Source organism: Pseudomonas sp. HMSC076A11 (assembly GCF_001810205.1).
Classification (GTDB): domain Bacteria; phylum Pseudomonadota; class Gammaproteobacteria; order Pseudomonadales; family Pseudomonadaceae; genus Pseudomonas; species Pseudomonas aeruginosa.
On the sequence record NZ_KV800282.1, the window covers coordinates 47,386 to 103,760 of the forward strand.

General features: G+C 65.4%; 53 protein-coding genes, 2 tRNA genes and 1 pseudogene (1 of these 56 running past the window's edge). 19 read left to right on the plus strand and 37 right to left on the minus strand.

The annotated features are described in order from the left end of the window. From HMPREF2716_RS06490 to HMPREF2716_RS06510, 5 genes and pseudogenes are all read left to right on the plus strand, one after another. A pseudogene (locus HMPREF2716_RS06490) lies at positions 1-440 on the plus strand (acetyl-coenzyme A synthetase); the annotation flags it as partial. Positions 441-537: 97 nt separating this feature from the next. After that, a complete protein-coding gene (locus HMPREF2716_RS06495) occupies positions 538-1,419 on the plus strand; it encodes an oxygenase MpaB family protein (protein WP_003109315.1) in 882 nt (293 codons plus the stop codon). A 124-nt stretch (positions 1,420-1,543) separates the two neighbouring features. Further along, a complete protein-coding gene (locus HMPREF2716_RS06500) occupies positions 1,544-4,810 on the plus strand; it encodes a DUF748 domain-containing protein (RefSeq protein ID WP_023105605.1) in 3,267 nt (1,088 codons plus the stop codon). 4 nt (positions 4,811-4,814) lie between these two features. Then, on the plus strand, positions 4,815-5,108 hold the full coding sequence (locus tag HMPREF2716_RS06505) for a DUF2845 domain-containing protein (protein WP_016562379.1): 294 nt from the start codon (positions 4,815-4,817) through the stop codon (positions 5,106-5,108). Further along, positions 5,105-5,419, plus strand: a complete 315-nt coding sequence (locus HMPREF2716_RS06510; protein WP_003100526.1) for a DUF2845 domain-containing protein — start codon at positions 5,105-5,107, stop codon at positions 5,417-5,419. The genes HMPREF2716_RS06505 and HMPREF2716_RS06510 overlap by 4 nt, the downstream gene beginning before the upstream one ends. A gap of 59 nt (positions 5,420-5,478) precedes the next feature. Here HMPREF2716_RS06510 and HMPREF2716_RS06515 read toward each other — a convergent pair whose 3' ends face one another. The 17 genes from HMPREF2716_RS06515 to rlmE all read right to left on the minus strand — a co-directional run bounded on the left by HMPREF2716_RS06515 (position 5,479) and on the right by rlmE (position 21,492). Then, on the minus strand, positions 5,479-5,676 hold the full coding sequence (locus tag HMPREF2716_RS06515; protein ID WP_003095174.1) for a CsbD family protein: 198 nt from the start codon (positions 5,674-5,676) through the stop codon (positions 5,479-5,481). 49 nt (positions 5,677-5,725) lie between these two features. Continuing rightward, complete coding sequence (locus HMPREF2716_RS06520) at positions 5,726-6,070, minus strand: BON domain-containing protein (RefSeq protein ID WP_003095177.1); 345 nt, start codon at positions 6,068-6,070, stop codon at positions 5,726-5,728. A gap of 272 nt (positions 6,071-6,342) precedes the next feature. Further along, positions 6,343-8,448, minus strand: a complete 2,106-nt coding sequence (gene pnp, locus HMPREF2716_RS06525) for a polyribonucleotide nucleotidyltransferase (RefSeq protein ID WP_003095181.1) — start codon at positions 8,446-8,448, stop codon at positions 6,343-6,345. Between the two features lie 173 nt (positions 8,449-8,621). Then, positions 8,622-8,891, minus strand: coding sequence for a 30S ribosomal protein S15 (gene rpsO, locus HMPREF2716_RS06530; RefSeq protein WP_003095184.1), 270 nt, complete (start codon positions 8,889-8,891; stop codon positions 8,622-8,624). 95 nt (positions 8,892-8,986) lie between these two features. After that, positions 8,987-9,901, minus strand: a complete 915-nt coding sequence (truB, locus tag HMPREF2716_RS06535; RefSeq protein ID WP_003100522.1) for a tRNA pseudouridine(55) synthase TruB — start codon at positions 9,899-9,901, stop codon at positions 8,987-8,989. Positions 9,902-9,903: 2 nt separating this feature from the next. Further along, positions 9,904-10,293 (minus strand): 30S ribosome-binding factor RbfA, encoded by a 390-nt coding sequence (rbfA, locus tag HMPREF2716_RS06540; RefSeq protein ID WP_003095188.1) that lies wholly within the window; start codon positions 10,291-10,293, stop codon positions 9,904-9,906. A 102-nt stretch (positions 10,294-10,395) separates the two neighbouring features. After that, positions 10,396-12,918 (minus strand): translation initiation factor IF-2, encoded by a 2,523-nt coding sequence (gene infB / locus HMPREF2716_RS06545; protein WP_003113908.1) that lies wholly within the window; start codon positions 12,916-12,918, stop codon positions 10,396-10,398. 27 nt (positions 12,919-12,945) lie between these two features. Continuing rightward, on the minus strand, positions 12,946-14,427 hold the full coding sequence (gene nusA, locus HMPREF2716_RS06550) for a transcription termination factor NusA (protein ID WP_003095192.1): 1,482 nt from the start codon (positions 14,425-14,427) through the stop codon (positions 12,946-12,948). A gap of 44 nt (positions 14,428-14,471) precedes the next feature. Beyond that, complete coding sequence (rimP, locus tag HMPREF2716_RS06555) at positions 14,472-14,930, minus strand: ribosome maturation factor RimP (RefSeq protein WP_070621838.1); 459 nt, start codon at positions 14,928-14,930, stop codon at positions 14,472-14,474. Positions 14,931-15,056: 126 nt separating this feature from the next. Then, positions 15,057-15,133 (minus strand) — tRNA-Met (locus HMPREF2716_RS06560). Between the two features lie 90 nt (positions 15,134-15,223). Continuing rightward, positions 15,224-15,309, minus strand: a tRNA-Leu gene (locus tag HMPREF2716_RS06565). 13 nt (positions 15,310-15,322) lie between these two features. Further along, the gene (secG, locus tag HMPREF2716_RS06570) at positions 15,323-15,712 is read right to left on the minus strand and encodes a preprotein translocase subunit SecG (protein ID WP_003095194.1); all 390 of its coding nucleotides are present in this window, start codon (positions 15,710-15,712) and stop codon (positions 15,323-15,325) included. 2 nt (positions 15,713-15,714) lie between these two features. Continuing rightward, on the minus strand, positions 15,715-16,470 hold the full coding sequence (tpiA, locus tag HMPREF2716_RS06575; protein ID WP_003100513.1) for a triose-phosphate isomerase: 756 nt from the start codon (positions 16,468-16,470) through the stop codon (positions 15,715-15,717). Between the two features lie 65 nt (positions 16,471-16,535). Continuing rightward, positions 16,536-17,873 (minus strand): phosphoglucosamine mutase, encoded by a 1,338-nt coding sequence (gene glmM / locus HMPREF2716_RS06580; RefSeq protein ID WP_003095196.1) that lies wholly within the window; start codon positions 17,871-17,873, stop codon positions 16,536-16,538. A gap of 16 nt (positions 17,874-17,889) precedes the next feature. Continuing rightward, positions 17,890-18,741 carry a dihydropteroate synthase gene (gene folP, locus HMPREF2716_RS06585; protein WP_003095197.1) on the minus strand — a complete coding sequence of 284 codons (852 nt, stop codon included), beginning with the start codon at positions 18,739-18,741 and terminating at the stop codon, positions 17,890-17,892. A 9-nt stretch (positions 18,742-18,750) separates the two neighbouring features. After that, the gene (gene ftsH / locus HMPREF2716_RS06590) at positions 18,751-20,670 is read right to left on the minus strand and encodes an ATP-dependent zinc metalloprotease FtsH (RefSeq protein ID WP_003095200.1); all 1,920 of its coding nucleotides are present in this window, start codon (positions 20,668-20,670) and stop codon (positions 18,751-18,753) included. Between the two features lie 198 nt (positions 20,671-20,868). After that, complete coding sequence (gene rlmE, locus HMPREF2716_RS06595; RefSeq protein ID WP_003095202.1) at positions 20,869-21,492, minus strand: 23S rRNA (uridine(2552)-2'-O)-methyltransferase RlmE; 624 nt, start codon at positions 21,490-21,492, stop codon at positions 20,869-20,871. A gap of 94 nt (positions 21,493-21,586) precedes the next feature. On the opposite strand from rlmE, the gene yhbY reads away from it, so the two are divergent. Then, entirely contained in the window at positions 21,587-21,901 is a 315-nt protein-coding gene (gene yhbY / locus HMPREF2716_RS06600; protein WP_003095204.1) for a ribosome assembly RNA-binding protein YhbY, read from the plus strand. 40 nt (positions 21,902-21,941) lie between these two features. Here the strand turns inward: yhbY and HMPREF2716_RS06605 are convergent, their stop codons facing one another. From HMPREF2716_RS06605 to grpE, 9 genes are all read right to left on the minus strand, one after another. Beyond that, positions 21,942-22,349 (minus strand): DUF4149 domain-containing protein, encoded by a 408-nt coding sequence (locus HMPREF2716_RS06605; protein WP_003109321.1) that lies wholly within the window; start codon positions 22,347-22,349, stop codon positions 21,942-21,944. Positions 22,350-22,359: 10 nt separating this feature from the next. After that, entirely contained in the window at positions 22,360-22,836 is a 477-nt protein-coding gene (greA, locus tag HMPREF2716_RS06610; protein WP_003095206.1) for a transcription elongation factor GreA, read from the minus strand. After that, the gene (gene carB, locus HMPREF2716_RS06615) at positions 22,833-26,054 is read right to left on the minus strand and encodes a carbamoyl-phosphate synthase large subunit (RefSeq protein ID WP_003095207.1); all 3,222 of its coding nucleotides are present in this window, start codon (positions 26,052-26,054) and stop codon (positions 22,833-22,835) included. Before carB ends, greA begins: the two co-directional genes overlap by 4 nt. 19 nt (positions 26,055-26,073) lie before the next feature. Next, positions 26,074-26,724, minus strand: coding sequence for a leucine efflux protein LeuE (leuE, locus tag HMPREF2716_RS06620; RefSeq protein ID WP_003095208.1), 651 nt, complete (start codon positions 26,722-26,724; stop codon positions 26,074-26,076). A gap of 11 nt (positions 26,725-26,735) precedes the next feature. Next, complete coding sequence (gene carA / locus HMPREF2716_RS06625; RefSeq protein WP_070621839.1) at positions 26,736-27,872, minus strand: glutamine-hydrolyzing carbamoyl-phosphate synthase small subunit; 1,137 nt, start codon at positions 27,870-27,872, stop codon at positions 26,736-26,738. 182 nt (positions 27,873-28,054) lie between these two features. After that, entirely contained in the window at positions 28,055-28,861 is an 807-nt protein-coding gene (gene dapB, locus HMPREF2716_RS06630; protein WP_003095210.1) for a 4-hydroxy-tetrahydrodipicolinate reductase, read from the minus strand. A 60-nt stretch (positions 28,862-28,921) separates the two neighbouring features. Beyond that, entirely contained in the window at positions 28,922-30,055 is a 1,134-nt protein-coding gene (gene dnaJ / locus HMPREF2716_RS06635) for a molecular chaperone DnaJ (RefSeq protein ID WP_003095211.1), read from the minus strand. Between the two features lie 115 nt (positions 30,056-30,170). Continuing rightward, positions 30,171-32,084: a molecular chaperone DnaK gene (dnaK, locus tag HMPREF2716_RS06640; RefSeq protein WP_070621840.1), complete on the minus strand. Its 1,914-nt coding sequence runs from the start codon at positions 32,082-32,084 to the stop codon at positions 30,171-30,173. Between the two features lie 89 nt (positions 32,085-32,173). Beyond that, entirely contained in the window at positions 32,174-32,734 is a 561-nt protein-coding gene (gene grpE / locus HMPREF2716_RS06645) for a nucleotide exchange factor GrpE (RefSeq protein WP_003095213.1), read from the minus strand. 167 nt (positions 32,735-32,901) lie between these two features. On the opposite strand from grpE, the gene recN reads away from it, so the two are divergent. Further along, the gene (gene recN, locus HMPREF2716_RS06650; protein WP_023518121.1) at positions 32,902-34,578 is read left to right on the plus strand and encodes a DNA repair protein RecN; all 1,677 of its coding nucleotides are present in this window, start codon (positions 32,902-32,904) and stop codon (positions 34,576-34,578) included. A gap of 69 nt (positions 34,579-34,647) precedes the next feature. On the opposite strand, the gene fur is transcribed toward recN, so the two are convergent. After that, positions 34,648-35,052, minus strand: coding sequence for a ferric iron uptake transcriptional regulator (gene fur, locus HMPREF2716_RS06655; RefSeq protein WP_003095216.1), 405 nt, complete (start codon positions 35,050-35,052; stop codon positions 34,648-34,650). A gap of 97 nt (positions 35,053-35,149) precedes the next feature. Here fur and HMPREF2716_RS06660 point away from each other — a divergent pair, with 97 nt between their 5' ends. After that, positions 35,150-35,680, plus strand: coding sequence for an outer membrane protein assembly factor BamE (locus HMPREF2716_RS06660; protein ID WP_003113904.1), 531 nt, complete (start codon positions 35,150-35,152; stop codon positions 35,678-35,680). A 67-nt stretch (positions 35,681-35,747) separates the two neighbouring features. Here HMPREF2716_RS06660 and HMPREF2716_RS06665 read toward each other — a convergent pair whose 3' ends face one another. Both HMPREF2716_RS06665 and HMPREF2716_RS06670 read right to left on the minus strand, forming a co-directional pair. Continuing rightward, positions 35,748-36,053, minus strand: a complete 306-nt coding sequence (locus HMPREF2716_RS06665; protein WP_003100502.1) for an RnfH family protein — start codon at positions 36,051-36,053, stop codon at positions 35,748-35,750. Next, a complete protein-coding gene (locus HMPREF2716_RS06670) occupies positions 36,046-36,480 on the minus strand; it encodes a type II toxin-antitoxin system RatA family toxin (protein WP_003100497.1) in 435 nt (144 codons plus the stop codon). The genes HMPREF2716_RS06665 and HMPREF2716_RS06670 overlap by 8 nt, the downstream gene beginning before the upstream one ends. 274 nt (positions 36,481-36,754) lie before the next feature. On the opposite strand from HMPREF2716_RS06670, the gene smpB reads away from it, so the two are divergent. Beyond that, on the plus strand, positions 36,755-37,234 hold the full coding sequence (gene smpB / locus HMPREF2716_RS06675) for an SsrA-binding protein SmpB (protein WP_070621841.1): 480 nt from the start codon (positions 36,755-36,757) through the stop codon (positions 37,232-37,234). A 22-nt stretch (positions 37,235-37,256) separates the two neighbouring features. Here the strand turns inward: smpB and HMPREF2716_RS06680 are convergent, their stop codons facing one another. Next, the gene (locus HMPREF2716_RS06680; protein ID WP_003095221.1) at positions 37,257-38,030 is read right to left on the minus strand and encodes an FCD domain-containing protein; all 774 of its coding nucleotides are present in this window, start codon (positions 38,028-38,030) and stop codon (positions 37,257-37,259) included. Between the two features lie 328 nt (positions 38,031-38,358). Here HMPREF2716_RS06680 and HMPREF2716_RS06685 point away from each other — a divergent pair, with 328 nt between their 5' ends. The 9 genes from HMPREF2716_RS06685 to cueR all read left to right on the plus strand — a co-directional run bounded on the left by HMPREF2716_RS06685 (position 38,359) and on the right by cueR (position 49,519). Next, on the plus strand, positions 38,359-40,041 hold the full coding sequence (locus HMPREF2716_RS06685; protein ID WP_033863019.1) for a lactate permease LctP family transporter: 1,683 nt from the start codon (positions 38,359-38,361) through the stop codon (positions 40,039-40,041). Between the two features lie 154 nt (positions 40,042-40,195). Next, positions 40,196-41,341 (plus strand): FMN-dependent L-lactate dehydrogenase LldD, encoded by a 1,146-nt coding sequence (gene lldD, locus HMPREF2716_RS06690; protein WP_003100494.1) that lies wholly within the window; start codon positions 40,196-40,198, stop codon positions 41,339-41,341. Positions 41,342-41,407: 66 nt separating this feature from the next. Next, positions 41,408-44,224, plus strand: coding sequence for an FAD-binding and (Fe-S)-binding domain-containing protein (locus tag HMPREF2716_RS06695; RefSeq protein WP_017001631.1), 2,817 nt, complete (start codon positions 41,408-41,410; stop codon positions 44,222-44,224). Between the two features lie 225 nt (positions 44,225-44,449). Beyond that, positions 44,450-44,932 (plus strand): adenosylmethionine decarboxylase, encoded by a 483-nt coding sequence (speD, locus tag HMPREF2716_RS06700; protein ID WP_003095236.1) that lies wholly within the window; start codon positions 44,450-44,452, stop codon positions 44,930-44,932. Then, positions 44,932-46,059: a fused MFS/spermidine synthase gene (locus HMPREF2716_RS06705; RefSeq protein ID WP_003102234.1), complete on the plus strand. Its 1,128-nt coding sequence runs from the start codon at positions 44,932-44,934 to the stop codon at positions 46,057-46,059. Before speD ends, HMPREF2716_RS06705 begins: the two co-directional genes overlap by 1 nt. Before the next feature lie 2 nt (positions 46,060-46,061). Next, complete coding sequence (locus HMPREF2716_RS06710) at positions 46,062-46,922, plus strand: RMD1 family protein (RefSeq protein WP_003102235.1); 861 nt, start codon at positions 46,062-46,064, stop codon at positions 46,920-46,922. Positions 46,923-46,934: 12 nt separating this feature from the next. Then, positions 46,935-47,600, plus strand: a complete 666-nt coding sequence (gene pmrA, locus HMPREF2716_RS06715) for a two-component system response regulator PrmA (protein WP_003095244.1) — start codon at positions 46,935-46,937, stop codon at positions 47,598-47,600. 23 nt (positions 47,601-47,623) lie between these two features. Continuing rightward, a complete protein-coding gene (gene pmrB / locus HMPREF2716_RS06720; protein WP_003102237.1) occupies positions 47,624-49,057 on the plus strand; it encodes a two-component system sensor histidine kinase PmrB in 1,434 nt (477 codons plus the stop codon). 63 nt (positions 49,058-49,120) lie between these two features. After that, positions 49,121-49,519: a Cu(I)-responsive transcriptional regulator gene (gene cueR / locus HMPREF2716_RS06725; protein ID WP_003095248.1), complete on the plus strand. Its 399-nt coding sequence runs from the start codon at positions 49,121-49,123 to the stop codon at positions 49,517-49,519. Here the strand turns inward: cueR and HMPREF2716_RS06730 are convergent. From HMPREF2716_RS06730 to yedA, 6 genes are all read right to left on the minus strand, one after another. Beyond that, on the minus strand, positions 49,488-50,054 hold the full coding sequence (locus HMPREF2716_RS06730; protein WP_070621842.1) for a nucleotidyltransferase family protein: 567 nt from the start codon (positions 50,052-50,054) through the stop codon (positions 49,488-49,490). The genes cueR and HMPREF2716_RS06730 overlap by 32 nt on opposite strands. Next, complete coding sequence (locus HMPREF2716_RS06735; protein WP_003135252.1) at positions 50,051-50,944, minus strand: EamA family transporter; 894 nt, start codon at positions 50,942-50,944, stop codon at positions 50,051-50,053. The genes HMPREF2716_RS06730 and HMPREF2716_RS06735 overlap by 4 nt, the downstream gene beginning before the upstream one ends. Positions 50,945-51,033: 89 nt before the next feature. Continuing rightward, positions 51,034-51,927, minus strand: a complete 894-nt coding sequence (locus HMPREF2716_RS06740; protein WP_003095255.1) for a PA4780 family RIO1-like protein kinase — start codon at positions 51,925-51,927, stop codon at positions 51,034-51,036. Positions 51,928-52,050: 123 nt separating this feature from the next. Next, positions 52,051-53,232, minus strand: a complete 1,182-nt coding sequence (locus HMPREF2716_RS06745; RefSeq protein ID WP_009314272.1) for a cyclic di-GMP phosphodiesterase — start codon at positions 53,230-53,232, stop codon at positions 52,051-52,053. Between the two features lie 107 nt (positions 53,233-53,339). After that, positions 53,340-53,585, minus strand: a complete 246-nt coding sequence (locus HMPREF2716_RS06750) for a hypothetical protein (RefSeq protein WP_003102243.1) — start codon at positions 53,583-53,585, stop codon at positions 53,340-53,342. Between the two features lie 33 nt (positions 53,586-53,618). Beyond that, positions 53,619-54,509: a drug/metabolite exporter YedA gene (yedA, locus tag HMPREF2716_RS06755; protein ID WP_003112921.1), complete on the minus strand. Its 891-nt coding sequence runs from the start codon at positions 54,507-54,509 to the stop codon at positions 53,619-53,621. 154 nt (positions 54,510-54,663) lie between these two features. Here yedA and HMPREF2716_RS06760 point away from each other — a divergent pair, with 154 nt between their 5' ends. Further along, on the plus strand, positions 54,664-55,131 hold the full coding sequence (locus tag HMPREF2716_RS06760; protein ID WP_003095262.1) for an Lrp/AsnC family transcriptional regulator: 468 nt from the start codon (positions 54,664-54,666) through the stop codon (positions 55,129-55,131). A gap of 323 nt (positions 55,132-55,454) precedes the next feature. On the opposite strand, the gene HMPREF2716_RS06765 is transcribed toward HMPREF2716_RS06760, so the two are convergent. Beyond that, a protein-coding gene (locus HMPREF2716_RS06765; protein ID WP_003102247.1) for an acetyl-CoA C-acetyltransferase crosses the window boundary here: on the minus strand, positions 55,455-56,375 show its 3' portion. Its footprint extends 357 nt past the window's final position; the window shows 921 of its 1,278 coding nt (coding positions 358-1,278); the start codon falls outside the window, past its right edge; the stop codon is at positions 55,455-55,457.

Genomic DNA, 56,375 nt, shown 5'->3' on the forward strand with positions numbered 1-56,375 from the left:
GCCGCGACGAGGACGGCTACTACTGGATCACCGGCCGGGTCGACGACGTGATCAATGTCTCCGGACACCGGATCGGCACCGCCGAGGTCGAGAGCGCGCTGGTCCTGCACGATGCGGTGGCCGAGGCGGCAGTGGTCGGCTGCCCGCATGACGTGAAGGGCCAGGCCATCTACGCGTTCGTCACCCTGATGGCCGGCAGTCAGCCCAGCGAGGCGCTACAACAGGAATTGCTGGCCCTGGTCGGCAAGGAGATCGGCAGCTTCGCCAAGCCGGATCACCTGCAATGGGCGCCCAGCCTGCCGAAGACCCGCTCCGGCAAGATCATGCGGCGTATCCTGCGCAAGATCGCCTGCAACGAGCTGGACAGTCTCGGCGATACCTCGACCCTGGCCGATCCGGGAGTGGTGCAGGGGTTGATCGACAATCGCCTCAACCGCTGACCCGCGCAACCGTCCCGCCGCCCTGCGGCGCGGGACGGTTCCAGTCGCTCCGGCGCCTGGGTTAAGCTCGTGCCTGCCCCGTCGTAGCGAGCCCCCCATGGAAAGCGTCCGTCGCCATATCGAAAGCCAGGTGCTGAGCCTTACCGGGCTCGCCGTCGGCGGTGTCGACTTCGAATCGCCGAAAGGCGATCCGGGCCTGTTCGGCCCCGACGCCGCCTGCTGGAAGGTCCACGGCGACTTCAGCAGCATGATGATCGGCGGCATCGGCGCGCTGCTCCTGCAGATGCTCCATCCGCTGGCCCTGGCGGGGGTGTGGGACCACTCCAATTTCCGCGACGACCTGCTCGGGCGCCTGCGTCGTACCGGTCAGTTCATCTCGGCCACCACCTACGGCCCGCTGGCCGATGCCGAGCGACTGATCGAGCGGGTCCGGCGCATCCACGAAAGCGTCATCGGCCAGTTGCCCGACGGCACGCCCTATTCCGCCAGCGACCCGGATCTGCTGACCTGGGTGCATGTCGCCGAGGTCAGCAGCTTTCTCAAGTCCTACCTGCGCTATCTCAATCCCGACCTGCCGGGCAGCGAGCAGGACCGTTACTACTCGGAAATCGCCCTGGTCGCCGAACGCCTCGGCGCCCGCGCGGTACCGCGCGACCGCGAGCAGATCGCCGCCTACCTGGAGGCGATGCGTCCGCGGCTGCGTTGCGACGAACGCACCCGTGAAGTGGTGCGGATTCTCTTCAACGCGCCGGCGCCCAGCACCCTGGCCAGGCCGTTCGGCGCGCTGATGCTGCGCGCAGGCGCCGAGCTGTTGCCGGAATGGGCCGGATCGATGCTCGACCTCCCGTTCAGTCCGCTGCAACGCCGCCTGATCCGCGGCAGCGTCAGGCGCAGCGTACCCTTGCTGCGCTGGGCGGTGCGCAACGCTTCGATGCATCGAGCCTGCCGGCGCATGGGGCTGCCGCCGGTGAGTCACTGAACTTTCGTGCCGTGACAGCAAGAATACCCGTCCAAAGGCTCTGAAACGGCGCGAATCACGGTCGGAACCTTGAGGCCGTGCCATACTCCAACGCACCGCTTAGAACGGAAAACGAAAGAGAGCCATGCCCAAAGGACTGAAACGCGCTGTCAGCGCCCTGCTGATCACCTTCCTCGTCTATTGCCTGCTGGGCTTCCTGCTCATACCCGGCATCGGGCTGCGCGTCGCCAACCAGCAACTGGCGCAATACGCCACCGTCCCCGCACGTCTCGAACGTATCGAATTCAACCCCTTCAGCCTGGAATTGACCCTCTGGGGTCTGCGCCTGGGCGACGAGAAGAACCCCCAGCTGGCCTTCCGCCGGCTGTACGCCAACCTGCAGCTGGACAGCCTGTGGAAACGCCAGCTGCACCTGGCCGACGTCGAGCTGGAAGGTCCGCATACCGAACTGCTGTTCGACGAGAAGGGCCAGCTCAACCTGGCCAGCCTGTTCAGGATCCCGCCGAGCGAATCGCCCGAGCCTGAACAGCCGAGCGACCCGTTCCCGCTGCGCATCGACCGCATCCAACTGGCCGAGGGCAGCCTGCACTTCCAGGACCTGCGACCGAGCGAGCCGGTGGACTTCAGCTTCGATCCGCTGGGCTTCGAGCTGCACAACCTCAGCACCCTGCCCGACGACGGCGCGAAGATGACCCTGGTCGCCACCGGCCCGAACGGCGGCCGCCTCGACTGGGAAGGCGACCTGACCCTGGTGCCGATCACGTCCAGGGGCCACCTGAGCGTCAAGGATATCCAGCTCAAGGCCTGGTGGCCCTATGTCCGCGACAATGCCCCGCTGGTGCTGGAGAACGGCGTGGTCAGCCTCTCCAGCGACTATCGCCTGGACCTGTCCAAGGACACCCAACTGCTGCTCGACAAGGCCGCGCTGAAACTCGCCGACTTCAGCATCAATTCGCCCCAGGGCAAGCCGCTGGCCAAGCTCGCCAGCCTCGACGTGGCCGCTACCACCCTGGACCTGGCCAAGCAGGAAGTGGTGCTCGGCGAAGTCCGCAGCCAGGGCCTGGAGGCCTGGGCCGCGCGCGAGAAGGACGGCCAGCTCGACTGGCAGAAACTGTTCGCCGACTTCACGCCGCCGCCACGCAAGGCGCCTGCACCCAAGCCGGCGGAAAACACCGATCCCGCCGCTGCCCCGACCGACGCGGCGAAGACCACCAGCGAACCGGCAACCGACGGTGCCGCCAAGGCAGCCGCGATAGCCTCGGGCGAAGCGAGCAAGGACAGGCCGGCGGAGAAGGACGCCAGCGTCGCCGAGACGGAAAGGGCAACGGACGACAAAGAGTCCGCCAAGGCCGCGGAAGGCGCTGCCGACAAGGTAGCCAAGCAAGAGACGAGCAAGGCTCCGAAGACCGGCAAGGCAACCGGGCAGGAAACGGCCAAGACTGCGGAGATCGACAAGGCGGCCAGCGACTCTCCGCAACAGCTCGCCGGCACTGCAAAGACGCCTCCGCCGGAAAGTACGAAAGCCGCCGCGGAGACGCCTGCCAAGCCCTGGCACATCGTCCTGCGCGACGCCCAGTTGCGCGGCTACAAGGCGCACCTGGTGGATCGCCAGCCGGCCACCGAGGTCCCGCTGGAAGTCGGCCCGCTGGACCTCGACCTGCAGAACGTCGACAGCCTCGGCAAGACCCCCTTCGACCTCAAGCTCAAGACCAGCCTCGGCAACCGCGGCCAGGTCCAGGCCAGCGGCCAGGTGGTGCTCGACCCGGTCAGCGCCAGGCTCAAGGTCAGTACCCGCGACATCGACCTGCGCGTGGCCCAGGCCTACATCTCGCCGTTCATCCGCCTGGAACTGCGCAGCGGCTTCCTTGGCAGCGAGCTGGCGGTCGACCTGAAGAGCGTCGAGCCGCTGGCTTTCAGCGTCGACGGCAGCGCCGAAGTCAGCCAGTTGCATACCCTGGATACCATCAAGGACCGCGACTTCGTCAAATGGACCAAACTGACCCTCAACGGCCTCGCCTACCGGCACGAGGACAGCCTGTCGATCCAGAGCGTGTCCTTCGAGGAGCCCTACGCCCGCTTCATCATCAACGAAGATCGCAGCACCAACGTCAGCGAGCTGATCATCCCGCAACCGGCTAGTTCGTCCGGCAAGACCGCCGCCGAAAGCAAGAACGCGCCGGCGAGCAAGCCGCTGGGCATCCATATCGGCGGCGTACGGATCAACAACGGCTCGGCGAACTTCGCCGACCTGACCCTGATGCCGCCGTTCGGTACCGCCATCCAGCAGCTCAGCGGCGAAGTCGGCACCCTCGACACGCGCAACTCGCAGCCGGCCAAGGTGGACATCAAGGGCAAGGTCGACAAGTACGCACCGGTGACCATCGCCGGCGAACTGGACCCATTCGACCCGCTGAAGAAGCTCGACATCACCACCAGCTTCAAGCGCGTCGAGCTGACCACCCTGACGCCCTATTCCGGCAAGTTCGCCGGCTACCGCATCCGTAAGGGGCGACTCAACCTGGACCTGCACTACCAGATCGAACGCAGCCAACTGAAGGCGGAAAACAAGGTCCTGCTGGAAGGCCTGCAACTCGGCGAGAAGGTCGACAGCCCGGATGCTGTGGACCTGCCGGTGAAGCTGGCGGTAGCCCTGCTCAAGGACACCAAGGGCAACATCGATATCCAGTTGCCGGTGGCCGGTGATCTGAACAACCCGGAGTTCAGCGTCATGCCGATCGTCTGGCAGACCCTGCGCAACCTGGTCCTGCGCGCCGTGCAGGCGCCGTTCAAGTTCATCGCCGGCCTCGCCGCCGGCGGTAACGAGGATCTCGGCACGGTACCCTTCGCCGCGGGCAGCGACGAGCTGACGCCAGAAGCCCAGGCCAACCTCGACAAGCTCGCCGATGCGCTCAAGGAGCGGCCGGCGCTGCGCCTGGAAGTGGAAGGCGTGGCCTCCGCCGCGGCTGACGGTCCCTCGATCGGCGCCAAGCGTCTCGAACTGGAATACCAGAACACCTACTACCGCATGCTCCAGCGTCGCGGCGACAAGGTACCGAGCGACGCCAAGCAGCTCGAGGTGCCGGAGAACATGCAGGCACCGCTGCTCGAAGGCATCTACCGGACCCGCCTGAAGCAGCAGCCACCGGCCGAGTGGAAGGAACTGGACAGCGACGAACGCACCGCGAAGATGCGCGAAGCGGTGATCGCTTCCTGGGCCAAGAGCCAGGTGCTGCTGCGCCAGATTGGCCAGGCCCGGGCCACCCGGATCAAGGATTACCTGGTGGAGAAAGGCCAGTTGCCGGACGATCGCATCTACTTGATCGACGTCAGTTTCGCCGAAGGCGAAGACAAGGGTAATGTCGACACCCAACTGCACCTGGATAGCGAGTGATACCGTGCACAAGCGATTCGCCGCCCTCGCGGCCCCCCTGCTCTACCTTGCCTGCGCGAGCGCACAGGCCGACACCATGCGTTGCGGCAGTGCGCTGGTCAGCGTCGGCGACCGGGCCTTCGAAGTACAGCAAAAGTGCGGCGCTCCGGATCACCGCGACGACGTCGGCTATACCCTGGGCAGCTACGATCGGCGGGAATTCAAGGTCGAGGAGTGGGTGTACGGCCCGCGCAACGGCGTGACCTACATCCTGACCTTCGAAGCCAACAAGCTGAAACGCATCGAGTTCAAGCGTTGAATCGCTCGCTTCCGCGCACCGGGCTGGTGGCGTTGCTGTCCCTGCTGCCGTTGGCACATGCTCAGGCCGATTCGCTGCGTTGCGGCAGCCGCCTGGTGAGTACCGGCGACAGCAGCGCCGACGTCCTTGCGCGCTGCGGCGAGCCACGCAGCCGCGACAGCCTGGGTTATCGCGAGGTCGTCGGGGAATGGGGCAAGCGCTACGAGGTCGAGGTCCAGGAATGGGTCTATGGCCCATGGAACGGCATGCTGTATTTCGTCCGTTTCGAGGGCAACCGCCTCAGCGCCATCCAGAGCCGGCGCGGCGACTGAATCCAGCGCCCATGAAAAAGCCCCGCCGGGCAATCCCGGCGGGGCTTCTTTCTACCTGTTCACAGGCGGTCGCTGAAGTCGCGAACTTCCTGTTCAGCCCTTTCCTTGGACCAGCCATAGCGTTCCTGCAGCTTGCCGACCAGGTATTCGGCATGTCCGTCGGCAGCCTGGAGATCGTCGTCGGTCAGATCGCCCCAACGCTCCTTGATCTTGCCGGTGAGTTGCTTCCACTTACCTTTGATCACATCGGAATTCATCGGTCTTCCTCCTGGTGACGAGGGAAAAGGGATCGTTCGGCCCGGGCGCTTACTCGACCGATTTCAGGCCATCGGCGGAAACGGCTTTCACGCCCTTGATGCCCTTGGCGGTCTCGATCGCCAGGTCACGCTCGGCATCGCTCTTCACGTTGCCGGAAAGGGAAACCACACCTTTGTTGGTCTCGACCTTGATATCGACGCCACTGACATTCTTGTTGGCGATCAGGCTGGATTTCACCTTGCTGGTGATCCAGGTATCGGAAACCGCTTCTTCGGTTTTCTGCATAGTGTCGTTGGCCGCCAGGCTGATGGGCTGGGCAGCGAACGCATTGGCCATCGAGAAGCTCAGAGCAGTGGCAGTAGCAGCGGCAATAGCGAGTTTGCTGAATTTCATTGCGGTTTCTCCTATGGATTTCGAAAAACTGCAGCCATTCCTGGCGTCAGTTGCATAGTAGATATCGCAAGCGCTGTGCCAGTTTTCCTCTAAAATAAAATCATTTAAAAACAATAAGTTAAAAAACAGACTGGAAGCGAGACGGTTGCAGAATGCCGAATTGGGGATGACAGGGCTTGCAAAATGCAAGGATACGCCCCCTTCGCCGAGAAGCGTGTCGCGGAAACGAAAACAGGGCCCGAGGGCCCTGTTTTCATCGATCACGACTCGACTTACACGCCGGAAGCTTCGGCGGCAGCCACGTCCTTGATCGACAGCTTGATGCGGCCACGGTTGTCCACGTCGAGCACCAGGACCTTCACTTCCTGGCCTTCCTGCAGCACGTCGGTGACCTTGTCGATGCGCTTGTCGCTGATCTGCGAGATATGCACCAGGCCGTCCTTGCCCGGCAGGATGTTGACGAAGGCACCGAAGTCGACGATGCGCTCCACCTTGCCGACGTAGATCTTGCCGATCTCGGCTTCCGCGGTGATCGCCAGGACGCGCAGCTTGGCGGCCTCGGCGGCTTCCTTGGTTTCGCCGTAGATCTTCACGCTGCCATCGTCCTCGATGTCGATCGAGGCCTTGGTCTCTTCGCAGATACCACGGATGGTCGCGCCGCCCTTGCCGATGACGTCGCGGATCTTGTCCGAGTCGATCTTCATCTGCAGCATGGTCGGGGCGTTCTCGGACAGCTCGGCGCGAGGCTTGGCGATGACCTGGTTCATCTGGCCGAGGATGTTCAGGCGAGCTTCCAGGGCCTGGCCCAGGGCGATCTCCATGATCTCTTCGGTGATACCGTTGATCTTGATGTCCATCTGCAGGGCGGTGACGCCCTTGTCGGTACCGGCAACCTTGAAGTCCATGTCGCCCAGGTGGTCTTCGTCACCGAGGATGTCGGTCAGGACGGCGAACTTCTCGCCTTCCTTGACCAGGCCCATGGCGATACCGGCGACCGGCGCCTTGACCGGCACACCGGCATCCATCAGCGCCAGGGAGGCGCCGCACACGGAGGCCATCGAGCTGGAACCGTTGGACTCGGTGATCTCGGAAACCACGCGAATGGTGTAGGGGAACTCGTCCTGGGTCGGCAGCATGGCGGCGACGCCACGACGGGCCAGACGGCCATGGCCGATTTCACGACGACCCGGGCTGCCCATGCGGCCGCACTCGCCTACCGAGAACGGCGGGAAGTTGTAGTGCAGCATGAAGGCGTCCTTGCGCTCGCCTTCCAGGGTATCCAGCAGCTGGGCATCACGCGCGGTGCCGAGGGTCGCGACGACCAGGGCCTGGGTTTCGCCACGGGTGAACAGCGCGGAACCGTGGGTCTTGCCGAGCACGCCGACTTCGATGCGCAGCGGACGCACGGTACGGGTGTCACGACCGTCGATACGCGGCTTGCCGTTGACGATGTTCTCGCGAACGGTGCGGTATTCCAGCAGGCCGAATACGTCCTTGACCTCGGAAGCCGGGAACTTGCCCTCTTCCTCGCCGGCGAACAGGGCCACGGCCTGGTCGCGCAGCTCGCCCAGACGGTTGTAGCGGTCCTGCTTGATGGTGATGGTATAAGCCTGGGAGATCGCTTCGCCCAGCTCTGCCTTGATGGCGTTGACCAGCACGGTGTTTTCCGCCGGGGCTTTCCAGTCCCAGGCCGGCTTGCCAGCTTCGGCGGCCAGCTCCTTGACGGCACGGATCACCGCCTGGAACTCGTCGTGGGCGAACAGCACGGCACCGAGCATCTGGTCTTCGGTCAGTTCGTCGGCCTCGGACTCCACCATCAGCACGGCGTCTTCGGTACCGGCCACGACCATGTCGAGGCTGGAACTCTGCAGTTGCTCGTAGGTGGGGTTGAGGATGTAGCCGATTTCCGGGTGGAAACCAACGCGGGCGGCGCCGATCGGGCCGGCGAACGGAATGCCGGAGATCGCCAGGGCGGCGGAGGTGCCGATCATCGCGGCGATGTCCGGATCGGACTTCTTGTTGGTGGAAACGACGGTGCAGACGACCTGCACTTCATTCATGAAACCTTCGGGGAACAGCGGACGGATCGGACGGTCGATCAGGCGCGAGGTCAGGGTTTCCTTCTCGGAAGGACGTCCTTCACGCTTGAAGAAACCACCGGGGATACGGCCTGCGGCGTAGGTCTTTTCCTGGTAGTGCACGGACAGCGGGAAGAAGTCGCGGCCTTCGGCCGGCGACTTGGCGCCGACCACGGTGACCAGCACGCTGACGTCGTCCATGGTGACCAGTACGGCGCCGGTGGCCTGGCGAGCGATACGGCCGGTCTCGAGAGTGACGGTCGACTGACCGAACTGGAATTGCTTGGTTACCGGGTTCACGGTGTCTTTACCTTCTATGTTGCCTTGGGGGAAATCGGTGGAATGCCGGGAGTCGGACCCGAATCGATTCCTAGAAAGCGCGAAGCTGGAAGCCCGACGCCGATACCCGCCTCGTGTGCGGGTATCGACGCCAGACTTCCAGCTCCTTGCTTCAAGCTGCCGACCGGCGTCGCTTAGCGACGCAGACCCAGACGGCCGATCAGGGCAGTGTAGCGAGACACGTCTTTGCCCTTCAGGTAGTCCAGCAGCTTACGGCGCTGGTTAACCATACGGATCAGACCACGGCGGGAATGGTGATCCTTGCCGTTGGCCTTGAAGTGATCCTGCAGCTTGTTGATGTTGGCGGACAGCAGGGCTACCTGCACTTCCGGGGAACCGGTGTCGCCTTCAGCTTGCTTGTATTCGTTAACGATCTGCGCTTTTTCTTCAACGCTCAGTGCCATGATGGGCTTCCTCTGAGTGAACAGGCCGGGAATCGCTTCCCGTGTTTTAAAAGGAGGAATGACCGTGCCTGCTGACAGCCACCCTCGTATCGGTCTTATGACCGAATCAGTCGACGCGGGGCGATACGCCCGTCGTCGGTCACTTCACCGATACCGATGAAACGACCTGTGTGATCCTGCACCCGCAGCCAGCCGAACTTCGGCGCTTCCGGGGCCCGCACCGGCTGCCCGTGCAGCCAGTAGTACGCACTGTGCTCGGACAACTGCAACACCGGCCAATGCAACAGGCCGCTGTCTTCCGGCATCAGGAATTGGTCCAGCGCTTCCGGACCACCTTCGGCATGCACGCGTTCGAGCGTCTCGAGGGTGATCGCCTGGGCCAGGGCGAACGGCCCGGCCTGGGTCCGCCGCAGTGCCGCGACGTGCGCGCCGCAGCCCAGGACCTGGCCGAGATCTTCCACCAGCGTACGCACGTAGGTGCCTTTGCTGCAGGAAACGGCCAGGGTCGCACAGGGCGGCTCGAAGGAGAGCAAATCCAGGCGCGTAATAGTAACAGAACGCGCCTCGCGCTCCACTACCTCTCCTGCACGGGCGAGCTTGTACAGCGGCTGTCCGTCTTTCTTCAGCGCCGAGTACATCGGCGGCACCTGCTCTATGTCGCCACGGAAGCGCGGCAGGGCCTGTTCGAGATCGTCCCGACCGACGGTCACGTCCCGCTCGGCGAGCAGTTCGCCCTCGGCGTCGCCGGTGGTGGTGGTGATGCCCATGCGCATCACCGTCTCGTAACCCTTGTCGGCATCGAGAAGATACTGGGAGAACTTGGTCGCCTCGCCGAAGCACAGCGGCAGCACCCCGGTGGCCAGCGGGTCGAGGCTGCCGGTGTGGCCGGCCTTCTCGGCATTGAGCAGCCAGCGGACTTTCTGCAGTGCCTGGTTGGAACTCATGCCGCGCGGCTTGTCGAGCACCAGGATGCCGCTGATGGAGCGGCGGATACGCTTCACCTGGGCCACGCTCAGTCCTCGGTCTCGTCGCCGTGGCGGCGGCCGTCTTCGGCCACCGCACGCTCGATCAGCGCCGACAGCTCGGCGCCGCGGCGGATGCTTTCGTCGTAGTGGAAATGCAGTTGCGGCACGCTGCGCAGCTTCATCGACTTGCCCAGCAGCATGCGCAGGTAGCCGGCGGCGTCGTTGAGGATTTCCATGTTCAGGGCGATCTTGCCGGCATCGTCCTGGCCCATGACGGTGATGAACACCTTGGCGTGCGCCACGTCGCGGCTGACCTCGACACCGGTGATGGTGACCAGGCCCAGGCGCGGGTCCTTGATCTCGCGCTGGATCAGTTGAGCCAGTTCGCGTTGCATCTGATCGCCGATACGCTGGGTACGGCTGTAGTCTTTTGCCATTTTTCAACCTGCCTCCAGCGACACCCGGTCACTGGAAAAAAAAGCGACAAACGCCCGGGACAGCTGGAAGCCGGCCCGGGCGCTGTGGTTACGCACTCGCCATCAAAGGCTGCGTGCGACTTCGACCTTCTCGAACACTTCGATCTTGTCGCCGACCTTGACGTCGTTGTAGCTCTTCACGCCGATGCCGCACTCCATGCCGGCACGCACTTCGGCGACGTCGTCCTTGAAGCGACGGAGAGACTCCAGCTCGCCTTCGAAGATGACCACGTCGTCGCGCAGCACGCGGATCGGACGGTTGCGGTGCACCATGCCCTCGGTGACCATGCAGCCGGCGATCGCGCCGAACTTCGGCGAGCGGAACACGTCGCGCACCTCGGCGATGCCCAGGATGTTCTCCCGCAGATCGCTGCCGAGCATGCCGGTCAGGGCCTTCTTGACGTCCTCGATGATGTCGTAGATCACGTTGTAGTAACGCATATCCAGACCTTCGGCTTCGACGATCTTGCGCGCGCCGGCGTCGGCGCGCACGTTGAAGCCGAACAGCACCGCGTTGGAAGCCAGCGCCAGGTTGGCGTCGGACTCGGTGATGCCACCGACGCCGCCACCGACCACGCGGACCTGCACTTCGTCGTTGCCCAGGCCGCTGAGCGAGCCTTGCAGAGCCTCGAGCGAACCGCGCACATCGGCCTTGAGGACGATGTTCAGGGTCTTCTTCTCTTCCTGGCCCATGTTCTCGAAGATGTTTTCCAGCTTGCCGGCATGGGCACGCGCCAGTTTCACCTCACGGAACTTGCCTTGACGGAACAGGGCGACTTCGCGGGCCTTCTTCTCGTCGGCGACCACGGTCATCTCGTCACCGGCATCCGGCGTACCGTCCAGGCCGAGGATCTCGACCGGGATCGACGGGCCGGCTTCCTTGATCGGCTTGCCGTTCTCGTCGAGCATGGCGCGGACACGACCGTAGTTGATGCCGACCAGCACCATGTCGCCCTGGCGCAGGGTACCGTCCTGGACCAGCACGGTGGCCACCGGGCCGCGTCCCTTGTCCAGGCGCGACTCGACCACCACGCCACGGCCCGGGGCCGACGGAGTGGCTTTCAGTTCGAGCACTTCTGCCTGCAGCAGGACCGCTTCGAGCAGTTCATCGACGCCAGTACCGAGCTTCGCCGAAACCGGGACGAAGGGAGCGTCGCCGCCCCACTCTTCCGGGATCACGTCGAGAGCGGCCAGGCCGTTCTTGATGTTGTCCGGGTTGGCCTCGGGCTTGTCGATCTTGTTCACCGCGACCACGATCGGCACGCCCGCCGCTTTCGCGTGCTGCACGGCTTCCTGGGTCTGCGGCATGACGCCGTCGTCGGCCGCGACCACCAGGATCACGATGTCGGTCGCCTGGGCGCCACGGGCACGCATCGCGGTGAACGCGGCGTGGCCGGGGGTATCCAGGAAGGTCACCATGCCACGCTCGGTTTCGACGTGGTAGGCACCGATATGCTGGGTGATGCCGCCGGCCTCGCCCGCGGCGACCTTGGCGCGACGGATGTAGTCGAGCAGCGAGGTCTTGCCGTGGTCGACGTGGCCCATGACGGTGACGACCGGCGCGCGGGTGACTGCCTCGCCTTCGAACTTCAGGGACTCGGCCAGTTGTTCTTCCAGCGCGTTCTCGCTGACCAGCTTGACCTTGTGGCCCAGCTCTTCGGCGACCAGTTGGGCGGTCTCCTGGTCCAGGACCTGGTTGATGGTCACCGGGGAGCCCATCTTGAACATGAACTTGACGACTTCGGCACCCTTGACCGACATCTGGGCGGCCAACTCGGCTACGGTGATGGTCTCACCGATGTTCACTTCACGCACGATCGGTCCTGTCGGGTTCTGGAACCCGTGCTGGTTGCGCTTCTTCAGCTTCGACTTGCCACCACGACCGCCGCGACGGTAACCATCGCTTTCCTCGTCGGTGCTGCGTGGAGCCACGCGCGGAGCAGGAACCTTTTCCTTCTCCTTGACCGAGGGACGGTGCTGGGTGTGCTTGCGGTCGCGGCGGTCATCGTCCTCGTCACGCTTGGGCACGCGGCGCGGCTCTTCCTTCTTGCGCTCTTCCACGGCGGCAGGCTTGGCCACTGGTTCGGCAACCGCGACATCCGCCACCACGGCAGGCTCGGCACCGGCAGTAGCCGCTGCTTCCTGGGCAGCCTTGGCACGCGCAGCTTCCTCGGCCTTGCGCGCTTCCTCTTCGGCACGCTGGCGGGCAGCGGCCTCTTCGGCCTTCAGACGCTCCGCCTCTTCCGCCGCGCGCTGCTCCTCGAGTTCGCGCTGGCGCTCGGCCTCGATCTCGTCGGGGCTGCGCTTGACATAGGTTTTCTTCTTGCGAACTTCGACGCTCACCGTCTTGCTGCCACCCACTTTCAGCGTGGTAGTGGTCTTGCGTTGCAGGGTGATCTTGCGCGGCTCGCTGGCGCGATCGCCATGGCTGCCTTTCAGGTGGGTCAGCAGGGCTTGCTTCTCGCTATCCGTTACAACTTGTTCGGCACTGGTGTGCGGCAGACCTGCGTCACGCATCTGCAGCAGCAGGCGCTCCACCGGTGTGTCGACCACCTGGGCCAGTTCTTTCACCGTGACTTGCGTCATGCACTTCTCTCCTCAGGCCGCGACTGCTTACTCGAACCAATGGGCCCGGGCGGCCATGATCAACTTGCCGGCACGCTCTTCGTCCATGCCGTCGATGTCGAGCAGATCGTCGATCGATTGCTCGGCCAGATCTTCACGGGTGGTTACGCCACGCAGCGCCAGGTCCAGGGCCAGCTCCTTGCTCATGCCATCGAGGCTGAGCAGGTCTTCTGCCGGTTGTGCGTCGGCGAGCTTCTCTTCGGTCGCAATGGCCTTGGTCAGCAGGCGATCCTTGGCACGGGAGCGCAGCTCGTTGACGATGTCTTCGTCGAAGCCATCGATGCTGAGCATCTCTTCCATCGGTACGTAGGCGATTTCCTCAAGAGTCGTGAAGCCCTCTTCCACCAGTACCTGGGCCAGTTCCTCGTCGACATCCAGCTCGTCGACGAAGCGCTGCAGGATATCCCCGGTCTCGGCCTGTTGCTTGGCCTGGATATCCGCCTCGGTCATCACATTCAGGGTCCAGCCGGTCAACTGGCTGGCCAGACGGACGTTCTGGCCACTGCGGCCGATAGCCTGCGCCAGATTGTCCTCGGCGACGGCGATATCCATGGTATGGGTATCCTCGTCGACGATGATCGCCGCCACCTCGGCCGGAGCCATGGCGTTGATCACGAATTGCGCCGGGTTGTCGTCCCACAGGACGATGTCCACCCGCTCTCCACCGATCTCGCCGGATACCGCCTGGACGCGCGAACCGCGCATGCCGATGCAGGCGCCCTGCGGGTCGATGCGCTTGTCCTTGGAACGAACGGCGATCTTGGCGCGCGAGCCCGGGTCACGGGCGGCGGCCATCACGTCGATCAACTGCTCGGCGATTTCCGGTACTTCGATGCGGAACAGCTCGATCAGCATTTCCGGCGCGGTACGCGACAGGACCAGTTGAGGACCGCGGTTCTCGGTACGGATCTCCTTCAGCAGGGCACGCACGCGGGTGCCAACGCGGAAGGTCTCGCGCGGAATGATCTGGTCGCGGGCCAGCAGCGCCTCGGCGTTGTTGCCGAGATCGACGATGACGTTGTCGCGGGTGACCTTCTTCACGGTACCGGAAATGATCTCGCCGACCTTCTCGCGGTAGGCATCGACCACCTGGGCGCGCTCGGCCTCGCGGACCTTCTGCACGATGACCTGCTTGGCAGTCTGCGCAGCGATGCGGCCGAACTCGATGGATTCGATCTTTTCTTCGATGACCTCGCCGACCTTCGCGCCCGGCTTCTGCTCCTGGACGTCCTCGACGGTGATCTCGGTGGCGGGGTCCTGGTAGTCCTCGTCGGCGACGACGTGCCAACGACGGAAAGTCTCGTAGCTGCCGTTATGACGATTGATCTCGACGCGCAGGTCGACCTCGTCCTCGAAACGTTTCTTGGTGGCGGTCGCCAGAGCCAGCTCCAGCGCCTCGAAAATCACGCCGGCCGGTACGCCCTTTTCGTTGGATACCGACTCAACAACCAGCAGTACTTCTTTGCTCATTGTACGCCTCGCCTTTCAATCCATTGGATCCGCGGATTCGCGTCTCAATCAAAACGGGGAATGATGTTGGCCTTGTCGATCGAATCGATCGGCAGCAGGTACTCGTGATCGTCCACCAGGACCACCACATCCTGCTCCTCCACACCACGGAGAATGCCTTGGTAGTTACGCCGCCCCTCATAGGGCGAACGCAGCCTGATCTTCACTTGCTCGCCGGCATGCTTGGCGAACTGTTCGAGGGTGAACAGCGGCTGATCCATGCCCGGAGAGGACACCTCCAGGGTGTACTCGCCGCTGATCGGGTCTTCGACGTCGAGAATACCGCTGACCTGCCGACTGACGGCTTCACAGTCATCGATGAGGATGCCTTCGGGGCGGTCGATATAGACGCGCAACACCGAATGACGACCCTGGGAAATGAACTCGACGCCCCAGCACTCATAGCCGAGCGCCTCGACCACAGGGGCCAGCAAGGCCTGCAACTGTTCTAGCTTGCTCGACACCTGATCGCCTCGCGTATGTCGTAGAAACAAAAAATGGGCGAAACGCCCATCCCTAAATTGCCACTCGGAACCGTGGCATGGACTGTCCAGCTAACAAAAAGCCCCTAAAAAGGGGCCCTGAAAAACTGGTTGCGGGGGCTGGATTTGAACCAACGACCTTCGGGTTATGAGCCCGACGAGCTACCAGACTGCTCCACCCCGCGTCAAAGCTGGTGCAAGATTATACGACCGACACCCTGATGGGTCAACCGAACCTTGCGGAGACAAACCCCGCAGGACGGGGCTTGCTTATATGGTACCGAGGAGGGGACTCGAACCCCTACAGCCTATGGCCACTACCACCTCAAGGTAGCGTGTCTACCAATTCCACCACCTCGGCAGAAACCTTTCTCTTACTTCTGTTCAGGAGCCGCCGGTACATCGCCTGCACTTTCCGCAGGCTTGGACTGCTCCTGAAGAACCGGCACATCGTCAGCGGCCGGTGCTTTCTCTTGCTTCTGCTCCAGAACTGCCGGATCCGGCAGCCCGATGTGTTGCAGAGCATCAGACTTTTCTTTAGCGAAGTACGCTAAGCCAAGGCTGGTCAAGAAAAAAACCGCTGCCAGTATACCAGTAATCCGACTCAAAAAGGTAGCGGAACCTTGGCTTCCGAAAACAGTTGCCGAAGCACCTGCACCGAAAGAAGCCCCTGCATCCGCACCCTTGCCATGCTGAACGAGGATCAGGCCAACAAGACCCAATGCCATCAGCAGATGCACGACAATTACGACCTTTTCCAGCATCTTCAGCTTCCCGCGGCACGACAGATCGCGCCGAACTCATCCGCATTGAGGGAGGCTCCACCTACCAGCCCCCCATCGATATCCGGCATGCCGAACAACTCGGCTGCACTTGCCGCCTTTACACTGCCGCCGTAAAGGAGTCGCACACCTTTTGCGACCTCGGCATTTTCCGCTGCCAGTTGCGCGCGGATCGCCGCGTGCACTTCCTGGGCTTGCGCGGGGGACGCGGTCAACCCGGTCCCGATCGCCCAGACCGGCTCGTAAGCCACGACTGCGCGAGCAAAAGCTCCAACACCCAACTCGTCGATCACGCTTCCCAGCTGCCTTGCGACAACCTCCAGCGTCTTGCCCGCCTCGCGCTCCGCCCGGGTCTCCCCGACACACAGCACCGGCACCAGGCCGCACGACTGAGCCGCGGCAAACTTGCGACTCACAACCTCGTCACTCTCGCCGAGAATCAGGCGACGCTCCGAGTGGCCCACGAGGACCATGCTACAACCGACATCCGCCAACTGACTGGGAGCAGTCTCACCGGTCAGCGCGCCTTGCATCGGCTCGACGGCGCTGTTCTGCGCACCTACATCGATCGCCTTGCCGGCCAGGCCCTGGATGACCTGGCTGATGAACAAGCAAGGCGGCATCACAGCTACATCGACTCCGCTCGGCAACGCCAGCTGACGCAAGCCTTTGATCAACTCGGCCACACTGGAATGCGTACCGTGCATTTTCCAGTTACCGGCCACCAAGGGTCGACGCATGCTGTACCTCGCGGGGCAAAGTGGGCGCAGATGTTACTCAACAGTTTCCAGACTGGCAAGCAAAATCAAGCACATACCTCAGAAACAATTTTTGCCAACTGTTCGGCGTGGGCACGAACGCTAGCTTCCTCGTCGCCCTCGACCATCACCCGGACCAACGGCTCTGTGCCGGATTTGCGCAGCAGGACACGACCGCGCCCGCCCATTTGCTCGGTGACGCGGACGCTGGCCTCCTTCACCGAGGGGTGCTCGAGCGGATCGTTTTCGCCCTTGAAGCGCACATTGATCAGCACCTGGGGGCACTTGCGAATCCCCTGACGCGCCTCGGCCAGGGTCTGGCCGCGATGCTTGAGCGCCATCAGCACCTGCAGCGCCGCGATGATGGCATCGCCCGTCGTGGTGTTCTGGCAGCAGACGATATGTCCCGAATTCTCCCCTCCCAGCATCCAGTTCCGAGCCAGCAGTTCGGCCATCACATAGCGATCGCCGACCTTCGCCCGCACGAACGGGATATGCAGTTCCTGCAAAGCCAGCTCCAGGCCGAGGTTGCTCATCAGGGTGCCGACCACACCGCCTTGCAGGCGCCCGCTTTCCTGCAGGTCGCGCGCGATGAGGAAAAGCAGTTCGTCGCCATCCACGACCGCACCGGTATGGTCGACCATCATCACCCGGTCGCCGTCGCCGTCGAAGGCGATGCCGAGGTCGGCATGGTGCTCGACCACCGCAGCCTGCAGGCCATCCAGGTGAGTGGAACCGCACTTGTCGTTGATGTTCAGGCCATTCGGGCTGGCCGCCAGCACCGTCACTTCCGCGCCCAGTTCCCGGAAGACGCTAGGAGCGATCTTGTAGGTAGCGCCGTTGGCGCAGTCGAGCACGACCTTGAGACCGTTGAAGTCGGTGCTGGTCGGCACGCTGCTCTTACAGAATTCGATGTAGCGCCCCGCCGCGTCATTGATCCGCGAAACCTTGCCGAGACGGGCGGACTCCACCACGGTCATCGGCGCATCGAGCAGTTCCTCGATCATCAGCTCGACGTCGTCCGGCAGCTTGGTCCCCTGCCCGGAGAAGAACTTGATGCCGTTGTCGTCGTGGGGATTGTGCGAAGCGCTGATCACCACCCCGGCCTCGGCGTGGAAAGTCCGCGTCAGGTAGGCGATGCCGGGGGTAGGCATCGGTCCCAGCAACAGGGTATCGGCGCCGGAAGCGGAGAGCCCGGCCTCGAAGGCCGACTCGAACATGTAACCCGAGCTGCGCGTATCCTTGCCGATCAGGACCCGGCAGTTGCCCTGCCGGCGGAAGGCCATGCCCACCGCCCAGCCCAGCTTGAGAACGAAGTCCGGAGTAATCGGAAACTCGCCAACACGACCACGGATACCGTCAGTCCCGAAGTATTTTCTGCTCATCTTTTGTCTTCCGTGCTCAATCCGCCATTTCAACGGCGGAGATCATTCGCATCACGTCGACGGTCGCCGCCACGTCATGCACTCGAATTATCCGTGCGCCCTTGGCCAGCGCCAGGGCCGCCAGAGCTAGGCTGCCGTAGAGGCGTTCGTCCACCTCCCGCCCCAGTACCTTGCCGATCATGCTCTTGCGCGAAACGCCGACCAACAACGGCAAGCCCAGGCCATGGAGTGCCTGCAGATGCCTGAACAGCACCAGGTTGTGCTCCAGTGTCTTGGCAAAACCGAAACCCGGATCCAGCAACAGCCGCTCGCGGTCGATTCCGGCCGCCACGCAGGCATCCACACGCTCCTGCAGGAACGCGCCGACTTCCGCCACCACATCCTGGTAGGCAGGCGCATCCTGCATGGTCTGCGGTTCTCCACGCATGTGCATGAGGCAGACCGCCAGGCCGCTATCCACCGCAGCATCCAGCGCACCGTCGCGCTGCAGCGAACGGACGTCGTTGATCAGACCCGCTCCGAGACGCGCAGTTTCGCGCATGACCGCGGGCGTGGAGGTATCCACCGAAATCACGACGTCCAGCTCGCGAGCGATGCGTTCGACTACCGGAGCGACCCGCTCCAGCTCCTCCGTCGGAGAAACACTGCGCGCACCGGGACGGGTCGACTCGCCGCCGACGTCGATGAGCGTTGCGCCTTCCCGCACCATGCGCTCGGCATGCCGCAGGGCATCGTCCAGCCGGTCGTAACGGCCGCCATCGGAAAAGGAATCGGGGGTGACATTGAGGATGCCCATGACATGTGGGCGGGCCAAATCAAGAACCCGACTGCCGCAAGGCAGTCGGGTCGGGTATTGCGGATTGCTCATTCAGGGCTCTCAGTGCTCGCCGGCCGGCCCACCGATGGGAGGGGTGTTCTCGCGGCGGCCCGACTCTTCCAGGTTGGCCGGCGGGGTGCCGGTACCCGAACCACCCTGCCAGTCACGCGGCTCGCGCGGCACGCGACCGGCCATGATGTCGTCGATCTGGTCGGAGTCGATGGTTTCGTACTTCATCAGTGCGTCGGCCATCATCTCCAGCTTGTCGCGGTTCTCGTCGAGCAGTCGCTTGGCGGTACCGTAGCAGTCGTCGATGATGCGCCGGACTTCCTGGTCGATCATCTTGGCGGTCTCGCCCGACACATTGGCGTGCTGGCTGCCGGCGCTACGGCCGAGGAACACCTCGCCCTCCTCCTCCGCGTACATCAGCGGGCCGAGCTTCTCGGACAGACCCCACTTGGTCACCATGTTCCGCGCCAACTGGGTAGCACGCATGATGTCGTTGGAAGCGCCAGTGGTGACGCCTTCGAAGCCGAGGGTCATCTCTTCCGCGATACGGCCGCCGAACAGCGAGCAGATCTGGCTTTCCAGCGCGCGCTTGGACAGGCTGTAGCGATCTTCCTCGGGGAGGAACATGGTCACGCCCAGGGCGCGTCCGCGCGGAATGATGGACACCTTGTAGACCGGGTCATGCTCCGGCACCAGGCGACCGACGATGGCGTGGCCGGCTTCGTGGTAGGCGGTGTTGCGCTTCTCCTTCTCGGACATGACCATGGTCTTGCGCTCGGCGCCCATCATGATCTTGTCCTTGGCCAGCTCGAACTCGCGCATGTCGACAATGCGCTTGTTGGAGCGCGCGGCGAACAGCGAAGCCTCGTTGACCAGGTTGGCCAGGTCGGCGCCGGAGAAACCGGGCGTACCGCGGGCGATGACGGCAGGATCGACATGGTCGCCCAGCGGCACCTTGCGCATGTGCACCTTGAGGATCTGTTCGCGCCCGCGGATATCCGGCAAGCCGACCACCACCTGGCGGTCGAAGCGGCCCGGACGCAGCAGCGCCGGGTCCAGAACGTCCGGACGGTTGGTGGCAGCGATGACGATGATGCCATCGTTCATCTCGAAGCCATCCATCTCCACCAGCAACTGGTTGAGGGTCTGCTCGCGCTCGTCGTGACCACCGCCCAGGCCGGCGCCGCGATGGCGGCCGACGGCGTCGATCTCGTCGATGAAGATGATGCACGGCGCATGCTTCTTGGCCTGGTCGAACATGTCGCGGACACGGGAAGCGCCCACGCCGACGAACATCTCGACGAAGTCGGAACCGGAAATGGTGAAGAACGGCACCTTGGCTTCGCCGGCGATGGCCTTGGCCAGCAGGGTCTTGCCGGTGCCGGGCGGGCCGACCATCAGCACGCCGCGCGGGATACGGCCGCCCAGGCGCTGGAACTTGCCCGGATCGCGAAGGAACTCGACCAGCTCGCTGACCTCCTCCTTGGCCTCGTCGCAGCCGGCGACGTCAGCGAAGGTGGTCTTGACCTGGTCCTCGGACAGCAGGCGCGCCTTGCTCTTGCCGAAGCTCATCGGGCCGCCGCGACCGCCGCCGCCACCCTGCATCTGGCGCATGAAGAACATGAAGACGGCGATGATCACCAGGATCGGGAAGCTGGCGACCAGCAACTGGGTCCAGATGCTCTGCTGTTCGGGCTGCTTGCCCTCGACCACGACGTTGTTGTTGACCAGGTCGCCGATCAGGCCGTTGTCCTGGATCGCCGGGCGGATGGTCTTGAAGGTATCGCCGTCGCTACGCTTGCCGGTGATGACATAGCCATCCACGGTCACTCGCTCGACCTTGCCATCCTTGACCTGCTGGATGAAGTCCGAGTAGTTCAGCGTCTGTGGCTCGCTCGGGCTCGAGAAATTGTTCATCACGGTCACCAGTACCGCCGCGATGATCAGCCACAGAATCAGATTCTTTGCCATGTCGTTCAATTGACTACCCTCTGAAGCCGGCTCCGTCCTGGAAACCGCTTCACACGACGGCCAGACTCCTTCCGGCCAAAAGTACTACACAAGCGCCCGCGCACGCAGGCGTTGTCTGTAACCCTTTATGAACCCTCGCCCGTCCCGGCACAACAGGTCATCGACCAATAGACAGGCTATAGGGACAATCATTCCAGTCTATTCCCCGCGAAAGCCGCGTGCGAGCAGATACTGTTCCCGCGAACGATCACGCGACGACAGGGGCTTGCGCATCTGTACCTTGTCGAACATTTCCCGGGCCTGCTTGTGGTACTGGTCGAAACCTTCGCCCTGGAAGATCTTGATCAGGAAATCGCCGCCCGGCCGCAGCACACGGCCGGCCAGGTCCAGCGCCAGTTCGCAGAGATACATGGCGCGCGGCTGGTCGGCGGCCCGCACTCCACTCATATTGGGGGCCATATCGGAAATCACAAGGTCTACCGGATGATCGCCGATCGCCTCGAGGATCCGCGCGAACACCGCGTCCTCGGTGAAGTCGCCCTGGATGAAGGTGACGTCGGGGATGCTGTCCATCTCGAGGATGTCCGAAGCGATCAGCCGGCCACGGTCGCCGATCACCCGGCTGGTGACCTGCGACCACCCGCCCGGCGCGGCGCCCAGGTCGACCACGGTCATGCCCGGACGCAGGATGCGGTCCTTCTCCTGGATCTCCAGCAGCTTGTAGCTGGCACGCGAGCGATAGCCATCGCGCTGGGCCATCTTCACGTAGGGATCGTCGAAATGTTCTTTCAGCCAACGCTGGCTGGTTTTGGAGCGGGCCACGGAATACCTCTTCGGGCACCCCCGGTCGGCGGGGGCAGCATCACTTGGACTAAAACTGGGGTAAAATAGACGACTTTTTCCCAGGGGTCTGATTATGGCGCTCACTCAAGAGCAGAAGAAACAGTTCAAATCTATCGGTCACCACCTGAAACCGGTATTGATCGTAGCCGAGAACGGCTTGACCGAAGGCGTTCTCGCCGAACTCGAGCGCGCACTCAACGATCACGAACTGATCAAGGTGAAACTGGCGCTGGCCGAGCGCGACGATCGCCGCGCCCTGCTCGACGAACTCTGCGCGCAGTCGCGCAGCGACCTGGTGCAAAGCATCGGCAAGATGGCGCTGGTTTATCGGAAGAACCCGAAGCCGAACAAGAATCTCTCGAACATCAGCCGTTTCGCCGGCATCTGATGCCCCATCCAACCAAGGTCGGGAAACTTCCCGACCTGGTTCAGACGCCTTCCTCGTCCCGCCCCGGTACCGGCTGCAACACCAGCAGCAGGCCACACATCGCCACCGCCAGGTAGTTGAACAGCAGCCAGCGCACCGCCTCGGGCGCCAGCCCACGCACCAGGAAATACACCAGGCAGAGCAGCGCGACGGCGAGCAACAACTGACCGCGAAGGTCTCGCCAAAGGCTCCTCGGCCCGTGGCTCGACACCAACACCAGCGCCTGCAGCACCGCACAGAATCCGGCGAAGCCTATCAGCAGCGGCGTCAACGCCGCGGCTACGGTTTCCACCAGCAGCGGCGCCAGTCCGGTCTTGGCCAACGCAGGCAGGACCACGAACTGCAGCAACCAGAGGCCGCCGACCCAGAACGTCTGGGCCAGCAGCCAACTGATCGCGCCTGCGCGCAACGGAGCGCGCTTAGATATGGCGAACCTCGACGATCTCGTACTCGACGTCGCCGCCCGGGGTTCTCACCAGCACGGCATCGCCCTCGGTCTTGCCGATCAGCGCACGGGCGATCGGCGAATTCACCGAGATCTTGCCACCCTTGATATCCGCCTCGTCGTCGCCGACGATCTGGTAGGTCACGGTCTCGTCGGTCTCGACGTTGGCGATGTCGACGGTGGTGCCGAAGATCACCTTGCCGCTGTGCGGGATGGCAGTGACATCGATGACCTGGGCGTTGGACAGCTTGGCCTCGATGTCGCGGATACGCGCCTCGACCATGCCCTGCTGTTCGCGCGCCGCATGGTACTCGGCGTTTTCCTTGAGGTCGCCCAGTTCACGCGCTTCGGCGATGGCCTGGCTGATCTGCGGGCGCAGCACGCCCTTCAGGTGTTTCACTTCTTCTTCCAGGGCGCGGGCGCCCTGGACGGTCATGGGGAACTTGCTCATGCCTTGATTCCTGCGTGGAGATCCTGCAGACGCCGAACGGTCTTCTCGGGACCGAACTTGAGCGCCTCACAGATCGCCTGCCCACCCGCAATGGTGGTGGTGCAGCAGATCTTGTGCTGCAGGGCGTTTCGACGAATGGAGTAGGAGTCAGCGATGGACTGCCGGCCCTCGGTGGTGTTGATGATCAGGGTGACCTCGTCGTTCTTGATCATGTCCACCACGTGCGGGCGACCTTCGGTCACCTTGTTCACGCGACGCACCGGCAGGCCCGCGGCCTCGATGACACGCGCGGTACCGGCGGTGGCTACCACTTCGAAGCCCAGCGCGACCAGGTCGCCAGCCACCTGGGCGGCGAACGGCTTGTCGTCTTCGCGGACGCTGATGAAGGCGCAACCGGCGGTCGGGAGGATTTCGCTGGCCCCCAACTGAGCCTTGGCAAAGGCTTCGGCAAAGCTATCACCGACGCCCATCACTTCACCAGTGGACTTCATTTCCGGGCCGAGGATCGGATCGACGCCGGGGAACTTGGCGAACGGGAACACCGCTTCCTTGACGCTAAAGAACGGCGGGATGATTTCCTGGGTGAAGCCGACCTCGGCCAGGGTCTTGCCGGCCATGACGCGGGCGGCGACCTTGGCCAGCGACTCGCCGACGCACTTGGAGACGAACGGCACGGTACGCGAGGCGCGCGGATTGACCTCGATGACGAAGATATCCTCGCCCTGCACCGCCATCTGCACGTTCATGAGGCCGACCACGCCAAGCTCCAGGGCCATTTTCTTGACCTGCTCGCGGATCTCGTCCTGGATGTGCTGCGGCAGCGAGTACGGCGGCAGCGAACAGGCGGAGTCGCCGGAGTGAACGCCAGCCTGCTCGATGTGCTGCATGATCGCGCCGATCACCACGATCTCGCCGTCGCATACCGCGTCGATGTCGACTTCGATGGCGCAGTTGAGGAAGTGGTCGAGCAGCACCGGGCTGTCGTTGGAAACCTGCACCGCCTCGCGCATGTAGCGCTTGAGTTCTTCTTCCTGGTAGACGATTTCCATCGCCCGCCCGCCCAGCACGTAGGACGGGCGAACCACCAGCGGATATCCGATGGCCTTGGACGCGGCCAGGGCCTCGTCTTCGCTGCGCGCGGTGGCGTTGGCCGGCTGGCGCAGGTTCAGGCGCTGGACCATCTGCTGGAAGCGCTCGCGGTCTTCGGCACGGTCGATGGCGTCCGGGCTGGTGCCGATGATCGGCACGCCGGCCTCTTCGAGGGCGCGGCAGAGCTTCAGCGGGGTCTGGCCGCCGTACTGGACGATCACGCCCTTGGGCTGCTCGACGCGGACGATCTCAAGGACGTCCTCGAGGGTCACCGGCTCGAAGTACAGGCGGTCGGAGGTGTCATAGTCGGTGGAGACGGTTTCCGGGTTGCAGTTGACCATGATGGTCTCGTAGCCGTCTTCGCGCATCGCCAGCGCCGCGTGCACGCAGCAGTAGTCGAACTCGATGCCCTGGCCGATGCGGTTCGGACCGCCGCCGAGGATCATGATCTTCTCGCGGCTCGACGGGTTGGCCTCGCACTCTTCCTCATAGGTCGAATACATGTAGGCGGTGTCGGTGGCGAACTCGGCGGCGCAGGTATCGACGCGCTTGTAGACCGGCAGTACCTTCAGCTTGTGGCGATGGCTGCGCAGGTTCTTCTCGGTGACGCCGAGCAGCTTGGCCAGGCGCGCGTCGGAGAAGCCCTTGCGCTTGAGCTTGTACATCAGCTCGCGATCGATGGAGGACAGGCCGAGGGTCTTGACCTTCTCCTCGTCCTTGACCAGGTCCTCGATCTGCACCAGGAACCATTCGTCGATGCGGGTCAGCTCGAACACTTCCTCGACGCTCTTGCCGGCGCGGAAGGCGTCGGCGACGTACCAGACACGCTCGGCGCTGGGCACGGTCAGCTCGCGCTTGAGGATGCTGTCGGCCTCCGGGTCGTTCAGGTCGAGCTTCGGATCGAAGCCGGTGGCGCCGACTTCCAGGCCGCGCAAGGCTTTCTGCACCGACTCCTGGAAGGTCCGGCCGATGGCCATGACTTCGCCGACCGACTTCATCTGGGTGGTCAGGCGGGCATCGGCTTTCGGGAATTTCTCGAAGGCGAAGCGCGGGATCTTGGTCACCACGTAGTCGATGGCCGGCTCGAACGACGCCGGGGTGCGACCGCCGGTGATGTCGTTCTGCAGTTCGTCGAGGGTGTAGCCGACCGCCAGCTTGGCGGCGATCTTGGCGATCGGGAAACCGGTGGCCTTGGAGGCCAGGGCCGAGGAGCGGGAAACCCGCGGGTTCATCTCGATCACCACCATGCGCCCGGTGTTCGGGCAGATGCCGAACTGCACGTTGGAACCGCCGGTTTCCACGCCGATCTCGCGCAATACCGCCAGCGAGGCGTTGCGCATGATCTGGTATTCCTTGTCGGTCAGGGTCTGCGCCGGTGCCACGGTGATCGAGTCACCGGTGTGCACGCCCATCGGGTCGAAGTTCTCGATGGAGCAGACGATGATGCAGTTGTCCTTCTTGTCGCGGACCACCTCCATCTCGTATTCCTTCCAGCCGATCAGCGACTCGTCGATCAGCAGCTCGTTGGTCGGCGACAGGTCGAGGCCACGGGCGCAGATCTCTTCGAACTCTTCACGGTTGTAGGCGATACCGCCGCCGGTGCCGCCCATGGTGAAGGACGGACGGATGATGCAGGGGAAGCCGACCTGCTCGAGCACGCCGTAGGCCTCCTCCATGCTGTGGGCGATGCCCGAGCGCGGACAGGCCAGGCCGATATCCTTCATCGCCTTGTCGAAGCGCGAGCGATCCTCGGCCTTGTCGATGGTATCGGCATTGGCGCCGATCATCTCCACGCCGAACTTCTCCAGCACGCCGTGGCGCTCCAGGTCCAGGGCGCAGTTCAGCGCAGTCTGGCCGCCCATGGTCGGCAGCAGCGCGTCGGGGCGTTCCTTCTCGATGATCTTGGCCACGGTGGCCCACTTGATCGGCTCGATGTAGGTCGCGTCGGCCATCGCCGGGTCGGTCATGATGGTCGCGGGGTTGGAGTTCACCAGGATGACGCGGTAGCCCTCCTCGCGCAGGGCCTTGCAGGCCTGGGCGCCGGAGTAGTCGAATTCGCAGGCCTGGCCAATCACGATGGGGCCGGCACCGAGGATCAGGATGCTCTTTATGTCTGTACGTTTTGGCATGGGACTCTCGTTGCAATAATCAGGACAGGGTTGCGGTGGCCAGCTTCACACCAAAGCCGACGAACAGGGCGCCGACGCCCGAAGTGGCGCCGGCAGCCAACCGCTGCCGCCGGCGGAACCAGGCCGCCAGCCGCACACCGGTGAAAATCAGGAAGCTCAGGTAAAGGGCGCTGACCAGTTCCAGGATCACCGCCAGCACCAGGAACGACAGGCCCGGATAGGCATAGCCGGGATCGACGAACTGGATGAAGAAGGAGATGAAGAACAGGATCGCCTTGGGATTCGACAGGCTGAGCAGCAGCGCCTTGCGGAACGGCTGGTGGACATCCACCTGTTCGGCCTGCGCCGCCGTCGCTTCGGGATTGCGCAGCTTGCGCCAGGCGCCCCGCAGCATGCCGACGCCGAGATAGAACAGGTAGGCCGCACCGAGGTACTTCAGGCCGATGAACAGCATCGGCTCGGCCTTCAGCAGGGACGCCACGCCAAGGGCCGACAGCAGCATCAGCACCGCGTCGCCGAGGAACACGCCGCAGGCGGCCCGGTAGCCGGTCGCCACGCCACGCTGGGCCGAAGTCGCGAGGACGAACAACGAGTTCGGCCCGGGCAACAGGATCACGAAAACCACACCCAGCACGTAGGTCCAGAAATCGGTTATCCCCAGGGTCGGCATGGCTCTGCTCCTCAGCGACGCTCGGCCATCGCCGAGATGAAGCGGTCGAACAGCGGGGCGACGTCATGCGGACCGGGGCTCGCCTCGGGGTGGCCCTGGAAGCTGAAAGCGACCTTGTCGGTGCGCTCGATACCCTGCAGGGTACCGTCGAACAGCGACTTGTGAGTGGCTCGCAGGTTGTCCGGCAAGGGGCTCTCGTCGACCGCGAAACCGTGGTTCTGGCTGGTGATCATCACCACGCCGCTGTCCAGGTCCTGCACCGGGTGGTTGGCGCCGTGGTGGCCGTGGCCCATCTTCAGGGTCTTGGCGCCAGAGGCCAGGGCCAGCAACTGATGGCCGAGGCAGATGCCGAACACCGGGATCTCGGTATCGAGGAATTCGCGGATCGCCTGGATCGCGTAGTCGCACGGTTCGGGGTCGCCGGGGCCGTTGGAAAGGAAGATGCCGTCAGGGTTCAGCGCCAGCACTTCGCTGGCCGGTGTCTGCGCCGGCACCACGGTCAGGCGGCAGCCGCGCGCCACCAGCATGCGCAGGATGTTCAGCTTCACGCCGTAGTCGTAGGCCACCACGTGATACGGCAGTTCACCGGCCGGGATCTCCGGGTGACTGTCGCTTTCCAGGTTCCAGACGCTGGAGCGCCACTCGTAGCGCTCGGCGGTGGTGACCTCCTTGGCCAGGTCCATGCCCTTCAGGCCGGGGAAGGCGCGAGCCAGCTCCAGCGCGCGTTCCTCGGTAGCGTCGGCACCAGCCAGGATGCAGCCGTTCTGCGAACCCTTCTCGCGGAGGATGCGAGTCAGGCGACGGGTATCGATGCCGGCGATGGCGACGGTGCCGTTGGCTTTCAGGTAGTCAGGCAGCGACTGCTTGCTGCGCCAGTTGCTGGCGATCAGCGGCAGGTCGCGAATGATCAGGCCGGCGGCCCAGACACGGTTGGCCTCGGCGTCTTCCGGGGTGGTACCGGTATTGCCGATGTGCGGGTAGGTCAGGGTGACGATCTGCTGGGCGTAGGAAGGATCGGTAAGGATTTCCTGGTAGCCGGTCATGGCGGTGTTGAACACCACCTCGCCAACGGTCTGGCCGTCGGCACCGATGGCTTCACCGCGAAAAATGCTGCCGTCGGCAAGTGCAAGTATGGCTGGCTTAGTCAAGAAGACCTCCCGTAAATCAAGCCTGACTGGTCGCGCAGGTGTAAAAAAGCGGGATGACACCGTGAAGAGTCATCCCGCTTTTTTTCGATTCATGCTGCGCTGCTTTTAGTGGACACACTAAAGCTGTAGTTTACAGAATCGCGACATTCCGGTCCACCAATAAGACGACGTGCGGCAGCGTCTCAGCGTAGACCGAGCACATCCTGCATGTCGTACAGGCCATTCTCTTTGCCCTCCAGCCACAGCGCCGCACGCACCGCGCCACGGGCGAAGGTCATGCGACTGGAAGCCTTGTGGGTGATCTCCACGCGCTCGCCCTCGGCGGCGAACAGCACGGTGTGGTCGCCCACCACGTCGCCGGCGCGCACGGTGGCGAAGCCGATGGTTTCCCGCGCCCGCGCGCCGGTCTGCCCCTCGCGTCCGTAGACCGCCACTTCCTGAAGGTCCCGACCGAGCGCCTGGGCTACCACCTCGCCCATGCGCAAGGCGGTGCCGGACGGCGCATCGACCTTGTGCCGGTGATGGGCCTCGATGATCTCGATATCCACTTCGTCGCCCAGCACCCGTGCCGCGGTATCCAGAAGCTTCAGGCAAAGGTTCACGCCGACGCTGAAGTTGGCAGCGAAGACGATCGGGATATCCTTCGCCGCCTCGGCCAGCAGCAGCTTCTCGTCGGCGCTGAAGCCGGTGGTGCCGATGACCATCGCCCGGCGCGCCTTGCGGCACTGCTCGATGTTCTTCAGGGTTACGGAGGGATGGGTGAAGTCGATCAGGACGTCGAACTCCTCGCAGACCTTGCCCAGGTCCCCGGACAGCGGCACGCCGATCCGGCCGAGACCGGCCAGCTCGCCGGCGTCCGCCCCCACCAGGGTGCTATCCGGACGATCCACCGCCGCCGTCAGCCCGGCGGCACCGCCGGTCTGCTGAACGGCCTCGATCAGGTTCTTGCCCATGCGCCCGGCGGCGCCCACTACGGCTATACGTCGCATAAAACCACTCCACGCGGAACCCGGACGCGGCTGTCAGGCCGCGCCCATGGCTTTTTTTGTTTATAGGTCGTCGAAGAAACGCTTCATGCCTTCGAACCAGCCACTGGCCTTGGGCGAATGCGAGGTGTCGCTCTGCAACGACTTGCGGAACTCCTCGAGCAGCTCGCGCTGGCGCTTGTCCAGGTTCACCGGGGTTTCCACCACCACCTTGCACATCAGGTCGCCGGCGCCGCCGCCGCGCACCGGGGCCACGCCCTTGCCGCGCAGGCGGAACAGCTTGCCGGTCTGGGTGCTTTCCGGAATCTTCAGCTTGACCCGGCCATCCAGGGTCGGCACTTCCAGCTCGCCACCCAACGCAGCGTCGGCGAAACTGATCGGCACTTCGCAGTACAGATGCTTGCCGTCGCGCTGGAAGATCGGGTGCTCGCGCACATTGACCACCACGTACAGGTCGCCCGCCGGCCCCCCCATGCTGCCGGCCTCGCCTTCGCCGGTGAGGCGGATGCGGTCGCCGGTGTCGACGCCGGCCGGCACCTTCACCGACAGGGTCTTCTGCTCTTCCACGCGCCCCTGCCCATGGCAGGAGCCACAGGGATCGGAAATCATCTTGCCGGTGCCGTGGCAGCGCGGGCAGGTCTGCTGGACCGAGAAGAAGCCCTGCTGCATGCGCACCTGGCCGATACCGCCGCAAGTGGTGCAGGTGACCGGTGTGGTACCGGGCTTGGCGCCGCTGCCGTTGCAGGTCTTGCAACCGACCAGGGTCGGCACGCGGATGGTGACGGTGGTGCCACGTACCGCCTCCTCCAGGTCGAGGTCCAGGGTGTAGCGCAGGTCCGCGCCGCGCTGCGCGCCGCCGCGCGAGCCACCGCGGGCACCGCCGCCACCGAAGAAATCGCTGAACACATCGCCGAAGATGTCGGAGAAGCTCGCCCCGCCGAAACCGGCGCCAGCGCCCCCACCCATATTCGGATCGACGCCGGCATGGCCGTACTGGTCGTAGGCCGCCCGCTTGCTGGCATCGGAGAGGACCTCGTAGGCCTCGTTGGCCTCCTTGAACTTGTCCTCGGCTTCCTTGTCGCCAGGATTGCGGTCCGGGTGGTATTTCATCGCCAGGCGGCGGTAGGCCTTCTTCAGGTCCGCCTCGCTGGCGCCACGCTCAACCCCCAGAACCTCGTAAAAGTCTCGTTTCGCCATAACCTTTCCGTCTCAATTAAGGACCCTCCAGACACGCCAACGCGGGAGCAGGCTCCCGCGTGGCGGATCATGCGTACCGGCCTGGCCGGCACGCGGGGCAGAAGCAAGCCGGGGCTTACTTGTTGTCCTTGACCTCTTCGAACTCGGCGTCCACCACGTCGTCAGCGGCTTTCGCCTGCTCGCCCTGGGGAGCGTCTTCGCCCTGCTGGGCCTGTTCGGCGTACATCTTCTGCGCCAGCGGGGTGGAAGCCTGGGACAGAGCGTTCATCTTGGCCTCGATCTCGGCCTTGTCGTCGCCCTTCACCGCCGCTTCCAGCTCGCCCAGCGCCTTCTCGATGGTCGCCTTGTCCTCGGCGGTGGCCTTGTCGCCCGCCTCGGTGATCATCTTGCGGGTCGCGTGGACCAGCGCGTCGCCCTGGTTGCGAGCGGCAGCCAGTTCCTCGAACTTGCGGTCCTCCTCGGCATTCGCCTCGGCATCGCGGACCATCTGCTGGATCTCATCCTCGGACAGGCCGGAGGATGCCTTGATCACGATGGACTGCTGCTTGCCGGTGGCCTTGTCCTTCGCCGAGACGTGCAGGATGCCGTTGGCATCGATATCGAAGGTCACCTCGATCTGCGGCACGCCGCGCGGAGCCGGCGGAATGTCGGCCAGGTCGAACTTGCCCAGCGACTTGTTCTGCGCGGCCTGCTTGCGCTCGCCCTGCAGCACGTGGATGGTCACCGCGCCCTGGTTGTCGTCGGCGGTGGAGAACACCTGCGACTTCTTGGTCGGGATGGTGGTGTTCTTCTCGATCAGACCGGTCATCACACCGCCCAGGGTCTCGATGCCGAGGGTCAGCGGGGTCACGTCGAGCAGCAGCACGTCCTTCACATCGCCGGCCAGGACCGCGCCCTGGATGGCGGCACCGACAGCCACGGCTTCGTCCGGGTTGACGTCCTTGCGCGCTTCCTTGCCGAAGAACTCGGCAACGGTCTTCTGTACCAGCGGCATGCGGGTCTGGCCGCCGACCAGGATCACTTCATGGATATCGGAAACATCCAGGCCGGCATCCTTCAGCGCGGTGCGGCACGGCTCGATGGTGCGCTGCACCAGGTCTTCGACCAGGGACTCCAGCTTGGCGCGGGAAACCTTGACGTTCAGGTGCTTCGGACCGCTCGCGTCGGCAGTCACATACGGCAGGTTGACGTCGGTCTGCTGGGTCGAGGACAGCTCGATCTTGGCTTTCTCGGCCGCTTCCTTCAGACGCTGCATGGCCAGCGGGTCGCCCTTCAGGTTGATGCCGCTTTCCTTCTTGAACTCGTCGACGAGGTAGTCGATCAGGCGGATGTCGAAGTCTTCGCCGCCGAGGAAGGTGTCGCCGTTGGTGGCCAGCACTTCGAACTGGTGCTCGCCGTCGACTTCGGCGATCTCGATCACCGACACGTCGAAGGTACCGCCGCCCAGGTCATAGACGATCACGGTGTGGTCGCCCTTGGCCTTGTCCAGGCCGTAGGCCAGCGCCGCCGCGGTCGGCTCGTTGATGATCCGCTTGACGTCAAGGCCGGCGATACGGCCGGCGTCCTTGGTGGCCTGGCGCTGGCTGTCGTTGAAGTAGGCCGGAACGGTGATCACCGCTTCGGTGACCGGCTCGCCGAGGTAGTCTTCGGCGGTCTTCTTCATTTTCTTCAGCACTTCGGCGGAAATCTGCGGAGGCGCCATCTTCTGGCTCTTCACTTCTACCCAGGCGTCGCCGTTGTCGGCCTTGACGATGCTGTACGGCACCATCTGGATGTCTTTCTGAACCACGTTCTCTTCGAAGCGACGGCCGATCAGGCGCTTCACCGCATACAGGGTGTTCTGCGGGTTGGTGACCGCCTGGCGCTTGGCCGGCTGGCCCACCAGGGTTTCGCCATCGTTGGTGTAGGCGATGATCGAGGGGGTGGTACGCGCGCCCTCGGCGTTCTCGATGACCTTGACGTTACCGTTCTCCAGGATAGCCACGCAGGAGTTGGTGGTACCCAGGTCGATGCCAATGATTTTGCCCATATTCACTCTCCAGAAACTTTGATTCCGTGCGACCCGCCCGTGGGTCTCGTGCTCGGTTGACTACCCAGATGGGGTCGTCGCGTCGAATTTCAAGCCTGCTCGTCGATGGAAGGCGGGGTTTCCGCCGGCGCCTTGCTGACCACCACCATCGCCGGACGCAGCAGGCGGCCGTTGAGCAGGTAGCCTTTCTGGAACACCTTGAGGACACTGCCCGGCTCGGCCGAAGCGCTTTCCTGCATGGCCATCGCCTGGTGCTGCTCGGGGTTGAAAGGCTCGCCTTCCGGGTTCAGCGCCTCCACCTGGTAGCGGCGCAGGGTGTCGTCGAACATCTTCAGGGTCAGTTCCATCCCTTCGCGCATCGGCTTGATCGCCTCGTCGTTGGGATCGGACATCTCCAGGCCGCGCTCGAGGGTGTCGACCACCGCCAGCAGGTCGCCGGCGAATTTCTCCAGCGCGAACTTGTGCGCCTTCTCGACATCCTGCTCCGCACGCCGGCGTACGTTCTGCAGATCCGCGACCATGCGCAGCGCCTGGTCCTGGGCGGCAGCCAACTGCTCCTCCAGCTCCTGCACGCGGGCGGTCAGGTCCTCGGCGGCGCCGGTGGGCTGCTCGGGGGTCTGTTGATCCAGGGTCTGCTGTTCGTCAGCCATGCCACTCTCCTTCAAAAATAAGCTGGCAAATACAAGGCGAACGCATAAGTTCGCAACGTTGCCGGCTATATGGGGACGGCTTTCCACGGTTCAAGGGGCGAGCGGCAATTGCCAGCCGGAAAAAATACTGTATAAATAACCAGACAAAACCCACGGAGCCGCCCGCCATGCTGGTTCACCTGTCCGTTCACAACTACGCCATCGTCGAGCACCTGGATCTCGAACTCGCTACCGGCATGAGCGTGATCACCGGCGAAACCGGCGCGGGCAAGTCGATCATGCTCGACGCCCTCGGCCTTACCCTCGGCGACCGCGCCGACAGCGGCGCGGTACGTCCCGGAGCGGACAAGGCCGACATTCTCGCCAGCTTCGACGTCAGCGCCATCGCCGAGGCCCGCGACTGGCTCGCCGAGCGCGACCTGGAACAGGACGGTCCGTGCATCCTGCGCCGGGTGATCACTGCCGAAGGTCGCTCGCGTGCCTACATCAACGGCACGCCCTGCCCTCTGGGCGACCTGAAGAGCCTGGGCGAACTGCTGATCGACATCCATAGCCAGCACGAGCACCAGTCGCTGCTGAAGAGCGAGACCCACCGGCGCCTGCTCGACGAGTACGCCGGCTGCCAGGAGCTGGCGCGCCAGGTGCAGCTCGCCGCGCAACGCTGGAAGCAGACCAGTCAGGAACTCGAACGCCTGTCGCGTAGCGGCGACGAACAGCGCGCCCGCCACCAGTTGCTCAGCTACCAGCTGGAAGAACTGGAAAACCTGTCCCTCGGCGAAAACGAACTGGAAAGCCTGGAGCAGGAGCAGAAGACCCTGAGCAACGCCGAAAGCCTGCTCGCCGCCTGCCGCCAAGTCGTGGAAATGTGCAGCGAGAGCGATGCCGGCAACGTCCTTTCCGCGCTCAATGCCAGCCTCAACCGCCTGACCTCGTTCAGCGGCCAGCCCGCCGCTCTCGGCGAAGCGGTCAATCTGTTGTCCAGCGCGCAGATCCAGATCGAGGAGGCGATCGGCGAACTGAACCGCTTCGTCGACCACTTCGATGCCGATCCCAATCGCCAGCAGCAGGTCGAGGAGCGCCTGGACGTCATTTACTCCCTGGCGCGCAAGCACCGGGTCCAGCCCGCCGAACTGGCCGACCTGCAGCAGCGCCTGTTCGACGAGCTCGAGGCGCTGAACGCCGACGACGAAGCGGTCGGACGCCTGGGCGACGAGCTGGCCGCCTACGCCCGGCATTACCAGGAAAAAGCCGAAGAACTGAGCCGCCTGCGCCAGGCCGCGGCCGCACCTCTTGCCGCCAGCGTGGAGCAGGAGATGCAGCGCCTGGGCATGCCCGGGGGGCGCTTCGCCATCGTCCTGCATCCCGGCGACAGCGCCGAGCCGCAGGCCAACGGACTGGAAAGCGTGGAGTTCCTGGTCAGCGCCAACCCCGGGCAGCCGCTGAAAGGGCTGGCCAAGGTCGCCTCGGGCGGCGAACTGTCGCGGATCAGCCTGGCGATCCAGGTGATCACGGCACAGACCTCGCGCATCCCCACCCTGGTCTTCGACGAAGTCGACGTCGGCATCGGCGGCCCCACCGCCGAAGTGGTCGGACAGTTGCTGCGCCGCCTCGGCGAACGCGGCCAGGTCCTCACCGTGACCCACTTGCCGCAGGTCGCCGCCCAGGGCCACCAGCACCTGTTCGTGCACAAGGAACGCGGCAGCAGCGAAACCCGTACGGCGGTCGCCACCCTGAACAAGGCCCAGCGGATCGAGGAGATCGCCCGCATGCTCGGCGGCGTCGACCTGACCAAGGAATCCCTGGCCCACGCGAAGAAACTGGTCAACCTGGCCGCCCAGAACTGAACGTTCCTTCAATGGAAAATGAAAACGGCGACCCCAGGGTCGCCGTTTTCGCATGGAACCGTTGCGCGACTACTTCTTCTTGCGCACGTAGAGCACCAGATTGTGATCGACCAGCTCGAAGCCGCGCTCGCGGACGATTTCCTTCTGGCGCTTCTCGATTTCCGCATCCATGAACTCGATCACCTCGCCGGTATCGACGCAGACCATGTGGTCGTGGTGGCCGCTATCGGCGAGCTCGAACACGGCATGGCCGCCATCGAAGTTGTGACGCACCACCAGGCCGGCGGCCTCGAACTGGGTCAGCACCCGATAGACGGTTGCCAGGCCCACGTCCTCGCCTGCTTCCATCAGCGCCTTGTACACGTCTTCGGCGCTCATGTGGCGTTGCTCGGCCGAGTCGAGCATCTGCAGGATCTTGACCCGCGGCAGGGTCACTTTAAGGCCGGCTTTTCGAAGTTCGCTATTTTCAACCATGTCTGCTTTCTCAGCGCGGGATGTTTCGCAGTATCCCGGAATACGGGTATGATCGGGCTTTTATTTGCCCAGCCAAGATAGTGGAAGTCGCTCACCGATGCAAAACGCCAAGCTCATGCTGACCTGTCTCGCTTTCGCGGGGCTTGCCGCACTCGCCGGTTGCTCGTTTCCTGGCGTCTATAAAATCGACATCCAGCAAGGCAACGTCGTAACGCAGGACATGATAGACCAGTTGCGTCCCGGAATGACCCGACGCCAAGTGCGGTTTATCATGGGCAACCCGCTCATCGTCGATACCTTCCACGCCAATCGTTGGGACTACCTCTACAGCATCCAGCCGGGCGGCGGTCGTCGCCAGCAGGAGCGCGTCAGCCTGTTCTTCAACGACAGCGACCAGCTGGCCGGCCTGAACGGCGACTTCATGCCCGGCGTCAGCCGCGACGAAGCGATCCTCGGCAAGGAAGGCAGCACCACCGTCACCCAGCCGGCCGACCAGCAGAAACCGGAAGCGCAGAAAGAAGAGCCGCCGAAACCGGGCTCCACCCTGGAACAGCTCCAGCGCGAAGTGGACGAAGCCCAGCCGGTACCGGTTCCGACTCCCGAACCTCTGGATCCCAGCCCGCAATGACGGCTGGCGTTCCACGAAAAAGCCCGGCATTCGCCGGGCTTTTTCATTTCCGCAGGAAACCCCGCGGCTAACCGCCTTCGCGCTCGCTCCGGGCACGTGCGGCACGCTGCTTGCGCACCTCCTTGGGATCGGCGATCAGCGGACGGTAGATCTCCACCCGCTCGCCAGCCTCCAGCATCCGCTCCTCCGGGCGTGCCAGGAGCTTGCCGAAGATACCCAGCGGGCAACCTTGCACATCCAGCCCTGGAAAGGCCTCGCCGATGCCGGAGAGCAGCACGGCCTCGCGTGCGCTGGTACCTGCCGGCACGCTCAGGCGCAGTAACGCCTGTCGCTCCGGCAGCGCGTAGACCACCTCGACGGCGATCTCAGCCATAGAGTTGCTTGGCGCGCTGGCAGAACGCGTCGACCATGGTGTTGGCGGCCTGGGTGAACAGCGGCCCGAGGGTCGCCTTGACCAGCGGCCCGGCGTAATCGAAGGTCAGGTCGAGGGTGATCTTGCAGGCCTTCTCGCCCAGCGCCTTGAATTGCCAGACGCCATGCAGTTCGGTGAACGGTCCGTTTTCCAGGTTCATCTCGATGGAAGCTCCCGGCACCAACACGTTGCGGGTGGTGAAGCGCTGGCTGAGGCTACCCTTGGCCACGGTCAGCTCGGCGCGCATCAGGCTTTCGCTCTCCTCCAGGACCTGGCTGGCCGAACACCAGGGCAGGAACTCCGGATAGCGCTTCACGTCGTTCACCAGATCGAACAGCGCGCGGGCGGGATAAGGCAACAGCGCCGAACGCTGGATATGGGTGCTCATAGAACTCTCACTTCTGCTGTCGAGCGGGCGACTCCCCAAGCATAGCCGGCGGGACGGCGGCATCCGCCACGGCGGCGCGCTGCGCCCGCCGACCGGGGCCAGGGTTCGGCAGAAAAACGCTCAGCACAGCCTGACGCCACTTGAAGACTTTTCTTACAAAACCTTGGCCAGCGGCCAGGAAAAGAGTGGGCATTGTCCGAAATTCACCTCTATCCCTCAAGCGCGACGCCGCCCCATAGCGGTGAAGCCGGCGACTCCCTATAATGCGCCGCCTATGGCTAAGCAGAAGAAACACCCTTCGGGGACCATCGCGCAGAACAAGAAGGCTCTGCACGACTATTTCATCGAACAACGCTTCGAGGCGGGCGTCTCCCTGGCGGGCTGGGAAGTGAAAAGCCTGCGCGCCGGCAAGGCCCAACTGGTCGACAGCTACGTGCTGCTCAAGGATGGCGAGGCCTGGCTGCTCGGCAGCCACATCACGCCCCTGACCACCGCCAGCACGCACGTGATCGCCGACCCGGTGCGCACGCGCAAGCTGCTGCTGCACAAGCGCGAACTGGGCAAGCTGTTCGGCGCCGTGCAACAGAAGGGCTACGCCTGCGTCGCCCTGTCGATGTACTGGAAGAAGCACCTGGTCAAGTGCGAGATCGCCCTGGCCAAGGGCAAGAAGGACTTCGACAAGCGCCACACCGAGAAGGAGCGCGACTCCGATCGGGAGATCCAACGCGCCATGCGCCACGGCAAGGACGACTGAGCGCCTCCCTGCACGCGCCTCGCTAGTCTTCCTGCACGCTGCGCCGGCGCTGCGAGCGCTTCATCCTGCGCGCCTCTTCCTGGACCTCCGCCAGGACCTCCTGCACATAGTGGATGTGCTGGTTGGACACCTCCCGGGCCAGCTCCGCCTGACCGCTGATGATCGCGTCGTATAGGCGCTGGTGCTGCTCCATCAGTTGCGCGCGGGTTTCCGTGCGCTGCGCGTACATCCCGCCGATATTGGTCACCACGTTGCGCCGCAGCAAGTCGAACAGGCCCTTGATGGTGTGCAGCAGCACGGTGTTGTGGCTGGCCTCGGCGATCGCCAGGTGGAAGCGCGCGTCGGCGGCGCCCTCTTCCGCGCTGACCTGGTCGTTGCGCGCATAGCAGGCCTGGAGCGCCTCGAAGGCCTCGGTCAGGCGCTGGTGATCGAGGGAGGTCGCACGCAGCGCCGCGTAGTAGGCACAGGACCCTTCCAGCGTGTGGCGAAACTCCAGCAGGTCGCGCTGGGCCTCCGGGTTACCTTCCAGCAGGTGCAGCAGCGGATCGCTGAAAGTCGCACCCAGCGATTCGGTCACATAGTTGCCGCCACCCTGGCGGCTGACCAGCAGCCCCTTCGCCACCAGTTTCTGGATCGCCTCGCGCAGCGACGGCCGGGAAACCCCGAACTGCTCGGCAAGCACGCGCTCGGCGGGCAGCCGCTCGCCGGACTTCAGCGTGCCCTCCAGGATCATCGCCTCCAGTTGCGCAACGATGTCATCCGACAGACGGCGCTGCCTGACCTGACCAAATTCCATATCCCGACACCCTTACCCGAAGTTTCGTCGCAAAGCCTCTGCCATGCGCCCAGCGCGAAAAAGAGAGGAAGCGTACCGAGCCGCTCCCCGCACCACAAGCGAGGCGCCACGAGCCCCGCACGAGCATCCTTAGACAAAAGTCGTAGACGGGCAAATTGACACGCCGAACGCTCGACTCTTAACCTGAGCTCTCGCTTTTGTAAATTGGTCTTACCAATTATGCGAGCTTTGCCAGGTTCGGCTGCCCAGCGCCCTTGCACACACAGGTCTTGGCGCGTATCCGATCTGGTCACAGGCAAACCCAACAACAATTAGGGAGCCAACCCCCATGCAAGCCTGGCAACAACTCTATACCCCCCTGGGCAGTCTCGGCCTGTCGGCCGCCGCGGCCGTCATCCCGATCGTGTTCTTCTTCCTCGCCCTGGCGGTATTCCGCCTCAAGGGCCACATCGCCGGCAGCATCACCCTGGCGCTGGCCATCGCGGTGGCCATCTTCGCCTTCCACATGCCCACCGACATGGCCTTCGCCGCCGCCGGCTACGGCTTCCTCTACGGTCTCTGGCCGATCGCCTGGATCATCGTCGCCGCGGTCTTCCTCTACAAACTGACGGTGAAGAGCGGCCAGTTCGAGGTGATCCGCAGCTCGGTGCTGTCGATTACCGGCGACCAGCGCCTGCAGGTACTGCTGATCGGCTTCTCCTTCGGCGCCTTCCTCGAAGGCGCCGCCGGTTTCGGCGCGCCGGTGGCGATCACCGCCGCCCTGCTCGTCGGCCTCGGCTTCAATCCGCTCTACGCCGCCGGCCTGTGCCTGATCGCCAACACTGCGCCGGTGGCCTTCGGCGCACTGGGCATCCCGATCATCGTCGCCGGCCAGGTGACCGGCATCGACGCCTTCAAGATCGGCGCCATGACCGGCCGCCAACTGCCGTTCCTGTCGATCCTGGTACCGTTCTGGCTGGTGTTCATGATGGACGGCTGGCGCGGCATCCGCGAAACCTGGCCGGCCGCCATCGTCGCCGGCGGCAGCTTCGCCATCACCCAGTACCTGACGTCCAACTTCATCGGCCCGGAGTTGCCGGACATCACCTCGGCACTGGTCAGCCTGGTCTCCCTGACCCTGTTCCTCAAGGTCTGGCAGCCGCAGGGCGCCAGCGAAGCGCTCGCCGCAGGCGGCGGCGCGGCCGTGGCCGGTGGCGGCTTCGGCGGGCAACGCAGCGTCGAACCGTCCGCCTACAGCTTCGGCGAGATCCTCAAGGCCTGGTCGCCGTTCCTGGTGCTCACCGTACTGGTGACCATCTGGACCCTGAAACCTTTCAAGGCCCTGTTCGCCCCGGGCGGCGAGCTCTACTGGCTGGTGTTCAACTTCGCCATCCCGCACCTCGACCAACTGGTGGTCAAGGGCGCACCGATCGCCACCAGCGCCACGCCGATCGCCGCGGTATTCAAGTTCGACCCGATCTCCGCCACCGGCACGGCGATCTTCCTCTCGGCGTTGGTATCGATGCTCATCCTGCGCATTGGAACGAAAATTGGTATTACCACTTTCAAGGAAGTCCTGGTGGAGTTGAAGTGGCCGATCCTGTCCATCGGCATGGTCCTGGCCTTCGCCTTCGTCACCAACTACTCGGGCATGTCCACCACCCTGGCCCTGGTCCTGGCCGGTACCGGCGCGGCGTTCCCGTTCTTCTCGCCGTTCCTCGGCTGGCTGGGGGTATTCCTGACCGGTTCGGATACGTCCTCCAACGCCCTGTTCAGCTCCCTGCAGTCGACCACCGCGCACCAGATCGGGGTCAGCGACACCCTGCTGGTGGCCGCCAATACCAGCGGCGGCGTGACCGGCAAGATGATCTCCCCGCAATCCATCGCCGTGGCCTGCGCCGCGACCGGGATGGTCGGCAAGGAATCCGACCTGTTCCGCTTCACCCTGAAGCACAGCCTGATCTTCGCCGCGCTGGTCGGACTGATCACCCTGGCCCAGGCATACCTATTCACCGGCATGCTGGTGCACTGACCGCGCCCTGATCGGCCGCGCGTCGGCGATACTGCGCAGGAAATGGCCCGGGGAGGCTCGCCTACGATCGTAGGCCCGGCTCCCTTGGCCATTTCCGCCGTGTCCCGCTCCACTGCGCTCGATGCAAAACCTTTCGACACAACGGAAGAGCCCAATGATCATTTCCGCTTCCACCGACTACCGCGCCGCCGCCCAACGCAAGCTGCCGCCGTTCCTCTTCCACTACATCGACGGCGGCGCCTACGCCGAGTACACCCTGCGCCGCAACGTCGAGGACCTGTCGGCCATCGCCCTGCGTCAGCGGGTGCTGAAGAACATGTCCGAGCTGAGCCTGGAAACCCGCCTGTTCGACGAGACCCTGGCGATGCCGGTGGCGCTCGCCCCGGTCGGTCTCACCGGCATGTATGCCCGCCGCGGCGAGGTCCAGGCGGCGCGCGCGGCGGCGGCGAAGGGCGTGCCCTTCACCCTGTCGACGGTATCGGTGTGCCCGATCGAGGAGGTCGCCCCGGCCATCGACCGGCCGATGTGGTTCCAGCTCTACGTGCTGAAGGACCGCGGCTTCATGCGCAACGCCCTGGAGCGGGCCAAGGCCGCCGGCGTCACCACCCTGGTGTTCACCGTCGACATGCCGGTCCCCGGCGCCCGCTACCGCGACGCCCATTCCGGCATGAGCGGCCCCTACGCCGCGCCGCGCCGCATCCTGCAAGCCATGACCCACCCGGCCTGGGCCTGGGACGTCGGCCTGCTGGGCAAGCCCCACGACCTCGGCAACATTTCCGCCTACCGCGGCAACCCGACCGGACTGGAGGACTACATCGGCTGGCTGGGCGCCAACTTCGACCCGTCGATTTCCTGGAAGGACCTGGAGTGGATCCGCGAGTTCTGGGACGGCCCGATGGTGATCAAGGGCATCCTCGACCCCGAGGATGCCAGGGATGCGGTGAAGTTCGGCGCCGACGGCATCGTCGTCTCCAACCACGGCGGCCGCCAGCTCGACGGCGTGCTGTCCAGCGCCCGCGCGCTGCCGGCGATAGCCGATGCGGTGAAGGGCGAACTGGCGATCCTTGCCGACTCCGGCATCCGCACCGGTCTCGACGTGGTGCGGATGATCGCCCTCGGCGCCGACAGCGTGCTGCTCGGCCGCGCCTTCGTCTACGCCCTGGCCGCCGCCGGCGAGGCCGGGGTGCGCAACCTGCTCGAACTGATCGAAAAGGAAATGCGCGTGGCCATGGTCCTCACCGGGGCCAAGTCGATCGGCGAGATCAGCGCCGACTCGCTGGTCCGCGAACTGGGCGCCTGAGACGCCCACCAGAAAAGCCTGAAAACGCCCGGGGCGTGACCGTCGTCCCAGGGCCGAGGAAAGCCGATGAGCCTGCCGATTCCCTTTCTCGAGACCGTCGAGCGGCTGATACCGCGCGAACGCCGCTTCGACGACCCGCTGTCGACCCTGGCCTTCGGCACCGACGCCAGTTTCTACCGGTTGATTCCCAAGCTGGTGCTGCGCGTCGAAAGCGAGGACGAGGTCGCCGCGATCCTATCCGCCGCCTACCGCGAGCAGGTCCCGGTGACCTTCCGCGCCGCCGGCACCAGCCTCTCCGGCCAGGCCATCAGCGACTCGGTGCTGCTCGTCCTCGGCGACAACTGGAACGGCCGGGAAATCCGCGCCGACGGCGCGCAGATCCGCCTGCAGCCGGGTGTCATCGGCGCCCAGGCGAACGCCTGGCTGGCGCCGTTCGGCCGCAAGATCGGTCCCGACCCGGCCTCGATCAACGCCTGCAAGATCGGCGGCATCGTCGCCAACAACGCCAGCGGCATGTGCTGCGGCACCGCGCAGAACAGCTACCACACCCTCGCCGGCCTGCGCCTGCTGCTGGCCGACGGCACCCGTCTGGACAGCGAGGACCCGGCCAGCGTCGCGGCCTTCCGCGCCAGCCACGGCGAGCTGCTGGAACGGCTCGCCGAACTCGGCCGCGAGACCCGCGCCAACGCCGAACTGGCCGCGAAGATCCGCCACAAGTACCGGCTGAAGAACACCACCGGCCTGTCGCTGAACGCGCTGGTCGACTACGACGAGCCGCTGGACATCCTCACCCACCTGATGGTCGGCTCCGAGGGCACCCTCGGCTTCATCAGCGCGGTGACCTACGACACCGTCCCGGAACACCCGCACAAGGCCTCGGCGCTGCTGGTTTTCCCCACGGTGGAAACCTGCTGCACGGCGGTCGCGGTGCTCAAGCGCCAGCCGGTCTCGGCGGTGGAACTGCTCGATCGGCGCAGCCTGCGCTCGGTTGAGAACATGCAGGGCATGCCGGAATGGGTGAAGAGTCTTTCCGCCGGCGCCTGCGCCCTGCTCATCGAGTCCCGCGCGGCGAGCCGCACGCTGCTGCACGAACAGCTCGGGCGGATCATGGCCTCCATCGCCGAATATCCGCTGGAGAAGCAGGTCGACTTCAGCGAAGACCCGGCGGTCTACAACCAGCTCTGGCGCATCCGCAAGGACACCTTCCCGGCTGTCGGCGCGGTGCGCGAGACCGGCACCACGGTGATCATCGAGGACGTCACCTTCCCCGTCGAACGACTGGCCGAGGGAGTCAACCGCCTGATCGAGCTGTTCGACAAGCACCGCTACGATGAGGCGATCCTCTTCGGCCACGCGCTGGAGGGCAACCTGCACTTCGTCTTCACCCAGGGCTTCGACTCGCCCGAGCAGATCGCCCGCTACTCGGCGTTCATGGACGACGTGGCGCACCTGGTGGCGGTGGAGTACGGCGGCTCACTGAAGGCCGAGCATGGCACCGGACGCAACATGGCGCCGTTCGTCGAACTGGAGTGGGGCGAGGACGCCTATCGCTTGATGTGGCAGCTCAAGCGCCTGCTCGACCCGCGCGGCATCCTCAACCCGGGTGTGGTCCTCAGCGACGACCCGCAGAGCCACCTGAAGAACCTCAAGCCGCTGCCGGCTGCCGACGAGATCGTCGACAAGTGCATCGAGTGCGGTTTCTGCGAACCGGTCTGCCCGTCGCGCGGACTGACCCTAACGCCACGCCAGCGCATCGTCCTGTGGCGCGACATCCAGGCGAAGAAGCGCGCCGGCGTCGACACCACGGCGCTGGAGCGCGACTACCGCTACCAGGGCATCGACACCTGCGCCGCCACCGGCCTATGCGCCCAGCGCTGTCCTGTGAACATCAACACCGGCGAGCTGATCCGCAAGCTGCGCGGCGCCGACGCCCGCCACGCCGAAGGCGCCACCTGGCTGGCGCGCAACTTTGCCGGAGCCATGCGTGCTGCGCGCTTCGCCCTGCTCGCTGCCGACGGCGCCCGGCGCCTGCTTGGCGCGCCCCTGCTGGCCAGGGCCAGCCGCGGCCTCAGCCAGGCCAGCGGCGGCCGCGTGCCGCAATGGACGCCGGCGCTGCCGCAGCCGGTACGCCTGGCGCCGCCGACCGCCCCGCTCGACGACGAGCGGCCGAGGGTGGTCTATCTCGCCGCCTGCGTCTCGCGTGCCATGGGCCCGGCCTTCGGCGACGAAGAGCGCGAGCCGCTGCTGGACAAGACCCGCCGTCTACTGGAAAAGGCCGGCTACCAGGTGGTGTTCCCGGATAACCTGGACAACCTCTGCTGCGGCCAGCCGTTCGCGTCCAAGGGGTATGCGAAGCAGGCCGACGACAAGCGCGACGAGCTGCTCGCCGCCCTGCTCCAGGCCAGCCGCGGCGGCCTCGACCCGATCTACTGCGACACCAGTCCCTGCACCCTGCGCCTGGTCCAGGGTCTGGACGATCCGCGGCTGCAGATCCACGACCCGGTGAAATTCATCCGCAGTCACCTGCTCGATCGCCTGGAGTTCATCCCGCAGGACAAACCGGTAGCGGTGCACGTCACCTGCAGCACCCAGCACCTCGGCGAGAGCCAGGCGCTGATCGACCTGGTCGGCCGCTGCACCCGCGAGGTGGTGATCCCGGAAGGCATTCACTGCTGCGGCTTCGCTGGCGACAAGGGCTTCACCACGCCGGAACTGAACGCTCACTCCCTGCGCAACCTGAAGGATGCCGTGCAGTTCTGCGAGGAAGGCGTATCCACCAGCCGTACCTGCGAGATCGGCCTCAGCGAGCACGGCGGGATCGACTACCGCGGGGTGGTCTACCTGGTGGACCGGGTGACGCAGGCGAAGGGCGCGCCTCGGTAGGGCGAATAACCACTCGCGGTTATCCGCCGGGCCATGCTCCGCAGAAGCGGCGGATAGCGCCGCTGGCGCTATTCGCCCTACGTCAGGCGAAATGGCTGCTCCGGCGTCGTCGGCCCGCGCCGGGTCGGGCAAAAATCCGTCGTTAAGCACCTCTTAAGTCAGCCGCGCCTATCGTGCCTTCCACCGCGAGGACATCCCTCGCCGAAACGGAAGCAGGAGGCCTTCATGGCAATTCAACCGTTGCGACTCGATCCGATCACCGTGCTCGGCAAGCAACTGGTCATCGAGCTGTTCGACTGCGTCGACCAGCGCTTCGACGATATCCAGTGGATCGAGGAAAGCATGCTCGAGGCCGCCCGCCAGGCCAACGCCACCATCATCACCTCGGCGTTCCACAAGTTCAGCCCGATCGGCATCTCCGGCGTGGTGGTGATCGCCGAATCGCACCTGGCGATCCATACCTGGCCGGAGTACGGCTATGCCGCGGTCGACGTGTTCACCTGCGGCGACGTACTCGATGGCGCCCAGGCCGTGCGCGTGCTCAGCGAACGCCTGGGCAGCCGTCGGCACCTGATCTCGAGCATGGACCGCGGCCTCGGCGGCCATCGCCTGGGGCTGCTCAGCCGCAGCCTGGCCGGCAATGGCCCGGTCGACGAAGACAGCCCGACCCTGCGCTGGGCGCTGGGCCAGGGCACGGGGGTGGCCTGATGGATACGCCGATCGAACGCGCCCCGCTGGCTCCCGACCTGAGCCAGGCCCGTTACGCCGTCGACCTCACCGGCCTGGTGCCGGCGGAGGTCGCCGCCGGGCTGCCGCCGCTGCCGCCGAACCACTTCTATTTCTATCCGCCGGACCCGCTGCTGGAAGGCGACGGCGCGATCACCGCGATCGAGGACAGCGACCCCTTCGACCAGTACGTCTACCGCCTGCGCCGGGTGCTCTACCAGGGCCGCACGCGCTGGCAGAACGTGCTGATCGCCGACACCTACAACTACGACCGCGTGCTGATGCTCGACGGCGCGATCCAGAGCGCCGAGAGCGATGAGTCGCTGTACCACGAGCTGCTGGTGCAGCCGGCCATGCTCGCCCACGACGAGCCGCGCGACGTACTGATCATCGGCGGCGGCGAAGGCGCCACCCTGCGCGAGGTGCTGTCCCATGCCAGCGTGCGGCGGGCGGTGATGGTCGATCTCGACCGGGAGCTGGTGGAACTGTGTCGCGAACACCTGTTCCAGTGGCACCAGGGCGCCTTCGACGACCCACGCTGCGAACTGCTCGCCGAGGACGGCCGGGCCTATCTCGAGCGCGACCCGTCGCTCTATGACGTGGTCATCATCGACGTCGTCGACATGCTCGACAACGGCCCGGCCCAGGCTCTCTATACCCGCCAGTTCTACGAGCTGCTGCATTCGCGCCTGCGACCGGGCGGGGTGGTCGCGGTGCAGGGGCTGGAGTTCTCCCACAGCGACGACAAGCCCCACGCGGCCCTCGCCCGCACCCTGCGCAGTGTCTTTTCCCAGGTCCACAGCTACCGCGCCACGGTGCCCTCGTTCCTCTCCTCCTGGGGCTTCCTGCTGGCTTCCGACTGGCTCGACACGAACCACTGGCAGGCCGAGGACATCGACCGACGCATCGAACGCAAGCTCGGCCCGCTGTGGCTCGACCACCTCGACGGCGACTACCTCAAGGCCTGCTTCGTGATGGACCGGGAAACCCGCTTCCTGCTCGCCCAACCGGGACCGGTACTGGAAGACGGCGTACCCTTCGTCGCACCGCCGGATATCGAGGAGATCGAGTTCGGCCCGGCACAATTGCCGGCCCTGGCGAGGACCTGAAGATGTCCGCCGCTCCCCTGGCCAGCGTACCGCTGGCCGTCAACGGCGCGCCCTGCCTGCTGCACCGGGTACGCTTCCGCTCCGCCGCGGACGGCGGCGGCCTGCCGCTACTGGCCACCCTGCGCGATCCGCAGCCGGCGCTGGCCGTCCTGGCGCAACGCATCGAGCTGAGCGAAGACGCGGAACTGCCGGAGACCGCCGTCGACGACGAGCTGCTGGTGATCTTCGCCAACGCCGGGCTACAGACCGGGCACGCCTGGCGCCAGCGCCTGGAAGCCTGGATGGCCGCCGGCGAGGACGAGCGCCAGCCGACCCTGGAAGCGCCCTCGTTCGGCGAGCGGGTGCTGTGGCGCCCCGGCCGCGCGCTGGTCATCGGCAACCCCGAGCGCTGCCGGGAGCTGCTCGAAGGCCTGGCCGTCTTCGCCTGGCACGAAGGTCACCTGCGCCGCCTGGAAGGCGAGACCGCGGCGGCCTGGGAACCGGCCCAGGCCGATGTCGAACTGACCCAGCTACCGCGCCGTGCCGCCCTGCGGCGCCAGGAACATGTGAACCGGCAGGTGCGACGCACTACACTCTGGCGCATGGCCTATGCCCGCCTGGAGTCGCACCTGGAGAAGCCGCCGCTGCAACTGAACGGCGCTGTGCGCCGGCTCTACAACGAACTGGCCATGCAGGCCGAAGTGCACGATCGCCTGGCGACCCTGGACGACCGCATCGAAGTGCTGCAGGACCTCTACGAACTGGCCGCCGACCGCCTCGGCGAATACCGCTACTTCCGGGGCGAACTGCGGGTCGAATGGCTGATCGTCGCCATCCTCCTGCTGGAGGCCGGCCTGAGCCTGTGGGAATTGTGGAATCACTGAAACGAGGCTGCCATGAGAATACTGCTGGCCGAGGACGACCTGCTGCTCGGCGACGGCATCCGCGCCGGGCTGCGCCTGGAAGGCGATACCGTGGAATGGGTGACCGACGGCGTGGCCGCGGAGAACGCGCTGGTCACCGACGAGTTCGACCTGCTGGTGCTCGACATCGGACTGCCGCGCCGCAGCGGCCTGGACATCCTGCGTAACCTGCGCCACCAGGGCCGGCTCACCCCGGTGCTGCTGCTCACCGCGCGGGACAAGGTGGCCGACCGGGTCGCCGGGCTCGACAGCGGTGCCGACGACTACCTGACCAAGCCCTTCGATCTCGACGAACTGCAGGCACGGGTGCGCGCCCTGACCCGCCGCACCACCGGTCGCGCCCTGCCGCAACTGGTGCACGGCGAGCTGCGCCTGGACCCGGCGACCCACCAGGTGACCCTGTCCGGGCAGGCGGTGGAACTGGCGCCGCGCGAATACGCACTGCTGCGCCTGCTGCTGGAGAACAGCGGCAAGGTGCTCTCGCGCAACCAACTGGAGCAGAGCCTCTACGGCTGGAGCGGCGACGTCGAGAGCAACGCCATCGAAGTCCACGTCCACCACCTGCGGCGCAAGCTCGGCAACCAGTTGATCCGCACCGTCCGCGGCATCGGCTACGGCATCGACCAGCCGGCGCCCTGAAAACCGCCTACCGGAGTCCCCCGATGTCCCGTGCCGCCGTCCCCTCCGTCCGCCGGCGCCTGCTGGTCAACCTGCTGGTCGGCTTCGTGCTGTGCTGGCTGAGCGTGGCGGCGCTGACCTACCACCTCTCGCTGAAGCAAGTGAACCGCCTGTTCGACGACGACATGGTGGACTTCGGCGAAGCCGCCCTGCGCCTGCTCGACCTTGCCACCGAAGACCAGGCCGGCGAGGACGGCTCCATCACCGAGATCATCGAACGCAGCCGCGAAGCGATCCAGGGTCTGCCCCTGCTGCGCCGCGAAAGCGCCCTCGGCTACGCCCTGTGGCGCGACGGCCAGCCGCTGCTGTCGAGCCTCAACCTGCCGCCGGAGATCACGGCCCAGGGCCCCGGCTTCAGCACCGTGGAAGCCCAGGGCACCCACTGGCGGGTGCTCCAGCTGAACATCGACGGCTTCCAGATCTGGATCAGCGAAAACCTGATCTACCGCCAGCACACCATGAACCTGCTGCTGTTCTACTCGCTGTTCCCACTGCTGCTGGCGCTGCCGTTGCTCGGCGGCCTGGTCTGGTTCGGCGTTGCCCGCGGCCTGGCGCCGCTACGCGAAGTGCAGGCCGAGGTCCAGCAGCGCTCCGCGCGACACCTGCAGCCGATCGCGGTGGAAGCGGTGCCGCTGGAGATCCGCGGCCTCATCGACGAACTCAACCTCCTGCTGGAGCGTCTGCGCACCGCCCTCGAGGCCGAACGCCGACTGACCAGCGACGCCGCCCATGAAATCCGCACGCCACTGGCCAGCCTGCGCACCCATGCCCAGGTCGCGCTGCGTTCGGAAGACCCCAAGGCCCACGCCCGCGGCCTGCTGCAGGTCAGTCGCAGCGTCGAGCGGATCAGCACCTTGATGGAGCAGATCCTGCTTCTCGCCCGCCTCGACGGCGACGCCCTGCTGGAGCAATTCCACCCGGTCAACCTCGCCACCCTGGCCGAAGACGTACTCTCCGAACTGGCGCGCCAGGCCATCGACAAGGACATCGAGCTGTCGTTGCACCAGGAGACCGTGCACGTGATGGGCATCGACCTGTGGCTGAAGGCGATGGTCGGCAACCTGGTGGGCAACGCCCTGCGCTACACACCGGCTGGGGGCCAGGTCGAGATCCGCGTCGAGAATCGCGCCCAGCACGCTGTGCTGCGGGTGCGCGACAACGGCCCCGGGGTCGCCCTGGAAGAGCAGCAGGCGATCTTCACCCGCTTCTACCGCAGCCCCGCCACCAGCAGCGGCGAGGGCAGCGGCCTGGGCCTGCCGATCGTCAAGCGCATCGTCGAACTGCACTTCGGCAGTATCGGCCTGGGCAAGGGACTGGAGGGCAAAGGGCTGGAAGTACAGGTGTTCCTGCCGAAGACCCAGCCGGACGCGACGCGGCCGCCGGCCAGAGGTCCGGACAGCGGGCGGTCACATATCTGATAGCCTGCGCATTGGCCGGGAAAGGGATAGGCTAGCGGCTTCGCAACCTCCCAGGAGACCCGGATGAATATCGGTGAAGCGGCGAAGAAAAGCGGACTGACGCCGAAGATGATCCGTTACTACGAGTCCATCGAGCTGCTCCGCCCGGCCGGACGCAGCGCCAGCGGCTACCGCCACTACAACGAGAACGACCTGCATACCCTGGCGTTCATCCGCCGTTCGCGGGACCTCGGTTTCTCCCTCGACGAAGTCGGCAAGCTGCTCACCCTCTGGCAGGATCGCCAGCGCGCCAGTGCCGACGTCAAGGCCCTGGCGGCGCAGCACGTGCGCGAGCTGAACCGCAAGATCGAGGAACTCAGCACCCTGCGCGACACCCTGCAGGACCTGGTCGAGCACTGCCAGGGCGACCACCGCCCCGACTGCCCGATCCTCAAGGACCTGGCGTCTGGCTGCTGCCACTGATATCCAGCAGCGGCCAGCGCGCCGTCCAGTTCTTCTCCCGCAGGCGCCGCCGGTAGACCTCCGGCTTGCCGGCGAAATGCGCGGTGGGCCGCACCTTCAGCGCCAGCAGGTCGTCGACGCCCAGCGGTGCCAGTAGCTCCAGGCGTTCGCCGACGAGCCGCAGCGCCACCGCCGTGCACGTTTCCGCCCAGTGGCACAGCGCATCGGCGCAATCCCGGTAGGGCCGGTCGCCGTTGCGCAGGTGCATGCGCGCCTGGTTCTTCACCGACCAGGGCGCCTCGCAGCGACGGCGCAACGCGGCCTCGAAGTCGGCGTCGGCCTGCGGGTCGAGGGCCCGCGGGGCGAAATGAAGTACGTCGATGTCCGCCAGCGGCGTGGCTTCGCCGTAGCCATGCAGATGGTCCCATACCGCGTTGCGCACGAAGCCGTCGCCGATCCAGGCGCCCTCCGGGCCGACCTCGCGCAGCACGCGGAGCAGATGCAGGCGCGAGGAATCGGCGGCGATCAGCGCGAGGATGTCTTCCGCCGTTTTCATCCCACCCGCCGCACCGGCCAGGCGAAGCGTCGCAGCAGGCTGGCCGGCAACAGGGTGATGGCCAGCCCGACGAACACCAGCGCGCAGGCCAGCAGGCTGTCCAGGTCGAGGCGTTCGCCGAGCAGCAGCCAGCCGGCGAGCATGCCCGACACCGGCACCGCCAGGGCGAACGGGGTCACCAGGCTGGCCGGGTAGTGGCGCAGGAGGAAACTCCAGATGGCGAAGCCCACCGTGGTCGCGCCGAAGGCGATGTAGAGCAGTGCGCCGAAGCCGCCCCAGCTCATGTTCAGCACGGCGCGCTCGATGGCGTGCGGACCTTCGAATAGATAGGAAAGCGCCAGCAGCGGCAACGGCGGGACCAGGCTGACCCAGCAGATCAGGCGCAGCATGTCGGTGGCCCCGGAACGCTTGGTGGCGATGTTGGCGAAGGACCAGGCCAGCGCCGCAGCGACCACCAGCAGGAATGCCAGCAGGCTGTCTCCCAGCGGCCGCTCCAGGCCGATCAGGACCAGCCCCGCCGCCGCCAGCAGGAGGCCGAACAACCCGCGCGGCGACGGCCGCTCGCCCAGCCACAGGGCGGCGATGAGGATGGTGAAGAATACCTGGCTCTGCAGCACCAGCGACGACAGCCCGGCCGGCATGCCCTGGGCCATGCCGACGAACAGCAGGCCGAACTTGACCACTCCGAGGAGCACGCCGATCAGCAGGATGCGTCCGAACGGCGCCGGCATCGGCCCGCGCAGGACCAACAGCGGCAGCGCCGCCAGGGCGAAGCGCAGGGCGCAGAACAGCAGCGGCGGGAAGTCGCCGAGGCCGACCTTGATCACGACGAAGTTCAGACCCCAGATCAGGGTCACCAGCAGGGCGAGCAGGATATGTGCAACAGGCATGGCGGCCTCCGGAAAACTTCAGGCCACGCTAGCAGTTGCGTGCGCAAGGGTCGCGATACAGTTGGCGGGAAAAAACATCCGCCAGCCGCTCACTGCAACCAGGGCGGCGGCGGTTCCTCGCGCTCGCCACGCGGCGCGTCGTCGGCCTGGCGCAGCGCCTGGCGACGCGCCTCCTCGCGCTGCGCGGCCTCGATCTCGCGGAGCACCGCGCGCACGTCGGCGGCCTCTTCGGCTTCGACGAAGGTGCCGCTGAGCGGGGTTTCCGCTGTCAGCTCGCCGGCTTCGTAGAGCGCCCACATTTCCTTGGCATAGCGGGTCTGCCTGAGTTCCGGGGCGAAGCGGCCGAAGTAGGCGGCCATGTTGCCGACGTCGCGTTCGAGCATGCTGAACGCATGGTTGTTGCCGGCCGCGTCGACCGCCTGCGGCAAGTCGATGATCACCGGGCCATCCGGACCGAGCAGGACGTTGAACTCGGAGAGGTCGCCGTGCACCAGGCCGGCGCAGAGCATGGCGACGATCTGGCGGATCAGGAAAGCGTGGTGGCGCCGTGCCTCGTCGGGCTCCAGCGTCACGTCGTTGAGACGCGGCGCAGCATCGCCGTCGGCGTCCGCCACCAGTTCCATCAGCAACACGCCATCGAGGAAATCATAGGGCTTCGGCACCCGCACACCAGCCCCGGCGAGACGGAACAGGGCCGCCACTTCGGCATTCTGCCAGGCTTCCTCCTGTTCGCGGCGGCCATACTTCGAGCCCTTGGCCATGGCCCGCGCCTGGCGGCTGTTGCGGACCTTGCGGCCCTCCTGGTACTCGGCGGCCTGGCGGAAGCTGCGCTTGTTGGCCTCCTTGTAGACCTTGGCGCAACGCAGGCTGTCGCCGCAACGCACCACATAGACCGAGGCTTCCTTGCCGCTCATCAGCGGGCGCACGACCTCGTCGATCAGACCGTCTTCGATCAACGGTTCCAGGCGTCTGGGTGTCTTCATCGGTGCTACGCGGCTCCTCGGGGCCAATGTGGAAGGCAAAGGGTCTGACGTTATACGGCAAACGCCGTGCCGAGCACAGCCGGACGCGCCGGCTTTCCGCCGGACTGCGCACCGATCGGCGTACTAGGCTGGTGGCGCGGTGAGTTCGATGCTTTCCGCCACCGCCTGTTCCAGCCGCTGCATCTCCACGTCCAGCGCCTCGGCGCTGTCGGCGTAGCGCTGGGCAACCTCGGCGAAAGCGTCGGCCACGGCGACGAAGGCCTCCACCAGCCGTGGGTCGAATTCACTGCCGGCGCCGGCCTGGATCAGCAGCACCGCCTCGGCATGCGCCAGCGGCGGCCGGTAGGCGTGCCGGCTGGTCAGTTCATCGTAGCGGTCGGCCAGGGCGACGATCCGCGCCGCCAGGGGAATCCGCTCGCCCGCAAGGCCTTCCGGAAAGCCCCGGCCATCCCAGCGTTCGTGATGACTGTAGGCGATCTGCCGGGCGAAGCGGAGGAATCCGGAAGGCTGGCCGAGCCGCCGCTCGGCGCTGGCCAGGGCGTCGCGCCCGGCGCGGGTATGGCCCTGTAGCAGGGCGGTGTCGGCGGCGTCCAGTTGCCCGGGGTTGAGCAAGACCCGGTCGGGCACCGCGACCTTGCCGATGTCATGCAACAGCGCCGACTTGCTCAGCAGGTCGACAGCCTCCGGAGTCAGCTCGTCGGCGAACGCCCGCTGCGCCGCCAGGTGCTCGGCGAGCAGCCTGACATAGCGCTCGATACGCGGAAGATGGCGGCTGCGCGGGTTGTCGCGAAGATCGCCAAGGGTCGCCAGGGCTTCGATGACGGCGTCCTGCAACTGTTGCAGCTGGCGCGTGCGACGGCGCACTTCGAGTTCCAGGTATTCGCTCTTGTCGCGCAGGAAATCGGCATTGGCCTTCAATTGCAGATGGGTACGCACCCGCGCCAGGACGATCGGCGGGCTCACCGGCTTGCCCAGGTAATCCACCGCGCCCAGGGCCAGGCCCTGTTGCTCGTCGTCGCGATCGGCGCGGGCAGTGAGGAACATCAACGGGATGTCGCGGGTCAGCGGATCGGCCTTGAGCCGTCGGCAGACCTCGTAGCCGTCCATGCCCGGCATGTTCACATCGAGCAGGATCAGGTCCGGGCGCGGCTCTTCGACGGCTGCCCGCAGCCCGGCCGGGCCGCTGCCGGCGGTGCGCACGCGGTACTGCTCCTCGAGCAGCTCGCGCATCAGCAGCAGGTTGTCCGGGGTGTCGTCCACCACCAGCACGAGTTCCTGCTCGGGCCTGTCCAGCATGCTCTCCATCGCCCCTCCGGCCTTCGCTACGGGGCCGCCTGGCGGCGACCGTCATTCCGTATTGAAGACGCTGGAGACGACTTCTGCACGTCCGGTCAGGCGCCCGGGGCGACCGTTCAGGGCGTCAGGCGGAAACGCAGTGGCGAATCCTCGGCCTCGGCGCCGTTCTCGCTCTCGCCGAAGGCCCGGCGCTCGATGGGGTCCTGGCCGAAATACTCCTTGATCGGCGACTCGATGGCCTTGCCGCCGGGGCTCACGTGACTGGCGCAACCGCCAAGGAACACCAGGACCACACCGATGACCAGCGCTTTCATCTTCGTACCCCCGTCAGCCCGGCCCATCCGGGCGCTGCGCCGCAGCATGGCGCAGCCCGCCTTAGGGATCGCTTAAGGCATTCAGGCGGCGGCGCGGCTGGCGCGCCACTGGGGCAGGCCGATGAGCACCACGGCGCTGATGATCACCAGCATCGCCAGCCCCTCGATACCGCCGATCCGCTCGCCGGCGAACAGGGTGCCGAGCAACACCGCCACCGCCGGATTGACGTAGGCATAGCTGGTGGCCGCCGCCGGCCGTACGTTGCGCAGCAGGTACTGGTAGGCGCTGAAGGCGATGATCGAGCCGAACAGGATCAGGTACACCAGCGCCAGCCAGCCGCTGGTGCTCGGCCAATGCTCCAGGCGCTCGCCGCTGGCCAGGCTGCCGACCAGCAGCACCGCGCCGCCGACCAGCATTTCCGCGGCGCTGGCCATCGGTCCGGCCGGCAGCGACAGGCGCCGGCTCCACACCGAGCCGAAGGCCCAGGACGCGGCGGCGAACAGGATCAGGCCGGCGCCGGCAGGGCTGGCCTGGAGGTTCGAACCGAGGTTGAGCAGGACGATGCCGAACAGCCCGAGCACGATGCCGCCCCATTCCAGCGTGGTGTTGCGCTGGCCGAACAACTGGCTGAACAGCAGGGTGAACAGCGGCACCGTAGCCACCGCGAGGGCCGCCACCCCGGAAGACACGCCCCAGTGCTCGGCCACCGTCACCCCGCCGTTGCCGCAACTGAGCAGGAGGATTCCGACGACCCCCGCGCCGCGCCACTCGCGCCAGGTCGGCAACGGCGCGCCGCGCCAGCGCAACCAGGCGAACATCAGGCCGCCGGCGATGACGAAGCGCACCCCGGCCATCAGCATCGGAGGCCAGGACTCGACGCCGAAGCGGATCGCCAGGTAAGTGGAGCCCCAGATGAAGTACAGGGCGAAGAACGCACCGAAAAGCAACAGCGGAAGGCGACGGGCAGGCATGGAAAGCACTCGACAGGGCAGGCGGGAGAAAGACTTCATTTTATGAGGTCGCTACCCGCCGGTTAAGGCACAGCCGCTGGTTATCGGGACGTAACACTTTTCTTTCCATGGAAATCGGCCATGCTTTCCGTCGATTCGACAACCGGGACCCATCATGGACAAATACGACCGTGCGCTCCTCGCCGCCCTGATCGACAACGGCCGCCTGACCTTCGCCGAACTGGCCCGGCGCATCAACCTGTCGCCCCCGGCGGTGGCCGACCGGGTGGCCAAGCTGGAGGCCGAAGGGGTGATCACCGGCTACCACGCCTCGGTGAACCTGGCCAAGCTCGGCCTGCCCATCGAGTGCGTGATCGAACTGCGGATCACCGAGAAGGATTGCCAGTCGGTGCTCGACGAACTGGCCCGGATCCCCCAACTGACCCTCTGCCACCGGATCACCGGCGACGCCTGCGTGCTGATGAAGGCCGCCGTGGCTTCGATGCCGGAGCTGCAGGACCTGATCGACCGGCTGATGAAGTTCGGCATCAGCAAGACCTCGATGATCCTCTCCACCCCCTTCGCCGACCGCCAGCCGGCAAGCCTGCGGGGGCAGGACGGCAATGGCGGATGTGCGGCGTGAGCCCTACGCCGGGGTTATCCGGCAGGCGTCGGGATCCGTACTTCATCGCCGCCACGAACCCGAACGGTAGGGCGCATAACGCCAACGGCGTTATCCGCCGCAGCGGCACTCCCGGCCGATAGCGGAGCCGCCCTCACCCCAACTCTCTCCCTGAAGAGAGAGGGGATTCTCCGTACAAGCGTCGAATTCGCTGTCTCCAACGCCGCCGACGAACCCGAACCGTAGGGCGCCAGCAAAAAAAAAGGCGGTCCCGTTCGCACGGCACCGCCCAAGTCACGGAGTTGCTTACATCGTCGAGCGACAAGGCCGCTCGCCCTATTGGATTACCGCTCGATGATCGCGGTCACACCCTGCCCACCGGCGGCGCAGATGGAAATCAGCCCGCGTCCCTGCTCCGCCAGCGAGAGCAGCTTGGCCAGGTTGGCGACGATCCGTCCTCCCGTGGCGGCGAACGGGTGGCCGGCGGCCAGTGAGCTGCCCTTGACGTTGAGCTTGCTGCGGTCGATGGAGCCCAGCGGCTGGTCGAGGCCGAGGCGGGTCTTGCAGTACTCGGGGTCTTCCCAGGCCTTCAGGGTGCAGAGCACCTGGGCGGCGAAGGCCTCGTGGATCTCGTAGTAGTCGAAGTCCTGCAGACTCAGGCCGTTGCGTGCCAGCAGCCGCGGCACCGCGTAGACCGGCGCCATCAGCAGGCCCTCCTGGCGATCGACGAAGTTCACCGCCGCCGCCTCGCCGTCCTTGAAATAGGCCAGGATCGGCAGGCCGCGCGCCTTCGCCCACTCCTCGCTGGCCAGCAGTACCACCGAGGCGCCGTCGGTCAGCGGCGTCGAGTTGGCCGCCGTGAGGGTGCCGCGCGAACCGCGCTCGAACACCGGCTTGAGGGTGCCGATCTTCTCCAGGTCGATATCCGGGCGCAGGTTCTGGTCGCGGGTCAGGCCGCGGAACGGCGTCATCAGGTCGTTCTGCCAGCCCTCCTCATAGGCCGCGGCCAGCTTGTGGTGGCTCTCGAAGGCCAGCCTGTCCTGCTCGTCGCGGGGAATCTGCCAGGTCTGCGCCATCAGTTCGCAGGACTCCCCCATCGACAGCCCGGTGCGCGGCTCGCCGTTGCGCGGGATGGCCGGGACCACGTGGCGCGGGCGGATCTTCAGCAGGCTCTTGAGCTTGTCCAGGTTGCTCTTGCCGCGGTTGGCCTCGAGGAGAATCTTGCGCAGGCCCTCGTTGACCCCGATCGGCGCGTCGGAAGTGGT

What these genes read in the sequence shown, in the direction of transcription:
- HMPREF2716_RS06495 (WP_003109315.1), top strand. Translation starts at nt 538, where the DNA reads ATGGAAAGCGTCCGTCGCCATATCGAAAGCCAGGTGCTGAGCCTTACC.
- HMPREF2716_RS06500 (WP_023105605.1), top strand. Translation starts at nt 1,544, where the DNA reads ATGCCCAAAGGACTGAAACGCGCTGTCAGCGCCCTGCTGATCACCTTC.
- HMPREF2716_RS06515 (WP_003095174.1), bottom strand. Translation starts at nt 5,676, where the DNA reads ATGAATTCCGATGTGATCAAAGGTAAGTGGAAGCAACTCACCGGCAAG.
- HMPREF2716_RS06520 (WP_003095177.1), bottom strand. Translation starts at nt 6,070, where the DNA reads ATGAAATTCAGCAAACTCGCTATTGCCGCTGCTACTGCCACTGCTCTG.
- rpsO (WP_003095184.1), bottom strand. Translation starts at nt 8,891, where the DNA reads ATGGCACTGAGCGTTGAAGAAAAAGCGCAGATCGTTAACGAATACAAG.
- rbfA (WP_003095188.1), bottom strand. Translation starts at nt 10,293, where the DNA reads ATGGCAAAAGACTACAGCCGTACCCAGCGTATCGGCGATCAGATGCAA.
- infB (WP_003113908.1), bottom strand. Translation starts at nt 12,918, where the DNA reads ATGACGCAAGTCACGGTGAAAGAACTGGCCCAGGTGGTCGACACACCG.
- nusA (WP_003095192.1), bottom strand. Translation starts at nt 14,427, where the DNA reads ATGAGCAAAGAAGTACTGCTGGTTGTTGAGTCGGTATCCAACGAAAAG.
- secG (WP_003095194.1), bottom strand. Translation starts at nt 15,712, where the DNA reads ATGCTGGAAAAGGTCGTAATTGTCGTGCATCTGCTGATGGCATTGGGT.
- tpiA (WP_003100513.1), bottom strand. Translation starts at nt 16,470, where the DNA reads ATGCGTCGACCCTTGGTGGCCGGTAACTGGAAAATGCACGGTACGCAT.
- glmM (WP_003095196.1), bottom strand. Translation starts at nt 17,873, where the DNA reads ATGAGCAGAAAATACTTCGGGACTGACGGTATCCGTGGTCGTGTTGGC.
- folP (WP_003095197.1), bottom strand. Translation starts at nt 18,741, where the DNA reads ATGAGCAATCCGCAATACCCGACCCGACTGCCTTGCGGCAGTCGGGTT.
- ftsH (WP_003095200.1), bottom strand. Translation starts at nt 20,670, where the DNA reads ATGGCAAAGAATCTGATTCTGTGGCTGATCATCGCGGCGGTACTGGTG.
- yhbY (WP_003095204.1), top strand. Translation starts at nt 21,587, where the DNA reads ATGGCGCTCACTCAAGAGCAGAAGAAACAGTTCAAATCTATCGGTCAC.
- greA (WP_003095206.1), bottom strand. Translation starts at nt 22,836, where the DNA reads ATGAGCAAGTTCCCCATGACCGTCCAGGGCGCCCGCGCCCTGGAAGAA.
- carB (WP_003095207.1), bottom strand. Translation starts at nt 26,054, where the DNA reads ATGCCAAAACGTACAGACATAAAGAGCATCCTGATCCTCGGTGCCGGC.
- leuE (WP_003095208.1), bottom strand. Translation starts at nt 26,724, where the DNA reads ATGCCGACCCTGGGGATAACCGATTTCTGGACCTACGTGCTGGGTGTG.
- dapB (WP_003095210.1), bottom strand. Translation starts at nt 28,861, where the DNA reads ATGCGACGTATAGCCGTAGTGGGCGCCGCCGGGCGCATGGGCAAGAAC.
- dnaJ (WP_003095211.1), bottom strand. Translation starts at nt 30,055, where the DNA reads ATGGCGAAACGAGACTTTTACGAGGTTCTGGGGGTTGAGCGTGGCGCC.
- dnaK (WP_070621840.1), bottom strand. Translation starts at nt 32,084, where the DNA reads ATGGGCAAAATCATTGGCATCGACCTGGGTACCACCAACTCCTGCGTG.
- grpE (WP_003095213.1), bottom strand. Translation starts at nt 32,734, where the DNA reads ATGGCTGACGAACAGCAGACCCTGGATCAACAGACCCCCGAGCAGCCC.
- recN (WP_023518121.1), top strand. Translation starts at nt 32,902, where the DNA reads ATGCTGGTTCACCTGTCCGTTCACAACTACGCCATCGTCGAGCACCTG.
- fur (WP_003095216.1), bottom strand. Translation starts at nt 35,052, where the DNA reads ATGGTTGAAAATAGCGAACTTCGAAAAGCCGGCCTTAAAGTGACCCTG.
- HMPREF2716_RS06660 (WP_003113904.1), top strand. Translation starts at nt 35,150, where the DNA reads ATGCAAAACGCCAAGCTCATGCTGACCTGTCTCGCTTTCGCGGGGCTT.
- HMPREF2716_RS06665 (WP_003100502.1), bottom strand. Translation starts at nt 36,053, where the DNA reads ATGGCTGAGATCGCCGTCGAGGTGGTCTACGCGCTGCCGGAGCGACAG.
- HMPREF2716_RS06670 (WP_003100497.1), bottom strand. Translation starts at nt 36,480, where the DNA reads ATGAGCACCCATATCCAGCGTTCGGCGCTGTTGCCTTATCCCGCCCGC.
- smpB (WP_070621841.1), top strand. Translation starts at nt 36,755, where the DNA reads ATGGCTAAGCAGAAGAAACACCCTTCGGGGACCATCGCGCAGAACAAG.
- HMPREF2716_RS06680 (WP_003095221.1), bottom strand. Translation starts at nt 38,030, where the DNA reads ATGGAATTTGGTCAGGTCAGGCAGCGCCGTCTGTCGGATGACATCGTT.
- HMPREF2716_RS06685 (WP_033863019.1), top strand. Translation starts at nt 38,359, where the DNA reads ATGCAAGCCTGGCAACAACTCTATACCCCCCTGGGCAGTCTCGGCCTG.
- lldD (WP_003100494.1), top strand. Translation starts at nt 40,196, where the DNA reads ATGATCATTTCCGCTTCCACCGACTACCGCGCCGCCGCCCAACGCAAG.
- HMPREF2716_RS06695 (WP_017001631.1), top strand. Translation starts at nt 41,408, where the DNA reads ATGAGCCTGCCGATTCCCTTTCTCGAGACCGTCGAGCGGCTGATACCG.
- speD (WP_003095236.1), top strand. Translation starts at nt 44,450, where the DNA reads ATGGCAATTCAACCGTTGCGACTCGATCCGATCACCGTGCTCGGCAAG.
- HMPREF2716_RS06705 (WP_003102234.1), top strand. Translation starts at nt 44,932, where the DNA reads ATGGATACGCCGATCGAACGCGCCCCGCTGGCTCCCGACCTGAGCCAG.
- HMPREF2716_RS06710 (WP_003102235.1), top strand. Translation starts at nt 46,062, where the DNA reads ATGTCCGCCGCTCCCCTGGCCAGCGTACCGCTGGCCGTCAACGGCGCG.
- pmrA (WP_003095244.1), top strand. Translation starts at nt 46,935, where the DNA reads ATGAGAATACTGCTGGCCGAGGACGACCTGCTGCTCGGCGACGGCATC.
- pmrB (WP_003102237.1), top strand. Translation starts at nt 47,624, where the DNA reads ATGTCCCGTGCCGCCGTCCCCTCCGTCCGCCGGCGCCTGCTGGTCAAC.
- cueR (WP_003095248.1), top strand. Translation starts at nt 49,121, where the DNA reads ATGAATATCGGTGAAGCGGCGAAGAAAAGCGGACTGACGCCGAAGATG.
- HMPREF2716_RS06730 (WP_070621842.1), bottom strand. Translation starts at nt 50,054, where the DNA reads ATGAAAACGGCGGAAGACATCCTCGCGCTGATCGCCGCCGATTCCTCG.
- HMPREF2716_RS06735 (WP_003135252.1), bottom strand. Translation starts at nt 50,944, where the DNA reads ATGCCTGTTGCACATATCCTGCTCGCCCTGCTGGTGACCCTGATCTGG.
- HMPREF2716_RS06740 (WP_003095255.1), bottom strand. Translation starts at nt 51,927, where the DNA reads ATGAAGACACCCAGACGCCTGGAACCGTTGATCGAAGACGGTCTGATC.
- HMPREF2716_RS06745 (WP_009314272.1), bottom strand. Translation starts at nt 53,232, where the DNA reads ATGGAGAGCATGCTGGACAGGCCCGAGCAGGAACTCGTGCTGGTGGTG.
- HMPREF2716_RS06750 (WP_003102243.1), bottom strand. Translation starts at nt 53,585, where the DNA reads ATGCTGCGGCGCAGCGCCCGGATGGGCCGGGCTGACGGGGGTACGAAG.
- yedA (WP_003112921.1), bottom strand. Translation starts at nt 54,509, where the DNA reads ATGCCTGCCCGTCGCCTTCCGCTGTTGCTTTTCGGTGCGTTCTTCGCC.
- HMPREF2716_RS06760 (WP_003095262.1), top strand. Translation starts at nt 54,664, where the DNA reads ATGGACAAATACGACCGTGCGCTCCTCGCCGCCCTGATCGACAACGGC.